Source organism: Dyella tabacisoli (assembly GCF_003350925.1).
Taxonomy (GTDB): Bacteria; Pseudomonadota; Gammaproteobacteria; order Xanthomonadales; family Rhodanobacteraceae; genus Dyella_C; species Dyella_C tabacisoli.
Genome location: NZ_KZ857173.1, coordinates 886444 through 944114 on the forward strand (window position 1 = coordinate 886444; position 57671 = coordinate 944114).

The 57671-nt window shown below is 60.8% G+C and carries 42 protein-coding genes (1 of these 42 running past the window's edge); 21 read left to right on the forward strand and 21 right to left on the reverse strand.

The window, feature by feature from the left end; translation table 11 throughout:
* The first annotated feature begins 234 nt into the window (after positions 1-234).
* Positions 235-1956 carry a cytochrome c biogenesis protein DipZ gene (locus tag DVJ77_RS03840; protein WP_114844102.1) on the forward strand — a complete coding sequence of 574 codons (1722 nt, stop codon included), beginning with the start codon at positions 235-237 and terminating at the stop codon, positions 1954-1956.
* A gap of 19 nt (positions 1957-1975) precedes the next feature.
* Complete coding sequence (gene msrB, locus DVJ77_RS03845) at positions 1976-2563, forward strand: peptide-methionine (R)-S-oxide reductase MsrB (RefSeq protein ID WP_114844103.1); 588 nt, start codon at positions 1976-1978, stop codon at positions 2561-2563.
* A 129-nt stretch (positions 2564-2692) separates the two neighbouring features.
* On the opposite strand, the gene nadD is transcribed toward msrB, so the two are convergent.
* The 8 genes from nadD to DVJ77_RS03885 form a co-directional block, all read right to left on the reverse strand.
* Positions 2693-3331: a nicotinate-nucleotide adenylyltransferase gene (gene nadD / locus DVJ77_RS03850; RefSeq protein ID WP_114844104.1), complete on the reverse strand. Its 639-nt coding sequence runs from the start codon at positions 3329-3331 to the stop codon at positions 2693-2695.
* Positions 3332-3379: 48 nt separating this feature from the next.
* The gene (holA, locus tag DVJ77_RS03855) at positions 3380-4390 is read right to left on the reverse strand and encodes a DNA polymerase III subunit delta (RefSeq protein ID WP_114844105.1); all 1011 of its coding nucleotides are present in this window, start codon (positions 4388-4390) and stop codon (positions 3380-3382) included.
* Positions 4391-4401: 11 nt separating this feature from the next.
* Positions 4402-4956 carry an LPS-assembly lipoprotein LptE gene (locus DVJ77_RS03860; protein ID WP_380037460.1) on the reverse strand — a complete coding sequence of 185 codons (555 nt, stop codon included), beginning with the start codon at positions 4954-4956 and terminating at the stop codon, positions 4402-4404.
* Between the two features lie 5 nt (positions 4957-4961).
* Positions 4962-7601: a leucine--tRNA ligase gene (leuS, locus tag DVJ77_RS03865; RefSeq protein WP_114844229.1), complete on the reverse strand. Its 2640-nt coding sequence runs from the start codon at positions 7599-7601 to the stop codon at positions 4962-4964.
* 141 nt (positions 7602-7742) lie between these two features.
* Complete coding sequence (locus DVJ77_RS03870) at positions 7743-8375, reverse strand: PqiC family protein (protein WP_114844107.1); 633 nt, start codon at positions 8373-8375, stop codon at positions 7743-7745.
* The gene (locus DVJ77_RS03875) at positions 8372-10048 is read right to left on the reverse strand and encodes a PqiB family protein (protein WP_114844108.1); all 1677 of its coding nucleotides are present in this window, start codon (positions 10046-10048) and stop codon (positions 8372-8374) included. The genes DVJ77_RS03870 and DVJ77_RS03875 overlap by 4 nt, the downstream gene beginning before the upstream one ends.
* Positions 10041-10664, reverse strand: coding sequence for a paraquat-inducible protein A (locus DVJ77_RS03880; protein ID WP_114844109.1), 624 nt, complete (start codon positions 10662-10664; stop codon positions 10041-10043). The genes DVJ77_RS03875 and DVJ77_RS03880 overlap by 8 nt, the downstream gene beginning before the upstream one ends.
* Positions 10661-11266: a paraquat-inducible protein A gene (locus DVJ77_RS03885; RefSeq protein ID WP_114844110.1), complete on the reverse strand. Its 606-nt coding sequence runs from the start codon at positions 11264-11266 to the stop codon at positions 10661-10663. The genes DVJ77_RS03880 and DVJ77_RS03885 overlap by 4 nt, the downstream gene beginning before the upstream one ends.
* 280 nt (positions 11267-11546) lie before the next feature.
* Here DVJ77_RS03885 and trxA point away from each other — a divergent pair, with 280 nt between their 5' ends.
* Positions 11547-12413 (forward strand): thioredoxin, encoded by an 867-nt coding sequence (gene trxA, locus DVJ77_RS03890; protein ID WP_225427777.1) that lies wholly within the window; start codon positions 11547-11549, stop codon positions 12411-12413.
* A 38-nt stretch (positions 12414-12451) separates the two neighbouring features.
* Here trxA and grrM read toward each other — a convergent pair whose 3' ends face one another.
* Genes grrM through DVJ77_RS03905 form a run of 3 tightly spaced genes read right to left on the reverse strand, consistent with a single transcriptional unit; the run spans position 12452 to position 15247 of the window.
* Positions 12452-13588 carry a cyclophane-forming radical SAM/SPASM peptide maturase GrrM/OscB gene (grrM, locus tag DVJ77_RS03895; protein ID WP_114844112.1) on the reverse strand — a complete coding sequence of 379 codons (1137 nt, stop codon included), beginning with the start codon at positions 13586-13588 and terminating at the stop codon, positions 12452-12454.
* Positions 13589-13598: 10 nt separating this feature from the next.
* A complete protein-coding gene (locus DVJ77_RS03900) occupies positions 13599-13862 on the reverse strand; it encodes a hypothetical protein (RefSeq protein ID WP_114844113.1) in 264 nt (87 codons plus the stop codon).
* On the reverse strand, positions 13859-15247 hold the full coding sequence (locus tag DVJ77_RS03905) for a hypothetical protein (RefSeq protein WP_114844114.1): 1389 nt from the start codon (positions 15245-15247) through the stop codon (positions 13859-13861). Before DVJ77_RS03905 ends, DVJ77_RS03900 begins: the two co-directional genes overlap by 4 nt.
* A gap of 315 nt (positions 15248-15562) precedes the next feature.
* Between DVJ77_RS03905 and DVJ77_RS03910 the strand changes: the two genes are divergently transcribed.
* From DVJ77_RS03910 to DVJ77_RS03940, 7 genes are all read left to right on the forward strand, one after another.
* Positions 15563-16036, forward strand: coding sequence for a DUF4442 domain-containing protein (locus DVJ77_RS03910; protein WP_114844115.1), 474 nt, complete (start codon positions 15563-15565; stop codon positions 16034-16036).
* Between the two features lie 327 nt (positions 16037-16363).
* Complete coding sequence (locus DVJ77_RS03915) at positions 16364-18034, forward strand: Hint domain-containing protein (protein ID WP_114844116.1); 1671 nt, start codon at positions 16364-16366, stop codon at positions 18032-18034.
* A gap of 112 nt (positions 18035-18146) precedes the next feature.
* Positions 18147-20822 carry a hypothetical protein gene (locus DVJ77_RS03920; RefSeq protein WP_114844117.1) on the forward strand — a complete coding sequence of 892 codons (2676 nt, stop codon included), beginning with the start codon at positions 18147-18149 and terminating at the stop codon, positions 20820-20822.
* 11 nt (positions 20823-20833) lie between these two features.
* The gene (locus DVJ77_RS03925; protein ID WP_114844118.1) at positions 20834-24274 is read left to right on the forward strand and encodes a hemagglutinin protein; all 3441 of its coding nucleotides are present in this window, start codon (positions 20834-20836) and stop codon (positions 24272-24274) included.
* 9 nt (positions 24275-24283) lie between these two features.
* Positions 24284-25708 carry a ComEC/Rec2 family competence protein gene (locus DVJ77_RS03930; protein WP_114844119.1) on the forward strand — a complete coding sequence of 475 codons (1425 nt, stop codon included), beginning with the start codon at positions 24284-24286 and terminating at the stop codon, positions 25706-25708.
* 1 nt (position 25709) lies between these two features.
* Positions 25710-27149 carry a ComEC/Rec2 family competence protein gene (locus tag DVJ77_RS03935; RefSeq protein WP_114844120.1) on the forward strand — a complete coding sequence of 480 codons (1440 nt, stop codon included), beginning with the start codon at positions 25710-25712 and terminating at the stop codon, positions 27147-27149.
* A 42-nt stretch (positions 27150-27191) separates the two neighbouring features.
* Positions 27192-39116, forward strand: a complete 11925-nt coding sequence (locus DVJ77_RS03940; protein ID WP_114844121.1) for a hypothetical protein — start codon at positions 27192-27194, stop codon at positions 39114-39116.
* 106 nt (positions 39117-39222) lie between these two features.
* On the opposite strand, the gene DVJ77_RS03945 is transcribed toward DVJ77_RS03940, so the two are convergent.
* From DVJ77_RS03945 to DVJ77_RS03955, 3 genes are all read right to left on the reverse strand, one after another.
* Positions 39223-39876, reverse strand: coding sequence for a hypothetical protein (locus DVJ77_RS03945; protein ID WP_162791355.1), 654 nt, complete (start codon positions 39874-39876; stop codon positions 39223-39225).
* Complete coding sequence (locus tag DVJ77_RS03950; protein ID WP_114844123.1) at positions 39876-40406, reverse strand: RNA polymerase sigma factor; 531 nt, start codon at positions 40404-40406, stop codon at positions 39876-39878. The genes DVJ77_RS03945 and DVJ77_RS03950 overlap by 1 nt, the downstream gene beginning before the upstream one ends.
* 250 nt (positions 40407-40656) lie before the next feature.
* Positions 40657-40932, reverse strand: coding sequence for a hypothetical protein (locus tag DVJ77_RS03955; protein WP_114844124.1), 276 nt, complete (start codon positions 40930-40932; stop codon positions 40657-40659).
* A 210-nt stretch (positions 40933-41142) separates the two neighbouring features.
* Between DVJ77_RS03955 and DVJ77_RS03960 the strand changes: the two genes are divergently transcribed.
* From DVJ77_RS03960 to DVJ77_RS21380, 6 genes are all read left to right on the forward strand, one after another.
* Positions 41143-41757, forward strand: a complete 615-nt coding sequence (locus DVJ77_RS03960; protein ID WP_114844125.1) for a YceI family protein — start codon at positions 41143-41145, stop codon at positions 41755-41757.
* Between the two features lie 91 nt (positions 41758-41848).
* Positions 41849-42544, forward strand: coding sequence for a DUF502 domain-containing protein (locus DVJ77_RS03965; RefSeq protein WP_114844126.1), 696 nt, complete (start codon positions 41849-41851; stop codon positions 42542-42544).
* A 44-nt stretch (positions 42545-42588) separates the two neighbouring features.
* Positions 42589-44331 (forward strand): M14 family metallopeptidase, encoded by a 1743-nt coding sequence (locus DVJ77_RS03970; RefSeq protein WP_114844127.1) that lies wholly within the window; start codon positions 42589-42591, stop codon positions 44329-44331.
* 267 nt (positions 44332-44598) lie between these two features.
* Positions 44599-46719 carry a M13 family metallopeptidase gene (locus DVJ77_RS03975; protein WP_114844128.1) on the forward strand — a complete coding sequence of 707 codons (2121 nt, stop codon included), beginning with the start codon at positions 44599-44601 and terminating at the stop codon, positions 46717-46719.
* A gap of 155 nt (positions 46720-46874) precedes the next feature.
* Positions 46875-47231 carry a hypothetical protein gene (locus DVJ77_RS21375; RefSeq protein ID WP_225427779.1) on the forward strand — a complete coding sequence of 119 codons (357 nt, stop codon included), beginning with the start codon at positions 46875-46877 and terminating at the stop codon, positions 47229-47231.
* Positions 47228-47548, forward strand: a complete 321-nt coding sequence (locus tag DVJ77_RS21380; RefSeq protein WP_263853804.1) for a TonB-dependent receptor — start codon at positions 47228-47230, stop codon at positions 47546-47548. Before DVJ77_RS21375 ends, DVJ77_RS21380 begins: the two co-directional genes overlap by 4 nt.
* Positions 47549-47599: 51 nt before the next feature.
* Here DVJ77_RS21380 and DVJ77_RS03985 read toward each other — a convergent pair whose 3' ends face one another.
* From DVJ77_RS03985 to DVJ77_RS03995, 3 genes are all read right to left on the reverse strand, one after another.
* A complete protein-coding gene (locus tag DVJ77_RS03985) occupies positions 47600-47866 on the reverse strand; it encodes an acylphosphatase (RefSeq protein ID WP_114844130.1) in 267 nt (88 codons plus the stop codon).
* Positions 47867-47928: 62 nt separating this feature from the next.
* Entirely contained in the window at positions 47929-48435 is a 507-nt protein-coding gene (locus tag DVJ77_RS03990; RefSeq protein WP_114844131.1) for a TlpA family protein disulfide reductase, read from the reverse strand.
* Positions 48432-49718: a YihY family inner membrane protein gene (locus DVJ77_RS03995; RefSeq protein ID WP_114844132.1), complete on the reverse strand. Its 1287-nt coding sequence runs from the start codon at positions 49716-49718 to the stop codon at positions 48432-48434. Before DVJ77_RS03995 ends, DVJ77_RS03990 begins: the two co-directional genes overlap by 4 nt.
* 96 nt (positions 49719-49814) lie before the next feature.
* Between DVJ77_RS03995 and wrbA the strand changes: the two genes are divergently transcribed.
* The 3 genes from wrbA (at position 49815) to DVJ77_RS04010 (ending at position 51983) form a co-directional block, all read left to right on the forward strand.
* Positions 49815-50417, forward strand: coding sequence for an NAD(P)H:quinone oxidoreductase (gene wrbA, locus DVJ77_RS04000; RefSeq protein WP_114844133.1), 603 nt, complete (start codon positions 49815-49817; stop codon positions 50415-50417).
* The gene (locus DVJ77_RS04005) at positions 50414-50764 is read left to right on the forward strand and encodes a DUF2069 domain-containing protein (RefSeq protein WP_114844134.1); all 351 of its coding nucleotides are present in this window, start codon (positions 50414-50416) and stop codon (positions 50762-50764) included. Before wrbA ends, DVJ77_RS04005 begins: the two co-directional genes overlap by 4 nt.
* Before the next feature lie 160 nt (positions 50765-50924).
* Positions 50925-51983, forward strand: coding sequence for a hypothetical protein (locus DVJ77_RS04010; protein WP_114844135.1), 1059 nt, complete (start codon positions 50925-50927; stop codon positions 51981-51983).
* Positions 51984-52004: 21 nt separating this feature from the next.
* On the opposite strand, the gene DVJ77_RS04015 is transcribed toward DVJ77_RS04010, so the two are convergent.
* The gene (locus tag DVJ77_RS04015; RefSeq protein WP_114844136.1) at positions 52005-52640 is read right to left on the reverse strand and encodes a LysE family translocator; all 636 of its coding nucleotides are present in this window, start codon (positions 52638-52640) and stop codon (positions 52005-52007) included.
* On the reverse strand, positions 52637-53521 hold the full coding sequence (locus DVJ77_RS04020; protein ID WP_114844137.1) for an NIPSNAP family protein: 885 nt from the start codon (positions 53519-53521) through the stop codon (positions 52637-52639). The genes DVJ77_RS04015 and DVJ77_RS04020 overlap by 4 nt, the downstream gene beginning before the upstream one ends.
* Before the next feature lie 95 nt (positions 53522-53616).
* Here DVJ77_RS04020 and DVJ77_RS04025 point away from each other — a divergent pair, with 95 nt between their 5' ends.
* On the forward strand, positions 53617-54579 hold the full coding sequence (locus tag DVJ77_RS04025; RefSeq protein ID WP_114844138.1) for a helix-turn-helix transcriptional regulator: 963 nt from the start codon (positions 53617-53619) through the stop codon (positions 54577-54579).
* A 116-nt stretch (positions 54580-54695) separates the two neighbouring features.
* Here DVJ77_RS04025 and DVJ77_RS04030 read toward each other — a convergent pair whose 3' ends face one another.
* Together DVJ77_RS04030 and DVJ77_RS04035 are read right to left on the reverse strand one after the other, a co-directional pair.
* Positions 54696-55922, reverse strand: coding sequence for an ABC transporter permease (locus tag DVJ77_RS04030; RefSeq protein WP_114844139.1), 1227 nt, complete (start codon positions 55920-55922; stop codon positions 54696-54698).
* 14 nt (positions 55923-55936) lie between these two features.
* Complete coding sequence (locus DVJ77_RS04035; RefSeq protein ID WP_114844140.1) at positions 55937-57244, reverse strand: ABC transporter permease; 1308 nt, start codon at positions 57242-57244, stop codon at positions 55937-55939.
* A gap of 223 nt (positions 57245-57467) precedes the next feature.
* Here DVJ77_RS04035 and DVJ77_RS04040 point away from each other — a divergent pair, with 223 nt between their 5' ends.
* On the forward strand, positions 57468-57671 hold the 5' portion of the coding sequence (locus DVJ77_RS04040) for an acyl-CoA dehydrogenase family protein (RefSeq protein WP_114844141.1). Its footprint extends 1437 nt past the window's final position; the window shows 204 of its 1641 coding nt (coding positions 1-204); it begins with the start codon at positions 57468-57470; its stop codon lies beyond the right edge, outside the window.

Sequence of the window (57671 nt, forward strand, 5' to 3'; positions counted from 1 at the left end):
GGGGAACGGGGAACGGGGAACGGGGAACGGGGAACGGGGAAAAGCCTAAAAAGCAGAAGCAAAAAAGCAAGAGCAAAAACAAAGAAAGATCAAAAAAGAACGCGGCGCCGCATTAGCGACTCAGACGGCATGTTCCCCGTTCCCCATCCCCCGTTCCCCGCTTTCTTACCCCACGTAACCGCCACCCCACTCCCAACGAATACCCAGTGAAGCCACCCAAGGACAGTCCCCCTCATGCTCGTGTTGATTCTTGCCTATCTCGGCGGCGTGCTGACGATTCTCAGCCCCTGCATCCTGCCGGTGCTGCCGTTCGTGTTCGCCCGTTCGGACCGCCCGTTCATGCGCAACGGTCTGCCCATGTTGCTGGGCATGGCCATCACCTTTGCGCTGGTCGCCACGCTGGCTGCCGTCGGCGGTAGCTGGGCGATTCACGCCAATCAATACGGCCGCATCATCGCCATGGTGGTGCTGGCGGTGCTTGGGCTGACTTTGCTTTCGGCGCATTTCGCCGAATGGGTCAGCCGCCCCTTCGTGGCGCTAGGCAATACGCTTACCCAGCGTAGTGGCGCCGATAACGACTCGGTGTTTTCCGCTGCCGCCCTTGGCGTAGCCACCGGCCTGCTGTGGGCGCCTTGCGCCGGCCCCATTCTTGGCCTGCTGTTGACCGGTGCAGCGCTGAATGGCGCCAGCGTACAAACCACGTTGCTGCTGCTCACCTATTCCGCCGGCGCAGCGACTTCACTGGCCTTGGCGCTGGTGATCGGTGGCAAGGTATTCGCGCTGATGAAGCGCTCGCTCGGTGCAGGCGAATGGGTACGCCGAGCGCTTGGCGTGCTGGTGCTGGTCGGTGTTGCAGCCATCGCCATGGGGCTCGATACCGGCCTGCTCACCCGCTTGTCGCTAGCGAGCACCGGCGGCATCGAGCAACAACTGGTCAATGCCGTACGCCCCGCGCCGGCGCCACAAGCCGTACTGAAGGCGGGTGAGCCGCTGCCGGTCGAAGGCAACATGCCGTCGCTGGCCGGCGCTACGCAATGGCTCAACAGCGCGCCACTCAGCACTCCGGCACTGCGCGGCAAAGTGGTGCTGGTCGACTTCTGGACTTACTCCTGCATCAACTGCATTCGCGCACTGCCTTATGTGCGCGCCTGGGCCGACAAATACAAAGATCACGGCCTGGTCGTGATCGGTGTGCATGCGCCGGAGTTCGCCTTCGAAAAGTCACCGGACAATGTCGCCAAAGCCATCGCCGACCTGGGGGTGAACTACCCGGTGGCGCTCGATAACGACTACGCGATCTGGAAAGGCTTCAACAACGAGTATTGGCCCACGCACTATTTCATCGACACCAAGGGACAGATCCGCCATCACCATTTTGGCGAGGGTGAATACGAGCAAGGCGAAGACGTGATTCGCCAGCTATTGACCGAAGCAGGCCAGGCCAACCTGCCCACAGGCTACGTGCAGCCGGGTGCGAAGGGCGCCGAAGTGGCCGGCTCGGGCGACCCCGATCGCTCACCGGAAACTTACGTCGGCTATCAACGCGCCGCACATTTTGCCGGCGGCAAGATGGCCAACGACGATGCATGGAACTACCACCTGCCGGACTCGCTCACGTCCAATCAATGGGGCCTGGATGGCCGCTGGATCGTGCATCCCGATAACGCGCAACTCGAACAAGCCGGCGGCCGCATCGTCTATCGCTTTCGCGGCCGCGACCTGCACCTGGTGCTCGGCCCCGGCAGCGACGGCAAGCCCGTGCGTTTTCGGGTGCGCCTTGACGGCAAAGCGCCAGGCATCGATCACGGCATGGATACCGATGCCGACGGTAACGGCACGGTGACCGGGCAGCGCCTGTATCAGCTCATACGTCAGGCCCAAGGCAGCGGTGAGCGCTTGTTCGACATCGAATTCCTCGATCCCGGTGTACAGGCTTTTGCCTTCACCTTTGGCTGAGAATGAACGGAGAATCTTTATGTCACGTTCCGACCGACCGCCCCTCATGATGAATCGCCGTCACTTCCTGCGCGTCGCCTTGCTAGGCAGCGGTGCAGCCGTGCTCGGCGGCGCCTGGGCGCGCAAACTGCTGGCCAGCGACGCGGCACCTGCCGATCTATTGCTGGAATGCTTCGCCGATGCCGATGGCCGGCACCTTGGCCCCTGCCGGGTCCACAAGCTGGTGCTGAGCGAAGCGCAATGGAAACAGCGGCTCACCGACGAGGCGTTCTACGTCATGCGCCGCGAAGGCACTGAACGCGCCTTCAGCGGTGCGTACTGGAACCAGCACGCCAAGGGGCTGTATCGCTGCCCCGGCTGCGACACAGCCTTGTTCGACTCGTCCACCAAGTTCGACTCCGGCACCGGCTGGCCCAGTTTTTGGCAGCCGATTGCGAAAGCCAACGTCATCGAGCACTCCGACAACACCTGGGGCATGCAGCGCACCGCCGTGAACTGCGCTGGCTGCGACAGTCATCTTGGCCATGTGTTCGACGATGGTCCGAAGCCAACCGGGCTGCGCTATTGCATGAACTCGGCGGCGCTGCGGTTTATTCCGCGTAGCTAGGGCCTGTTCACGCTATTCGCGTAGCCCGCGCCGGGATCTGTTTGCGCGCAGGGCAAGGAAGAGTAAGGGAGTGTACGTCCGTACACGACCGAGCGATGACGCCGCCCTGCGGGCAAACAGACCCTAGGGTCAAACCCGATAAGGCTGCAGCAAGGCCGGATCGTCGAACAATCCACCCGGCAGCAGATAACGCGGGTCGCGCCCGGCAGCGAGCAGCTCGCGGATGCGGGTAGCGGAAATTTCTAGCGGCGTCACCGCGAGATCGATGATTTTCCCCGCCGGCAAGGAGCGCAACAGCGCGGCATCGTCGGTATGCCTCGCTGCCTTTTGAAGGGCCAATTTCACCTGTAATTCGGTCGACATCCCAGGGCGATTCAATACGCCGATATGCGCGACATCGAACAACTCCAGCCAGCGATGCCAGCTATACAAGCCGGCGAAAGCATCGGCACCGATCAACAACACGAGTGGACGATCGCCCTGCTCTGCCCGCAGTTCAAGCAAAGTATCAATCGTGTAGGAGGGGCCGCTACGCACCAGCTCGCGCAGGTCCAGCGTCAGCCGCGATTGCCCTTGCAGCGCAGCGCGCAACATGGCCACTCGCTGTGAAGCCGTAGCGCTGGGCGGCGGCCGATGCGGCGGCACACTGGCCGGCATCAGGCGCACCTCGGCGTCAAGCAGCTCGGAAGCCTCCCAGGCCACACTGAGGTGCCCCAGATGTACCGGGTCAAAGGTGCCGCCAAAAATAGCCAGTGGTTTGACCGTCATTGAGTTAGCCCCGTGCTCCCCTGCAGGCAAGGAAGGGGGCATCGACGGTCACCCTAGCACCTGCGCAGCGCGCGGCTCGGCGATCATGGCGATCAAACGCTCGGCTTCCAACCACGGCTCGCCTTGCTCGCGGCCCTTGGCCATGCGATCGATGCGCGCGGCGCGCGCCAGGCATTGCAACCAATGTTCGCGCGGCGCGCGGCGCAGCGCTTTGCGGAATAATTGCTCGCGCGCCGGCCATAAGCGCTCGGCACGCGCCTGAGCCGCGAAATCGCGCGCATTGGCCAAACGCAACGCAAGCTGCAATTGATTGACCAGCCAGCCCATCAAGGCGATCAGCTCATCGCCCTCGGCACGCAAGCCGGCAAGAATGTGCAGCGCACGGCCGCCCTCGCCGGCGAAGGCCGCATCGGTCAGTTTGAAGGCGTCATAGCGGGCGCTGTCGGCGACCAGGTTTTCCATCTCGGCGGCGCTTATTTTCCCCTCGCCATGCAGCACGACCAGCTTGTCGATCTCCTGCGCGGCGGCAAGCAGATTGCCTTCCACCCGTTCGGCCAGCAACGCGGCAGCATCCGGTGTGGCGGAGAGCCCGCGCGAGGACAGCCGCGCACCGATCCAGCCGGCCCACTCGTTGGGCCGCGGCGCATTGAACACCACCAGCGCACCGGCCGCATCGAGGTTCTTGGTCCAGACACCCTCGTGCTTGTTGCTCCAGTCCATGGCCGTGATGAGCAGGGTCACATCCGGTGGTGGATTGGCGCAAAACTCGTTGATCGCCTTAGCGCCTTCGGTGCCTGGACGGCCGGTAGGCAGACGCAGGTCAAGCAGGCGCCGCGTCGCGAACAGCGACATACCGGCAGCGGCCCTAGCCAGGTCGTTCCAGTCAAAATGGCTGGTGACCTCCAGCACTTCACGCTCGGCATAGCCTAGCTTGCGTGCCTGTGCACGCAATGCGTCGGCGGCCTCAAGTACCAGCAACTCCTCGCCGGCCAGCAAATACACCGGGCGTAGGCTGTCGGCGGCCAACGCCTTCTGCCATTGGACGGGGTTAAGCGGCATGGCTACAGGCTCTAAGGCGTGCTGGACGCCGCCGCCGGGGCGACCGCGGGAGCAGCGGCCTGCTTGGCCGCGGCCTGCAGACGGAACAGGATCGACTGCACCATATCGTCGTTGAGGCTGCGCTGGATCTGCTCGATCTGCGACGCGTTGCCGATCGGGTTCGTAGCGTCGTAGCTGAACTCGCGCGACATATTGATGATCTGCTCGGGCAGCAGGGTTACGCCGTTACTGTCACTGACACTGACCTGCACGTGGTAGCGACTGGCGTATTCGGTAACCTGAGCCGTGCTGCCCACACTAAGCGTTTCGGTGCTGAATGCCGCCACCGGCACGCGCAATTCGGCGATGCCCGGACCGCCCTGTTCCTCCACCGTGACGCCTGAAGCCAGCAGCGCGCGAGCCAGATCGCGTTGCAAATCAGCACCGCCGTTGACCGTCAGATGCACTCGCTGCATCGTTGCCGGCAACGCCGCGCTCTGGCGCAAATGAAAGCCGCACGCCGTCAGCGCGAGGGCAGACAGCAACAGCAGTGAAGCTTTCATACCCAATTGAACCAGACGATTCATGACTCTCATCCTGCGACGATGTTGACGATCTTGCCGGGCACCACGATCACCTTGCGCACGGTTTGGCCTTCCAGAAAAGCGATGACATGCGGATGCGCGCGGGCCAGGGCCTCGGCTTCTTCTTTGCTGGCGCTGGCAGCGACCTCAATGGTAGCGCGCAATTTGCCATTGACCTGAACCGCCAGGGTCAACGAATCACGTACCAGCGCCGAGCCATCGGCCTGCGGCCATGGCTGATCTTCCAGCACGCTCTCGGGGTGGCCTAGCGTCTGCCACAAGGCATGACTGACGTGCGGCACCACCGGATTGAGCAGCAGCACCATCACCTCCAGCGCCTCATGACGCACCGCGCGGCCCTGCTCGCTCTGGTCATTGAATTTCTGCAGCGCGTTGAGCAGCTCCATCAAGGCGGCGATGGCGGTGTTGAAGGCGTGGCGGCGGCCGAGATCGTCGCTGACCTTCTGAATGGTTTCGTGCACCTGGCGGCGCAGTGCTTTCTGGCCTGCATTCAACGCGGCCGGATCGACCACCGCATGATCGGGCCCTGCCGCATGCGTAGTCACTTCGCGCCAGAACCGGCGCAGAAAGCGCGCCATGCCCTCGACACCGGCGTCATTCCATTCCAGCGACTGCTCCGGCGGCGCGGCAAACATCGAGAACAAGCGCACCGTATCGGCGCCGAACTTGCCCACCATGATCTGCGGATCGACGCCGTTGTTCTTGGACTTGGACATTTTCTCGGTGCCGCCGATGTTCACCGGCTTGCCGTCACCGATCAGCTTGGCGCCGGTCACGCGCCCGCGTTCATCGCGCTGGATCTCGACGTCGGCGGGGTTGATCCAGTCCTTTGAGCCATTGGCGTTGTCGCGATAAAACGTATCGGCGATCACCATGCCCTGGCACAGCAGATTGGTGGCCGGCTCATCGGACCGCACCAGCCCGGCGTCACGCAACAGCTTGTGATAAAAGCGGAAATACAGCAGATGCAGAATCGCGTGTTCGATGCCGCCGATGTACTGGTCTACCGGCAGCCAGTGATTGGCGCGCTCGTCCACCTGCGCATTCGCACCGGGGCTGGTGTAACGCGCGTAGTACCAGCTCGACTCCATAAAGGTATCGAAGGTATCGGTTTCGCGTTCGGCCGCGCCACCGCATTGCGGGCAGGTGGTTTTGCGCCACTCGGGGTCGGCCTTGATCGGCGACTGCATGCCGGAGAAAGCGACATCTTCGGGCAATACCACCGGTAGCTGATCTTCCGGCACCGGCACAGCCTGACAAGTCGGGCAGTAGATCACCGGGATCGGACAGCCCCAGTAGCGCTGACGGCTGACGCCCCAATCGCGCAGGCGCCAATTGACCCGGCGCTGGCCTTTGCCGTCGCCCTCCAGCTTGGTCGCCAGGAAGTCGAACGCTTCACGGTAATTCTTGCCGTCCAGATCGCCCGAATTGACTACGCGCATGTCGGCGCTTGTCTTGTCGGAATACCACTCTTGCCAGTTCGCCGAATCGTACGATTCGCCGCCGACGGCAATCACCTGCTTGATCGGCAGCGTGTACTTATGTGCGAACTCGAAATCGCGCTGGTCATGCCCTGGTACCGCCATCACCGCACCGGTGCCATAACCCATCAACACAAAGTTGGCGACATACACCGGCACGCTGTCGCCGCTGACCGGGTGCACCGCGCGCAGGCCGGTGTCCATGCCGCGCTTTTCCTGGGTTTCCAGCTCCGCCTCGGAAACACCGCCGTGCTTCAACTCGGCTAGAAAAGCGGCCAACGCGGGGTTGCCTTGAGCGGCCTTGATCGCCAACGGATGTTCGCCGGCAATAGAAACAAAGGTGACGCCCATCAAGGTGTCGGGACGGGTGGTGAACACCGTCAGCGGCTCGGCCTCGCCCGTTACGGCGAACTGGATTTCCAGGCCTTCCGAACGGCCGATCCAGTTGCGCTGCATGGTCTTCACTGCATCGGGCCAGCCGGGCAACGTGTCCAGCCCATCGAGCAACTCTTGCGCGTAGTCGGTGATCTTCAGGAACCACTGCGGAATTTCGCGCTTTTCCACCAGCGCGCCGGAGCGCCAGCCGCGGCCGTCAATGACTTGCTCGTTAGCCAGTACGGTGTGGTCGACCGGATCCCAGTTGACCACCGCATTCTTGCGGTAGGCCATGCCCTTTTTCATCAGCCGGGTGAACATCAACTGCTCCCAGCGGTAGTACTCCGGGCGGCAGGTGGCGAATTCACGGGTCCAGTCGTAGGCAAAGCCCATGCGCTGCAGTTGGCCGCGCATGTGTTCGATATTCTGGTAAGTCCACTTGGCCGGCGCGGTCTTGTTCTTGATCGCGGCGTTCTCGGCCGGCAGGCCGAACGCGTCCCAGCCCATCGGCTGCAGCACGTTCTTGCCGTTCATCCGCTGGTAGCGGCTTATGACATCGCCAATGGTGTAGTTGCGCACATGCCCCATATGCAGCGCACCGGAGGGGTAAGGCAGCATCGAGAGGCAATAGAACTTGGGTTTGGAGGTGTCTTCGCTCACCTCATAAGCGCGCTGCGCGCTCCAATAATGCTGCGCAGCGGTTTCCACCGCCTGCGGGTCGTAACCGCCGACCGCATCCTGGTTAGTAGCTTGGTCTTGAATATCCTGCATGATTCCGGTGCCGATTGAGCTTTGGCGGCCTTGCGCCGGCATTGCCGACGGCCGCGGGGGAACACAGCAGACTAGCCGAGCGCCGGCCTAGCGCCAAGCCCGGCGTTGTGAATCAGGCAACGGGCGACCACTACAGCAAGCTTATTTGGCGCCGTCGGGACACGCCGGCGTCTGCCCCGCCGCCAATGGCCCGGCCACTATGGCGATCTGCGTGGCCAATTCGGCAATCGCGCGCTGATGCCCTTGCACCAAGGCATCGTATCCAGGGCCAACGGTTTCGCTGATCCGGCTGGTGCAGGCCAGCGTGGCGCCACCCTTGAGCGAGCGGATGCTCCAGGCCGCGTCAATCAACGCATAGCGGCCCGGCTCCGAATCAAAGCGGCGCAGATCCAGTTTGATCCGCAGCACGGGCTTGGCTCCGGCAGGCAGTCCACTGACATCCTGGGTGCGTAGCTGCCGTGTCAGGTCAGCCGAAAGCGCACTGCGTACTTCATCGCCCAACGGGGCAATCCAGCGCTCGCCATTGAGCATCGCCACACCCTGCCCGCCCTGGCGCACCACCAATTGCGGCTGATCGACCTGCGCCGGCACGCTGACCGGCAACAACTCGAACTGAAAAGAGGCGGACGGCAGCGTCATGGCCGCCTGCGTTGCCGTGGGCACGTAATCGCCGGCAGGCGGCACCAGCGTGTAGTAATGCAAGGGCACCGAAGAGCATGCCGCCAACGCCACTACCGCGACGAGTAACAAAGGACGATAGGCGACACGAATCATGGCTTGCTCTCTTGCTGCGGTGGATTGGCCGGCGCGATGAGTTTGGCGGGAGCCGGATCGGCTTTTCTGCCGCGAATCAATGCATCGGGCTGGCCACCCAGATAATCGGTAAGCACACGCAGCGAACGCGCCGTGCGCTGCAGCTCTTGCATGGTATTGCCAAGATTCTGCTGCAGCGGCGAGTCGGCAGACAACGCATTGTTGGCGTTGCCCATCGTCTGTTGCGCTCCTTGCAAGGTGGTCTTGAACTCAGGCAACACTTGGCTGTTGACCTGCTTGAGCGTACCGCTCAGCTCGGCCAGCGTTTGATCCAGATGCTTGCCGATCGTGTCGAAAGGAATCTTCTGGATCTTGTCCACGATTTGCGCCATCTGCTCTTGCAGCTTGTCGAAGCTGCCCGGCGCCGTGGGCATCTCGAACGGCCGGACGGTCGGGTCGTAATTGACCTTGGGCGCGTTGGGGATGAAATCCAGCGCGATAAAGAGCTGCCCGGTAAGCAGGTTGCCGGTACGCGCCTGTGCACGCAGACCATGTGCAATCAGTGTTCCCATCATCTGCGACAACTGTGCATCGTCACCCTTGGCCAGTGCCAGGGTGCTGAGTTTCTGATAAGCGCGACCGAGTCGCTGCGGATAAATCACCGCGCCGACAATCAACGGGAAGCGCTGTAACTTCTCGTCGTAATCGAGATTGATCGACACCACCCGGCCGAAATTGACACCTTGGAATTCCACCGGTGCGCCTACCGCTAAACCGCGCAAGGCATGGTCGAAACGCATGCGGATATAGCGTGGCTCGCCATCCGGCGGCGCCATCGCGGAGACCTGTTCACTGAACAGGCGATATTCCGAATTCTCTGCCGCCGCCGTGGTCTCATGCGGGCCCAGCGGCTCCTGAAATGCCACACCGCCCGCCATCACCGTAGCCAGCGATTGCATATTGAACTTCAAGCCGTCGGCGCCCAGCGATACGTCGACACCGCTGGCGTTCCAGAAACGCGTGGACTGGGTAACGAACTGATCGTTCGGGCCATCGATAAAGATCTGCAGCGTTACGCCTTTGCCGTCTTTATCCAATTGATAACTCACCACCCGGCCCACCTGGATCCGGCGGAAGTACACCGGCGAGCCGATGTCCAACGAACCGAGATCATCGGCATGCAGGGTGAAACTCTTGCCCGGCTCGCCATGGCTGACCGCCGGTGGCGATTCAAGCCCGGTGAATTCGGTCTCGGACTCTTTGGATTCGCCCACATCGGCGCCGATAAAAGCACCGGAGAACAAGGTATCGACACCGGACACGCCACCCAGGCCGATGCGTGGCCGCACGACCCAGAATCGCGTATCGGCCGTGGCGAAACCCTCGGCGCTCTTATCCAGATTGACCTTGGCCGCTACATGGCTGCGGTCTTTACTGAGCCGGATCGCGGTCACCCGGCCGATCACCACATTCTTGAATTTCACGACCGTCTTGCCGGCATCCAGGCCCTCGGCACTTTGAAAACTGATGCTGATAGTGGGCCCGGCCTGTGTCCATGAATGGATGACCAGCGACAAGCCCACCAGGGCGGCCAGGATCGGCACCAGCCAGATCAACGACACATTGACTCGCGGACGCCGGATCACCGGCTGCGGCAGCGCGTCGTCGGGCTGGGGCTTGAGTTCGTCAGTCATCGGTATCCCTACTATCCCAAATCAATCGCGGATCAAAACTCATCGAAGCCAGCATGGTGAGTACCACCGTGAGGCCAAAAAACACCACGCCGGGCAAGGGCTCTACCAGACTCAGCAAGCCAAATTGCACCAGTGCCGTGAGCAAGGCCACCACAAACACATCCAACATCGACCAATAGCCGATCAGCTCCACCAGGCGATACAGCTTGGCACGCTGGCGTTGCGCCCACCCTGAACGGCGATGGGCGCTCAACAGCAACGTCGTCATGGCGAAAAACTTCAACATCGGCACCACGATGCTGGCGGTAAACACGATCACGGCCAGATCCGGCGAGCCTTTGACCCAAAGCTCGATGACCCCGCTGAGAATGGTGTTGTCGTCCACATCGCCCACGCTCACCGTGCGCATGATCGGCAGAAAATTAGCCGGGATATACAGAATGAACGCCGCGATCAGCAGCGCCCAGGTACGCACATAGCTGGCGTGCTTGCGTCGATGTAGTGGCGACTCGCAGCGCGGGCAGGCGGCATCCTTCATGTCGTTATCGCGGCAGACCAGACCGCAGACATGGCAGCCGATCAAACCCAGCTCGCTGGCGCGCGGCAAGCTGCTCACGCCGTGCGCTCCGCGGTCATATCCCAGAGCCGGCGCAGGTCGATACCCGCAAACACCGTAATCAACAACATCATCACCGCATAAGCGAAGATGCCCGGATTAGGGATCACATCGAAATACACATGCGCCTTGACGATGGCGACCAGGGCGCCGAGTACAAACACCTCGCTCATCGTCCATGGCTTGATGTGGTGCAGTATGACCATCGCCAACCGAAACCCCGGCGCACGTTCGCCGCGACGGGCAAACAGCAACACCCAGCCCAGCAACAGCATCTTGCCGAGCGGAATGAAAAACAGAGTCGCCGCCGCCAGCACCGCAACGATCTGCGAATGATCGTTCCACATCATCAAGATGGTGTCCCACAGCCTGGCGCTGACCAGTTGCCCATTCAGCCCAAGGGTGACGATCGGCCAGATATTCGCCTGCACGAACACCACCAGCGCGGTCAACACCAGGGCCAGCATCGCCCCCGCACTCCAACGGTGATGGCGCTCCAGCACGGCATCGCAACGCACACAGCGCGCCACCTCGCCACACGCCAGTTCGCGCCGGCGATAGACGGTGTCGCAGTGTTCGCAGATCATCAGCGGTGCGGTCATGACGGCGATTCTCGCAAATATGGGCTGGGAACGGGGAACGGGGAACGGGGAACGGGGAACGGGGAACGGGGAACGGGGAACGGGGAACGGGGAACGGGGAACGGGGAAAGCTTAAAGAGCAAGATCTGAACAGCAAGAACAAAACCACGCCAATATCAAGAAGAACGCGGCGCCACGGCAACAACTCATACTTCACGTTCCCCGTTCCCCGTTCCCCACCCTTGATATGCTGCACAACGCCCTGATCCTTGGGCGATCTGTTAACTGGAGGAGTTCCCAAGTGAGTGCCACGATTGCCAATGCCCATGTATTCGACGTGGCCGAGGACAACTTCGAGACCGAAGTACTACAAGCCTCCTTGAAGACACCGGTGCTGATCGATTTCTGGGCGACCTGGTGCGAGCCGTGCAAAATCCTTGGGCCCATGCTGGAAAAGCTCACCGCCGAATACAACGGCGCGTTCCGACTCGGCAAGGTCGACGTGGACAAGAGTCAGCAGCTCGCCACCATGTTCGGTATTCGCAGCATCCCCACGGTGATGCTGGTCAAAGACGGCCAGGTGCTCGACGGCTTTGCCGGTGCGCTGCCCGAGGGTCAGCTACGCGAATTTTTATCGCGCCATCTGCAACCGCTTGAGGCCGCCCCCGTCGACGAAGCCACCGAAGAAGTCGCCGAAACCCCCGAACAAGCGATCGAACGCCTGCAACAAGAAATCGCCGCCGAGCCCGAACGCAGCGAACTGAAACTCGACCTGGCACTGGCGCAGATGCGCGCCGGTCAAGCCGACGCTGCCGAAGCCGGGTTGACCGCCCTGCCCGCCAATCTCGCCACCGACACACGCGCGGTGCGCCTGCGCCACCAGCTCGATCTCGCGCGCGCCTTGCACGGCGCGCCTTCCCTGGCTGAACTGCGTCAACGCGTGCAAGCAGACAACGGCGACTGGGAGGCGCGCGACTTGCTCGGCGTGCGCCTGTTGCTGGAAGACGATGCCGCCGCTGGGCTGGATCAATTCCTGGCCATCCTCGAACGTGCTCGCGACTGGAATGACGGCCGGGGCAAAAAGCGCCTGCTTGCTGCTTTCAGCATGCTCGACGATGCCGAGCTGGTCGGTCGCTATCGCCGCAAGATGGCCTCGCTATTGTTTTGATCCTGGGCCGCGATTATGGGTGCGGCCTGTTTTCGATCTCAATCCGCAACCGAAAGCTTGCGCAGTCCATCCGCAACTACGTGCGTCAGTGTCTTGCGGTGCAAGGCGCACGTCGTCGTTTCGGTGCAGTCGAAGGTCCCATGTTCGTAGAATTTATTGGAAGCTGTGCCGCCCCCACAGACCGCGAAATACTCACACTCGGACCGGCAGCGGGCGATACCCCTGCCGATGTCGTCCCGCAGCGCCTGAAATTTTTTATTGGCAACCAGCTCATCCAACGAACCTATCCGATGCACATTGCCGATCGAAAAGCGCAGCGGATCGGATAGCGTTCCACTGGCAAGCTCTGGAGAAAAGGTCGAGATCTCACCCTCGCGGGTTACCGCGATGTTGTGGAACGGAACCAGGTCATCCGCCGTTCGAGTAAATCGGTGATTACGCAGAAATGCAGCGATCGCAGAACTCATGCCCTCAAATTCGCGGATCTTCGGCAGCCTGCCGGCGTTCTGCCAGCGGTCGAACAGACGAGACATGAAAGCCTGATATTTTTCACGTAGCCCGCCGACACCCTCGCCTGCAAAGGTCGATGCATGCACCCCATCGGTCTCCTCCAGATTGAAACCGACCGTGCGAAATTCGGCTTCAACGAAGAAATCAAAAATCTCATCCGCAAAGTCCAGACTATAGGGCGACAGGACCGCGATCGCATGGAGGGGAATACCGTTTTTTCTCAGCAGCCCTGCCCCCCTCATCACGTGCGCATGGGTTGGTCCGTTGCCGAGACTCCTGCGATGACGATCGTGAACCATCGCCGGCCCATCGACACTTAATCCGATGACTATCTTTTCGCGTACGAAAAATCGGCACCATGGTTCGTCGATGAGAGTGCCATTGGTTTGGATCGCTTGAGATAGCTTGACGCCGCCGGGATTGCACTCGCGCAGAATGTCCGACGCGCGCTTGTAGAACTCAAGCCCTGCGGCAAGCGGCTCACCCGCATGCCAAAGAATCCTGACGGAGTCATTGGCATCGCAACCGGAAAGCAGCAGGCGCAACGCCGCTCGCAAAGTCGCCTCCGACATCCTCGCCTTGTCCTGGCGATGGGGCACATAGCAGTACGTGCAATTGAGGTTGCAAAGCGACGATGCCTGGAGAATCAACAGACGCGGTTTCATCCGATGGGGCTCACCCGCCAAGCGGCGGCTGATCGGTGAACGGGTCGGGCGGCGGTTGGTCGGTAAATGGGTCCGGTGGCGGTTGATCGGTAAACGGATCAGGCGGTGGCTGGTCGGTAAACGGGTCCGGTGGTGGCTGGTCGGTAAACGGATCGGGCGGCGGCTGATCCGAAAAGGGTTGCGACTCCGATGAATTCAAAACGCTCTTGGAATCAACCCGCGCCACGGCCGGGTCGATACCCCTCAAATAGCCGAGCAAGACGTCGGTCTTCATTTCGCAGCTCCCAGTGGATTCTTTCGTGCGCCGGCCTCGGCGAACGATATGGTTTTATCGAGAAGCTCGGCAAAATCGCTTTCGGCGTTCGCAAGATGCAGAGCATTTGCACTTTGAATAAAACAAGGGCGCGCCAGATTCGGCGCGCTCGGGTCGATTCGACCGGCGCATACATCAAACATCACCGCTTCGTTCTTCCAGTCAGCGACGTTATCGGGCAGTTCAAGCAGTGTGGAGATGTAGTCCATTTCAAGGGCGCTGAACTTGTCCGAAAAGGTTCTATGCAGAAACTGCCCAACGTGGACCGACTCTCCCTTGCGGCCACCGAAACCACGGAGTACTCCCGTGGGGAATCCGGCGATGTACTTGGTAACCGGCGACACCACTTCTTTCAGGATCGCCAAGACGTCACCGGACGGCACGGATCCAACGATATTAAGAGCCCCTTTGACGAACTCTTCTTTCGTCATATCGTTTTCCAGCGCGAAGTTATTCAACATGTGGTATGTCTTCGCGAAGCGCTCCAGCTTGGCGACATCTGTCGTCGTCGCCAGCTCAATGCAATCGGACATCCATTTGCGAAAATGGACCATGCCGCTGCTGTTGCGAATCTCCAACAGCGTGCTGACGATATTCGCCCCTTCGGCCTGCCGGTGAAACATCCGCGACAAGAACGATGATCGTGACGCGTCATACACGGTACGCGCCACGAAGATGGGCGGCAGCGCGGGTATCGGCACCACACCTACCGATGCCAGCTCATTGAGGCTGCGCATTTTGTCCCGCACCAGCATCCTGATGCGCCGACCCGCGAGATCGGCGATGGAGTGCGTAGACATCGGCGACGGCACTCTTTGCTGCCTGAGGCCCAGGTAAAGATGTTCGCCGGGGAACACCGGCTTAAACCGCGACAAGCCACCATGTTCGATGGAGTACTCGATAAAAAACGCATCCATCGTCAGCATCTCTTGGCGCACCTGAAGCTGTCTGGCTTTCCAGTCGCCGGTCAATACAAAGGACACGTCACCGAAGCTCTCGACCGGCTTCAAGGTGGCGGCGACGGCAGCCATCGCCCGCTCTTTATCGCCATTAAATAAATCTATCGGCTGAAAGAGACCTTCTTTTTCAAAGAGTGCCTTGGCCGTAGCGCTAGCGCCGAACTCGGCGTTGCGCGGCGTGGCAAACCCATCCTTTTCGCCGGCACATCCGCCGAAGAATATCCGGTCGCTGAAAAGCACCACTTTGATAAAAGTATCGAGCGTGCAAAGCATTTCGGTGGAAATCCACCGCCTGGTCTGGCGGCCCTCTTCGAGAACCCCCAGTGCAGTCGTCGCGTTCTCATAGGCGTAGCCGGTGATTACGGCATCGAGCGGTCTGAAAATCATCTTCATCTCCTGACACGAAGAAGAACGCTGACTAAAGGACCTGACAAAATATGGACCATCGAAGATGCCGACTCGGCAATCCGGTTATGCATACCGCATCGATTGACGCACGGGACGCGGCCCCGATTGCAAAGCATCCTACGCTATAACTTTAGCTTTCGGACTCCATAGAAAAATAACCTCGCCCCAAGAATGCCCTGACCTATTGAAGGGATACCGTCAGGCTACAAAATAAGCTTCGAACAGTTTCAACAAAACGCTGCATGCATATGTTGTTGCTAGACTAAAGCTTCGATCACTAGAGCCGCCCCGCTGATGCGCCCCTCCCTGTTTCGCCGATTCATGAATCTGTGGCCGCCGTTTTTGTTCAACAGCATCGCGGTAACGAGCCTCTCCAACGACTGGGGTGCCATCACAGTCCGGTTGAAGCTGCGGCCATGGAACAGAAATTACGTAGGCACCCACTTCGGCGGAAATCTGTTTGCCATGACCGACCCATTCTGGATGCTGATGGTGATGCATCAACTGGGTAACGACTACTACGTATGGGACAAAGCCGGCACGATCGATTTTGTGTCGCCAGGCAAGACCGATGTCTACGCACATTTCAAGCTCGATCCGGCGACAGTCGACGAGTTGCGTATAGCGGCGGCCGGTGGCGAGAAGGTACTGCGCTGGTTCGAGGTAAACATCATCGGTACCGATGGCGCCGTCGTCGCGCTGGTGCGTAAACAACTTTACGTGCGGCTCAAGCCGCGTCATCGGACCGAAGACGTCACCTCGCCGTAATCGCCAGCCGCCGGTTACAAACAGCATGACTCGCCGAGCTTCACCATGTTGCCCGCAGAGCCCACGTCGCCATGCTTACTCATCACGCTCGGCTGTGAATATTTTCGATGAGCGCGACGTCGATCATCACATAAGTTTCATCGTCATCAAGGTTTCATTGTGCGCGAATAAAATCGCAGTGGCTTTAATCTCTACCGTAATAAAATCTTCACCAAGATAGACATTAAAGGGCACAGACCCGCTTTATCGCTGTTTAGTCTTTCGACCGGAATCTTCGGCCACTCGCCAGTACGTTTCCATCAAGTCAACCGGCTACAGGGGAAAACCATGTCTTCGTCACCCAATGTGTCGGCAGCCACGCTGTCCACGCTATCGACATTTCACGCCTCCATTCCAAGCGGACAGCCTACTGCGCTGAACCCCGCCGACCCCATCCATAATGGCGTCATCCAGGCCGCACTGCAGGCAGCGGGCCGTACACCGGAGCGCTATCCCGGCCTGTACGCCAGCCTCGACGGCGGCAAGGCCGATACCACCGCGGACCATGTGAAACTGGTCGATGCCGGCCCCGATCGCAGCGGCCGTGCCAGCGCCTTGACCTGGCACGCCAACGACCGCGACATCTTGTATGCCGGCGCGTCCCTGTTCGCCCTCGACGGCGACAACAACGAATTGCTCAGCTTCGGCGCCAACAGCAATGTCGGCGACGGTCTCTTGCAAGTGTCCACGCAAACGGCAACCGCCAAGCCGGTAAAGAAATCGCTGAACCTGCTCAGCGTGAACCATAGCGTCGGCACCGACGGCAGCGTGCGCTTTACCGCACTTGCCGGTAAAAGCGCAGCCTTAGACGCCAGCGATCCCAAAATCCAGATCACCGCACCGGTGATTACCAAGACAGGCCACACTGCCGTAGTTATCGCGCTGGGCCGCGACTCGGCCAATCCAGGCCCCGACCCCGACTACACCTATACCGAACCGCAGAATCTGGATACGCCCTACCTGATCGTGCCCTTTAGCGGTCAGGCGCTATTGTCCTACCCCATCAACGGCACGCCGGGGCAGCCCATTCCCAACGCCGTGCTATCGACCTATATCTATTTCGCGACGACCAGCGGCCCGATCATTACGATCAATCTGAACTCGCAATACACCCCCTCCACACGCCTGCAGAATGGCACCACCGTGGACCCGTTCAATCCCAATGTCGTGCAATGGGATTACCCCGCTGACGGACAGTCGTATAGCAATACCCAGTCGCTGGTTTTCAACCCGCAGTCCTTGGTCAACGAATCCGCGTCGTACTTTCTGTTTCAGTTTCAGATCCCGGTCACCAATGCGCCTTACGCCAACTACTCGTTTGCCGTGTGCAGTACCGGCACCCCCAACGAGCCTTCGGTCTATTGCTACAACATCAACAAGCTGATGTTCTGGTGGCATTGCCTGGCGGCCGGTACGCAAGTTGCCCTGGCCGGCGGCGGCACTGCCGCGATCGAATCGTTGAACAATACACAGCGAGTGAACACCGGTGTGCATAACGGCAATCTGGCTGTCGAAGCCACGTTGCGCGGCCCGCACGAATCGAAAAAAACCCAAAGCGGCCCCAGCGCGGTCTATCGCCTGCGCACGGCCGATAACCGCGAACTTATCGCCACCGGCGCTCATCCCATCATGACGCCTACCGGCCCGGCTTCGATCGGCGACTTGCAGATCGGCCAGACCATCCTGGTCGAAAACGGTACCTCGACCGTCGCCAGTTGCGAGGCCATCGACTACTCCGGCAGCTTCTACGATCTCAAGCTCGGCAACGAACAAGATCGTGCCGCCGGCTACAACGAGACCGTCGGCACTTACGTCGCCAACGGCATCGTCGTGGGTGACCATGCCGCGATGAAGGCGCATAAGAGCGGCCTGCGCCGCAACCTCGCCTACATGCAAACCCGCACCTCCAGCACGCTGCATCAGGACTACGCCAGCGCGCTCGCTGACGTGCAGTACTGAGTGAAGTCGATTCGCGGCGCGGCATCGCCGCGCCGCGAATCGAGCGTGGCGGTATCTCCCAATCGCTGCATCGCAGCTACCTCTTTGCAACCATCTACGGTCGAGGCGTGCCATGTCTCAGTACGGCCAACCTGTTATCACTCAGGCTTATTACCTCAATCCCTGGGCACCGTTGCCGCCGGGCTGGGGCAAAAACGGCATTGATGTTCTGGTCAATAAACCCGTCGGCGGCATAAACCTCGTGCTGGCGGGGCGACTGCGCCAAGACGCCGTCACCTTGATCGTCGTGGTGGGTCTGGTGCCCACCGAAATTCTGATCGCACCCACCGCCCCCTTGTCGACCTTGCTGGCCTATGCGGTGGACGTGCAATGGGTCACTCAAGGCACGGATCCCAATTCAATCACCTGGAACGATCCGAGCGCGATCGCCACTACACCGATACTCACCGACAACGCGCAACTGGTGAGCGCGGTTATCGCCCCAGGCACACTCAGCTTTGCGTTGAACTACAGCACGACCTCGTTGGCGCCCGTCGGCGCCAACGTCACGGTGTTCGACCAGAACGGTATCTCAGCCGGCTTTGTACGCGTACACGGCAACACCGGCAGCCTGGCCTTCACGCCGGTAAACACCTCCACCTATACGCTTTACGTGCAGCCGGTGATCCCCGTCGCCGGTACGCCGCTGGGCGCCTTCCAGCCGCCCTTCACCATGGGGCCGATCGGGCCGGGCGTGACCTTGCCCGCGCTTGCTCCGGTCATCGGCCTGATCGATTACGACAAGACCACGCTACGTGTCAGTTGGGGCATGCCGACCGCATGGACAGGCGCAGCACCGACATCCGGCGTACTGCAAGTATTGGCCGGTACCGTGGTTATTGCCGAAGCCGTGGTGAGTGCCAACGTCGGCAGCCTCGACATTCCGCTGAATGCAGCGCAGAGCAATATCAGCGTGCGCGTCCGCGCGACTTTCGGCAATCTGGTGGGTCCCTTCAGCACCGCCGTCAGCCCTTGGCTGGCCGGTGTCCATCCCATTACCACCGCGACCGATCCGATCAGCGCCAAAGCAACGCTAGCGTGGCCGGCGACCACGGGCGCCACCGGTTATGTGTTGAGTTTCAGCGATGGCCGCCCCAATGCGACAACGACGACAGCGTCTTACCCTTTGAGCGCGGCGCTTGCGGCCAACACCGCGTTGCAGGTGGCGGTACGCGCCACCTTTACCACCAGCACCCTGACCACCAACGGCCCCTTCGGCCCATGGACGGCTATACCGGCAAGTCTGCCGACCGTGATCGGCGCCGATTACAACGGCAGCCAGATCAGCGCGACCTGGTCGCCGGTCGGCGACGCCAGTGGCTATATCATCAGTGTCATCGCCGCAGGCGCCACCACCATCACGGCGCAACACACGGTAACCGGAACGGCAACACACGCGGTATTCCCGGTGAGCTTGAGCGACCTGAGCAAGACCTACAGCGTCACCGTGCAAGCGATCGACAACAACGGCGCAGGACTTGCCGCCGCCGGCCTGCCGATCTACCAACCGGCGTTCGGCATCTCCAACACAGCGCCCAGCGTTGCGCCCCCTTATGTTTTTCCCGCCGCGACGATTGCACGCACCGCGCAATCGATCATTCTTTATCTGCCCAATCTTGCTCTGCCGGGGCAAACCATCGCGGCGATTACCCAGGGTGCGTTCATGCTTGCACCCAATACCGACAGCGCGACCAAGGCCGCCCTGCCCTATACATTGACGCTGGAGGCCACCAGCGAAGCCTGGGTTTTCAGTAGTGGCAGTCAACCCCTGCCGTCGATCCGCCCGACGTTGCAAACCCATTACATCGCCTTTCTGAAAGCCGCCGAAACAGCAAAAGCCTCGCCATGGGGCATCTGGATGTTGCAACAGGCGATTGCGCGCTTCATGCCGCAGACCTTTGCCGAAACGCTGTACTACGCCTACGGCCTCAATCTCGGTGCTGGCCCCGGCACCGGCACCATCGATCTGCGCTCCGGCATGATTCTGCGCGTCGATTTCGCCAACTACGCTTATGTGTGGACCAGCGTGCAGAACAACTGGTTGAACGGTTTTGTCGGCAGCAACCGCACCGATTTCGAAGTAGGTGATTTTTATAATCATGATGGCAACTGGACGCAGGGCGTGGATGCCTTTATCGCGCAACTGGTCAGCGCCGGCGTGATGAGCGTACCGGCACCGCCGTACACACCCAGCACGCCCCAGCAAGCGGGCGTCGCGGATGCCGGCGACTTGTTCTACAGCAGTTTTCCCAAACCGTTTTATCGATTGTTTTTCCCGGCGAACCTGCTCGATCCATCCGGCGTGGGCTCGACCACCACCTCAAGCAACTTCACCTTGGTCAGCGCCGCCACCTATACGGATCTGACGACAGCGACCACGACACCGTCGCTTACCTCATTGGTTGCGTTCTTCCGTGGTCGCGCGGTGGTTACGGCGTGCATTCGCATTACGGTCAACGGCAACGACGTCGTCGTACCGATCGGCACCACCTTGGGCAATGTGCTGGATCGCTACGCGGCGCGTCCACCGGCAACCGCCCTACAGGTCAATGGCCTGGTGTGGGAACGCGCGCTGGGTTCGGCGCTGGTGGTCTACGGCAGCGGCGCGCCGGCGGCCAATGCCATCGATCTGGCGAGCCGTTATCGCATCCGGCTGGACTGGAACACCCTGCCCGTTTACGCCTCGCCGATAGATGCCACGACCTTGCCGCTATTGCATGGCGATCGTCTGAGCTTTACCGCGCCTTGACGGTAACCTCGATGAGCACGCCATCCTTTACCCGCGTCGATGCGCTGAATCTGTATGCGCTCAGCACCGCCACCGAGGCGGCCGTGCCCGGTTATTGGGCGGGCTATCGACCCGGCTCGGCAGGCTCGTTGCCGAACCCCGCCACGCTTACCGATACCTGGAACGACGCCGGCGGCGTCTACGTTTTCATCAACGCTACGCCGACCGACATGGCGGCGTTTCTAACGGCACTGGATGGGTATCTCCATGCTATCGCCGCTACCTCGCCACGCTTTTTATGGATCAGCAATCCGCTGGATCTTCACGGGTATTGGCAAACCCAGACGCTGTCGGCCCGATCGAGCGGCCAGCCTGGTGCGCTGACCTGGAGCAGTTGGGGGCAGAACAACTTTTCGCTGCAAGAATACGCGCTGCAACTTGCACCCGGCACGGCTCTCACGCTGAGCAGTAGCGGCGGCAACGCTATCGGTGTCGCCATCGCCTCGAGCGGCATGCGGTTTATGGCGCCAGCCATCATGCTGACGCCGGTAGCCAACAGTGGCGGCCTTGCTTTCGCCGGTACCCAGGTCGGCGCGTTTACCGCAGGCTTAAGCCTGCCCGGTGGCGACGCGGTCGACCGGCTAGCCGCACTGGGCGTGCGTTTGCGCTACGTGATTCGCGCCTCGGCAGATATCCGCGATATCCGTGTCGTCAACGTCGACATGCCAGTGCTCGCGCAATCGAGTCAGGCGCTGACGCTGGATCTGACCTGGGATCCGCTCAACCCGCTACTGCGCGGACGCGGCGGCCTGCGTTTCACAGACCGTACGGCAACACCGCTGGATGCCACCTTGGTCACGACACGCGGCTATGCCACCAAGCTGACGCCGCAAATCGGCAGCGCACCGTTGTGGAGTGCGGGCTTTATGTTTTGCAGTAGTCCGCTGGCCATCGGCAACCGGGCCGAACTGCGCAGCTCTACCGTACACCTGGCGCCCGACGGCATCTTTACGCTTAGCGTGATACCGCCATCGCATGCCAATGCACTGACAACCACCTACGACCGCTTGATGCTCGGCCAGTCGGGGCTCGAATACGTCGGGCTGACCGCGCAGACCGGCATGACCGTACTGTTTGAAGCCGGCCAACCTGCTTTCGCACCCACCGCGGCCTTGCAAGGTGTGCCGCCCGGTGAACAAAGCAAGCCGCTGAGCGCACTCGCCACCACGGCTTACATGAATGTGCTGCCCGCGGCGAGCGGACAGAACGGGCTCACTTATTTCGCCCAACCGCGCCAGGCGCCTTTATTCATCGGCAGCGGCAACACCGTGATGGCCTATCAAGAAGTGCCGGCGGCGACTTTGCCGGCCTATCCCAGCGGCAGCGGCAACGCGCCGGCGACATTCCCGGTGGGCTTGTACAGTGGTGTGGACGTGAGCCTGATCGCGGCAGCACGCGCGCTCGAACTCTCCGCATTGGCGCCGGCGCGCCGGCAAAGCATGGCGCTGCCCTCGCAAAACAGCGCACCGGCCGCCGTGCCCGCGACCGACCTGCTGGCGCTTACACCGCAAGGCCTGGTGGTCACCATCGCGTCTGATCTGAGCAAGCTCAGCGGCGTGGTCATCGCCAATATGCCGGCATCGAGTATTCCGACGATTGCCTTCAATCGTGTCGACCCGCCATTCCAGGCAGCGCTGCAAGCCAATCAATTGTTTTTCGTTGCCTCCAACGTAACGACCTTGCTCGACTCCGCCGGTATTGCCGCGCCGTTTGCGGCGGACATCGAAGGCTGGCATTTCAAACTGGCGCCGACCGACTGGCGTACCGACCCCACCGATCACCCGACCTTGATGCTGTTCAAGTACGGCAACCGCTCGCTCGAAGATCTCGTTGCCGACACCGCCTGCTGGGGTTGGCAGCCTGTGGCGACGAATGCCAACGGCAAGATTCTGCCGACTCAATTGAATCTGGCGGCGATCTTCGCTGCGGCCAAGGCGCGTAAAGATATCGAGGGCGACCCCTACGGCCTGTTCTACCGCGAAACCGTTGCCAATCCGATGTGGAACGGCGTGCTTTTCTTCAATGTGCCGGTCGACTTCACCCAAATGCCCGAGCCGCTGCAATTCCTGGCGGCCGGCATCGACACCACGCGTTTCTACGCTCATCACATCGGCTTTTCGGTCACCCCCTTCAACCCGACCACCACACCGGTAAGCCTGGGCCAGACCGCCGCCTTCGGCCTGATCGATTATCAAGATCCGGTCGATCTGGTGCCCGAAGCCACGCATCCGTTCGCGTTCAAGACACTCGCCCTGCGCGCACGCTTCGCCAACGCGCAGGTCGCCGATTTTTCCGCGCAGGCCGAGTTGGCGGTCAACCGCCTGTTCGGCGCCCAGGCGGTCAAGCAAGACCCCTCTCGCGGCAACAACCTGATTCTCGACGGCAGCTACCAGAACGTAGGTGGCCTACCCGCCTATGCCTTCGCACTGCGCGGCGAAAATCTCTACAACACGCTGAACTCAGCACTGACCAGTGTCGAAGTACTGGGCGTGCGCCTGCAGTCGCAATCGGCAGCCACCTCCGTCACCGTGACGACTCGCTTCGTACTGGCAGGCAATCTGCGCTTTTACGCGCCACCGGGTTTCGATGCGCTCGGCTATGGACCGGCACCGGGCACCCCGGCTACGGACGGCTATCTGCGCTTCGCCAATTTCGCGGTCAGCATGAGCTTCGCCCGTGCCACGCCGACAACCCAGCTTTTCGTCGCCAACGAAACCGGCATGAGTTTCGATCTGCCCAATAGCGTGTCGCGCGGCGATGCGCTGGTGGCGAACTTTCCGGTCACGGTCAGCGCCATGGTCGCCAGCCCCGATCTCGCCCTGCCGGGCAAACCACCGGAAGGCCAAAGCCCGGAGGACATGGGCTTCACCTCGATCTATGCGCCGATGCCGCAGGCCATCTTGACGCCTCCCTGGTACGGCCTGGCCTTGAATCTGGATCTGGGCACCCTGGGCGCACTCTCCGGCAGCGTCGGCATGCAGGCGCAATTGTTGATCGCCTGGTGCGTGGGCCGGCCCAACGATGATTTACCGATGTACCTCGGCTTGCGCCTGCCCAGCTCACCGGTACTCGGCGGCAGTCTGCCGCTGCAAGGTGTCTTGCGACTTGGCTTTCGCAGTTTTCAATTCAATACCTATCTGCAAAACGGCCATCGCGCCTACATGCTGCGCATGCGCCGTTTCGCCTTGTCGATACTCGGCTGGCATTTCCCGCCGGGCAATCTGGACGTGATGTTGTTCGGCGGTCCCGATGGCCGCTCGACCGGGCAGCTCGGCTGGATGGCCGCCTACGATCCAGGCAAGCAGAAAAAGAACGATCTCGCCGACACGGCCACCTCGCGCCCATCGCCATCGGCACGCCGCGTGCGCCGACTGAGCGCCGGGCGCCGCCTGCAGCCGCCGAACGAGCCATAGAGGGCCGGCATGGCGACCACGCAAGTCAATTTTCAGGTACTCGATGTCGGCCAAGGCGCAGGCAACTTCATCGAGATCTACGACGGCACCACGCTGACCGACACCGTGTTGATCGACCTTGGCACCACCTCCGGCCGTAGACAGGGCGCCACCGCCGTCACCTACATCTACAACCAGCTCAATACCATGACTGACGCGCACGGCGATCCGGCGCCACGCATCGGCCTGCTACTGCTGACGCATAGCGATACCGATCACATCAACCTCATCAATCAACTGCTCGATCGTTTTCCAACGGGTGCGATGCATCCGCTAAAGATCGACCGAGTGCGCTACGGTGGCGACTACGGTATGTACGCCAAGGGCAAGCGCAAAAAAAATGTGCTGGTGCGCTTGAAGAGTTATTGCAATGACATCAAAGCACCGCCCGCCAGGGAAATCGGCGTCGACAAGACCGGCAAGTGGATACCGTTTTGGCAGCAGGCCGATATCAAGATCCACCTCGTGGCATCTAACGTGCCGGACTCGACCGCGACTACCAGCAGAAAGCGCCCGCGCGTCAGCACCCCCAGCGCCTACGCCATCAATACACGCTCCCTGGTCAATATCATCGAGTGGGACAGCATGTGGTACACCACCACCGGTGACGCCACCGCCACCACGTTAGTCGAATGCAACAAGGTTCTGGCCGCCGTGCCCAAACCGTTGCTGCCGACGTTCATGGCGACCTTGCCGCATCATGGCAGCAGAAAAACCATCTTCAACTTGAAGCTGGCGTCGGATGATCCCCAACCAGTGGCAGTCATTGTCGTCAAAGACTTCGCCCGATCCATCGCCGCAAAAACGGTGTGCGCCAGCGCCAACGAAACCGGTCATCACCATCCATCGCTGCTTGTCAGTGAGCTATTCAGCGAGTTCACCGAGCAAAGCCACGTTTTCTGGAGCGATCCGCTGCTTACCGGCCAGCGGCATCTGTATACGGCATGGGTGGACAAAATCATCACGGCCAGCGGCGTGACGCCGGCCTATACATCACCTTCGCGCTACGCCTCATTGCAAACGTCGCAAAACTTCTACACCACTTTGTATACGCGCCCAGGCCGAATCCAGTTTGCAAAGTTCGTCTACCCGCCGACGCCCGCCGTAGCCTTGGCCACGGCGGCTCCGACAGGTACGACGAACGGCGCGCGCTGGAATTTCTACATGACGAAAACCGAGTATGGCCTGACTCGTCATCCCGGCAATCTGCAGACCGACACCACCCCTGCAGCCATGCATTTACCACGGCCCAAGGCGGGCGGCTCCGTAGCTGCCCAGCAAGCGCCGGTCAAGATCGCGCCAATGGCACTGCACCACACCAGCCCGGCACATCTGGGGCATCACCCTATCCACCGCGCGCAACATACCTTGCGCCGCCTGCGGCAGATCGCTTGAAATGGCAACCACGCAAGTCAATTTTCAGGTACTCGATGTCGGTCAAGGCTCCGGCAACTTTATCGAGATCTACGACGGCACCACGCTGACCAACACGGTCTTGATCGACCTGGGCACCACCTCGGGCAGTGTGCAAGGCGCTGCCGCCGTGGCTTATATCGCCGCTCAGCTCAACAAGATGACCAAGGACGGCGAGCCCGCGCCGAACATCGACCTGCTCATCATGACGCACAGCGATGCCGACCACATCAGCCTGGTCAGCAAACTGCTCGACCTCTATCCACCGCGGCCGCCCGACCCTCCGTTGCTGACCATCGGCCAGGTGCGCTATGGCGGCGACGTCAAGCTGTTCGCCAAAGGCAGGGCCAAAAAAAACGTGCTGACGCGGCTGAAAGAATATTGCAAAGACATCAAGCCGCCTGCCGCCGATGAGGGCGGTGTCAACGCCGGCGGCAAGTGGGTCAATTTCTGGGAGCAGGCCGACGTCAAGATCTATTTGCTTGCCGCCAACGTACCGGAAACCGGCGGCACCACGGTGGAAGGAAGCAAGAAGCGCAAACGCTCCAGCGAACCCAGCGCCTATTCAATCAATACACGCTCGATGGTCAACATCATCGAGTGGGACAACTATTGGTATGCCACCGCCGGCGACGCCACCGCGACCACCTTGGTGGAATGCAACAAAGTACTTGCTGCTGCGCCCAAACCGTTTCGACCGACCTTCATGCTGACCTTGCCGCACCACGGTAGCAAAAACACCATTTTCAACTTGCGCGTTGCAACCCAAGCCCCCAGCGACGAGGCGGTCGAAGTGGTCAGGTCGTTTGCGCAATCCATCTCGGCCAAGGCCGTTTGTGCCAGCGCCAACAAAACCAAAGACCATCACCCCTCGTTGTTCGTCATCGACCTCTTCGTCCAATACACCGACAAGACTTTCATTTTCTGGAAAGATCCACTGCTTGCCGGCGACCGTCATCTGTACACCGCATGGGTCGATAAAACGATTACCGCCGACGGCGTAACTCCGGTGTATGCGTCGCCCTGGAAGTTCGCCTCACTGGAAACCGTGCAGAATTTTTACACCACCTTGTATAGCCGTCCTGGGGAGATCCCGCTCGCCAATTATGTGTATCCGCCGACACCCGCCACGGCCTTGACGACGGCGCTGCCGGTAGGCACCGCGGGAGGTGTGCGCTGGAATTTCTATATGACCAAAACGGAGTATGGCCTTACCCGCCATCCCGACAATGCGCTGCTCGATGCAACGCCGTCAGCCATGCGACCTGCCCAACCCAGGCCTGGCAGCGCGATACCGGTACCCGCGACGATACCGGCGCCGAGCATCGCCGCTCCATCGCCAGTATCGATACCGCAGCTTATCGAGCCGCGCCCCCTCAGCGTTGCAGCACCCTCGCTGCAACGCTTGCGACAAATCTTTTGAGCACGCCGACATGAAACGTGCCTACGTTGATGCGAGATCGCCATGAGTCTGCAAACCGTAAGCGCAGCTTTGGCTGTTGCGATCACCCCGCTACACACGATCGATCTCTATGGCGCCGCCAACGGCTCGGCCGATCTGGCACCGTTGAAACCCTTGCTGGCGTTGTTCGGTATCACCGCAAGCTACGTTCTGCACAAGGCCTCGCTCGATCCCAACACCACCTCGGTGCGGCTGGATGGCAATGGCCACTTTGGCGTGCCGGGCGCACTGCCGGCCAACCTCAGCGAGGTTGCCTGCACCGTGCTGTGCACCGGCGTCGGCGATGGACCGGTGACCTTTCAGCTATCGTTGGCGATCACCACGCCCGGATGGATGCTTGGCCGTCTATTTCCAAGCCTGCCCGATTACGAACTGTACGACCCGGCCTCGCTTACGGTCGGCTGGATCACCCCGTCATTCCTCGCCACCACGCGTATCGATCGCGCCGTATTGAGCGCACGCAGCGACGAGCTGCCCACGCCACAGCTTTATCTATCCGGCGACCTGCCCGACCAACCGCCTTACAGCGACTACGACAACATTGTCTTTCCATGGCCGCTGCGACTGAACGGCACCGTGGTGATGCCGGCATCGAGTACATCGGCACCGACCTTGGATCTGCGTGCCGTTTCTGCCAGCGCCACGCTCGGCATCGCGCAATCGCTATTGAACTTCGACACCTTGCTGGCCAATGGCGGCTCCGGCCTCAACCTGCGCGATGTCGGCTTTCGCCTTGCCTGCTATACCGATCTTGATCCAGACACCTGGGGCCGCACCGATTTTTCCGTACTCGACCTCATCGGCACGCTGTCCATCGGCCTGGTGCAGGCACACCTGTCGACACCGGTGCTGGCCACCGGACGTACCTGGCATTTAATCGCCGAGTTCGCCGACGACACGCTGGACGTCGTCACCAGCATCGGCCAGCTCACCACCTTGTTCGGCTTGCCCGAGCTACCGCTGCCGGCGAATTTCCCGATCCTGAGCGGATTCCAGTTTCGTATCGTCGAACTGTGGTTTCGCCCACCAGTGGGCAATGCCCCACCGGTACTCGACTACATCGCGCTGTCGATCGAATCGAAGCGGCCATGGAAAGCGCCGGTGCCGTTCGTGACGATCAAAAACGTCGGCACTCGCTGGGTCTGGGGCTGGGGGACGCTCAACGACAACAACTTCGGCTATATCTCAGGCTCGGTGTACGGTTCGCTGGAATTCGGCAGCGGTCCCTCCGGGTCAGGCGGCTTGCCGTCTTTGCCGCCCCCGGATCTGGGCCCTGCCGGCGGCGCACTGGTCCCGACCGATGCATCGCCCGATAGGGCCGATGTGTTGGTCGATCCGTTCACCATCGACGTCGTCGCCCAGATTCCCTCCTGGGCGGTCAGCGGCAATTTGCACGATGGCGATGTGATACCGATCGGCACGGCGTTCCGCTGGTTCTTCGGCGACCCAGGCCCGCCGGCACAAAGCGATATGTACATCACCGGTTTCAGCTTCGAGGCCGACCCGCAGAATCAGTCGTATAGCGCCAATGCCGAAATCACCTTTGGCCTGGGCGAGCTCGGCCCGCTCGGCGGCTGGAGCATCAACCTCATCGTGACCACGGTAACGGTGCGTACGATGTCATTCGCCATCGACGTCACCGCCGGCGAAGTGTCGGGCAGCATGGCCGGCGAATTCGCCCTCACCGACCAAACCAAGCCACCGATCATCCTGCTCACCGCCAGTTATCCCGGCGCTGCCGCAGCCCATCCTGAAGGCTGGACCTTTGCCGGCGATATGTACCCCGGCGATACGATCAACCTGACCGAACTGGCCGGTCGCTTTCTGGGCATGACGACCATACCCGGCTGGGTGCCGACGCTGAGCATCGATCGCCTGCACTTCAGCTTTAACAGTGGCACCCCAAGCACGTATGAATTTGCCGGCACCGTCTCGTTGCGCTGGCAGCCGAAAATCTTCGATACCCCGTTGAAGATCTCCGCATCCGCGGGCGTCGACCTGACCAAGCCCGGCAACGCCACAACCGCCAGCGGCTATGTCGAGGGCCTGTTCGCGATCAACTCCATCGCACTCAGCGCGCGCCTGCCGGTGGGCCCGAATGTCACCGAGCCGACCTATCAATTCAAAGTGCAGTTCGGCTCAGTGTGGCTACAGGCACTGACCTCCTGGCGCGGCGATCAGAGCAAGGGTACGCGCCATCAAGTGATCTCGTTGCAATTGGGCGGCGTCACGGTCGGCGACATCCTCGAATACGTGGTCAATCTGGCCCAGCCCACCATCGGCTACACGTTGGAGCCACCGTGGGATGTGCTCAAGCGCATTGACCTATCGCGCTTCGTGCTTACCCTCGATCCGCAAGACAACCTGGTCGAATTCGTCTACACGGCGAATGCGGATCTGGTCTTCATGAAGCTCGACACCATCGGCGTGCGGTACAGCCGCGCCGGCAACGAGGGTGGCGTCTCGCTGATTCTCACCGGCAGCATTCTCGGTAAGCGTTTCGACGGCCCCAATGCATTGAGCTGGGATGTGGTCAACGATCCGCCACCGCCCTTGCCTGGGCAGAAGCAGGACGAAAAGGTCATCGACTTGCGTTATCTCGGGCTCGGTCAACGCGTGGCCCTGAAAGATCCACCCGACTCGGTCGCCGCCAGCCTGGCCAAGCTGCGTGCGGACATGAGCCCGGACCAAAAGCCCGACCACAATCCGCTCGACGGCCAGGCGGTGGAATTCAACGCCAACAGCCAATGGCTGATCGGCCTGGATCTGGGTGTACTCGACACACTGGACATCGGCATCATTTTCAACGACCCGCGCTTGTATGGGTTGTCGATTCAACTCGGTGGCGAGCGCGCTGGCTCACTGGCCGGCCTGCGCTTTGAGATTCTGTACAAGAAAATTACCGACGACGTCGGCATGTTCCGCATCGAATTGCGGGTACCCGAAGCGTTCCGCCATATCGAGCTTGGCGAGGTATCGATCACGCTGGGCGTGATCGTGGTGGAGATATATACCAACGGCAATTTCCTCATCGATCTCGGCTTTCCCTACAACCGCAATTACGAGCGCTCTTTCAGCGTGCAGGTGTTTCCCTTTATCGGGCGCGGCGGCATTTACTTCGGTGTGCTCGACGGCAATACCTCGCGTCGAGTGCCACGCATCACCAACGGTAGCTTTGCACCCGTGTTGGAGCTGGGTATCGGACTTGCCGTGGGCGTCGGCAAGGAAATCAGCATCGGCCCCTTGTCGGGCGGCATCTATGTGCAGGTCGAGGTAATTTTTCAAGGCGTGCTCGGCTGGTTCAACCCATCCGCCGCCGGCAGCTCCAGCGCCACGTACTACTGGGGCCAGGGCATCGCCGCCATCCACGGCAAGCTGTATGGCTCGGTCGATTTCAAAATCATCAAGGTCTCGGTAACGCTGGAGGCCTATGCGCAGGCCAGCGTGGTGTTCGAAGCCTATCGGCCCACCGTATTTCGCCTGGCCGTCGGTGTCAGTGTCGAGGCCGAAGTGGAGTTTTTGTTCTTCTCGGTATCGTTCTCATTCGATGTCAATCTGGATGTCAGTTTTACCATCGGCACCGAACAAGCCACGCCATGGCTGCTTGCCGCCAATCAAAACGCGCCTAATCAACAGCGCCTGCGCGGCAATATTCTGCCGGCCCTGCAACGCCAACCCATGCGACGAGCGAATGCACTGCGCCATGAGCATTTGCTTGCGCTGGCACGCCATCGCGGCATCGCCCTGCATAGCCTGCTCGCGCAAAACACGGTCGGCCAACTGCAATGGAAACCGACCCAAAAAGTATTCGCCGATTCGCCACGGCGCGCGACGATGACCATGCTGCCGTGCTTCGGCATCGGCGATGTGCCGGTCAACTGGTCACCGGCGCAAGCAGCCGACACCACCACCCCACGCTATCGCGCCGCCTTTATGGTGTTTGCCGACAGCGGCGTGCTGCCTGGCGCGCGCACGGCGGCAGCGGCGAGTGTGCGCTCCGCCGCGCTAAGCGCGCAGTCAGCCGACGCAAACACCACCGACTATCTCGCCACCGATATCTGGGTGCGCGGTTTTCTGCTGTATGCGATCAACGCCTTGCAAACCGACCCGCAGGAACCGATCACCAATGTCAGTGCCGGCCAGCTCGCCTATCTGGCGGCGCAGCTCGACCTGCCGGGCACCACCGACGACGGCTTTAACGAGACTTACCTCAAGCAGTTCTTTTCGACCAATATCCATTTGGACATCTCCGGCAACACCGATCTGCCACCGTCCTCGAAGAGCGGCATGGTGATCGCGATGCCGCCGTTTTTGTCGTGGGCATCGCCACAAGGCGGCACCGTCAATTTCAATACCGACAACCCGATCGGCCCGCTTTACGAATGGGATGTCGCCACCCGCCTCGCCGCTTACACCACACAAGGCCCACCGCCCAGAGTCACCCCGCCGCCGGATGATCCGAGCACTTATCAGTCGTATGCGATGGCGGTGTTCCGCGACTTCTGCCTGATGTTGACCAAGGCCGCGGTCAAAGAAGCAAGCTCGGCCCTGAACAATTTCGTGCTCAAGCCGACCACGGCAACGCAGTCACTCGGTGACATCGCTCGCTTGCAGCCGCAAGTCAAAGTGACCTACTCGGTACGCGCCGGCGACACCGTAGACAGTGTCGCCGACGCGCTCGGTGCGACGACGGCGGAACTGGAATTTCTCAACCTGGATTTTGCGTTGCATCTACAGGCGGCCGCTGTCGGCAGTAGCCTGCAGATCAAACTTGGCGTGTCGCCGGACATGCTCGCGCAAGACAATCCAGGCATCGTCTTCGCCAAGCGTTCGCTGTCGCTGGGTACGCTGAGCTATCAAATCGTCGCCAACGATACCTTCAACAGCATCGGCGCCCTGTTCACCGTGCCGGCGGTAAATCTGTTCGGCGTCATCGGGCTGGCGGACGACACCAGGCTGCTGGCTACCGGCGCGCCATTCAATGCACCGGCGCTGACGTATACGCCACCGGCCATCGGCTTCAACACGCTAAGCACCGCCGCCACGTTTTACGCACGCTATATCGGCGCGGTAGATCCGAACACTGCCGACGGTAAAAATATTGCGTGGTATGCGCAAGCCATTTTCGATATGAACCGCGCGGCGCTGAATCTGCCGGCACAACTGGCGAACGATCAAGAGTTGCCTCCGGGCCAGCCGCTGTATGTACCGGTCGCTTTGCAAAATGCGACGCCTTCGGCGCAACCCAATTACACCACCGTACCGGGCGATACGCTGGCGCGCATCGGTGCCGCGCTGAATCTGGCGCAGAACCACGGCAGCGATACAGGCAGCCAGGGCTGGCCGCTATTCCGTGACGGTACCGTGCGCAACGGCAATGGCAGCATAAGCCTGCCGGCCTGGACCGGCCTGAGCATACTTGCCGCCGAAACACCGGCCATGCTGGCCCGGCGCACTATCGTCAATTGGGTCAACGGCGACAGTGGCTGGCATGCCAACTGGCCAGGCTTATTGAGCTGGATCGGCGATAGCGCCGTGCTGGCGCCGCTGGCATTGATTACCGTGGCAGGCGCCAGCACCGACGCAACAACGTACTACTCGTTTACCAGCTTGACCCAGAAGTACGGCCTGACCATCACCGACGCCGCCCTGCGTTTGCAAAACGTAGCGGACCTCTACCCCGTCGATACGGTATTGACCGTGCAGCACCTGCCGGCACAAGCGGTCAGCACCCTGGCCGATAGCGTGAGCAGCGGCACCCACCTGACCAGCATCATCGCGCAAGCCTCGCGCATGCTGCTGGCCGGTGCGCAATTGCCGCAACGGCAACTTTTAGACGGCCACGTCCGGGCAGCCGCCAGCATGGCGCCGATGCTCGATCTGACCTTGCAACAATTCGACGTGCCGGTGGATCCAGGCAATCCGGGCGGCATCGCGCTCAGTGTGACCGTCAGCACCAACGTCGATTGGATTACCTGGATGAGCAGCACCACGGTGCGCCCCGGCGAAACCGACGCATCGCTGCGCGCACGTGCGCCGCTGGCATTCGATGCGCGCATCAATCGCGGCCTCGCCCTGGGCCAGTCGCTGCAAGCCGGCATGGTGGTCCACACCGACACCGCAGCCACACTGGCATTCAGCATGACCAATACCCAGGTCATCGCCGCCGCACCCGCCACCTCGCTCAGCGTGATACCGCATGCCGGCCCGGCCGCGATGGCGCTCAAAGGTATCGCCCCGCGTACATATGGACTCGATCATCGGCTGGTGCTGCAAAGCGCCTCGGTGCTGCCGATTCCCGGCATGTCGACGCTCAGCGGGCCGGCCAGCTTGTGGCCTTATCCACAAGCGCTGATCGGACGCGCGCGCCTCGGCTTGCCCACGCCGTACGAAATTCTCGGCGCCGCCCACGGCAACGCCGATGGTTCGCAATCGATCGCATTGATTAACACGACCTTCGCCACGCTATTGCCGTTCCAGGCGCGCCGCGTCGATCACAATCCGCAATTACTGAGCCTGATCGGCGTCACTACTGAGCAACGCGATGTGCTGTTGCTGCTGCGCACCTATCTGGCGAACGCGCAAACGCCGGCCGGCTCCATCGGCTATCTGCTGCTGGCGCCATCGCCCAATGCGGACGACAACAACGGCCTGGCGGTTTTCAACCAGACCGCCAGCGCCATCTCGCTGGTGAAAACCAACCTGTCGACCGAAAGCGTGCCGCAGCCAGCGGCTATCGCGCGGGTAGCCCGTGCCGCCCGCAGCAACACCCAGCCACTGTATTTCGCCACGCTCGCCCAACTTGCCAATTTCATCTTGCTGCTATGGGAAGGCAGCACCGTCGGCGGCATCGGTTATTTTCTGGACATGGGCCAAGACGTGCCCGGCAGCGCCTTCGACGATCAAGGCATCGCCACGTTGAATCTGCTGGTGATCGCCGGTGAGCAGCAATCGGCCATCACCAGGGGCCGCAAGCTGCTGGCCTTCAACAACTGTGCCTTGATCGCATCCGGCGCCGACCCATCCGCGCAGGCCCTGTACGTCGAGGCCACCGATGCCAGCGACATGATGGAGCAGGCCTTGGTGCCGGCGGGCAATATCGGCTTCACCATGTCGCTGCCGCGCCCGGTCGACAACGTCGATCCGATCGTGCAAAAAAAGGTGCGGCTGGCGCGCCAATACAGTTTGCTCAGCTTCAACACAGCGACCGTCGCAGGCGCTGTATTCACGATGGCGGCCTCGGGCTTGCCGCTGACACCACAAGCGTCGGACGGCAGCGCGATGCCGCTGTGGCAGCAGCATCGCCTACAGCGCTACGGCCTGCTCGCACGCGAAAAAACCGCCGCTACGCCGGCAAAAAATTACTGGGACTATCAACAGGTGATCCCGGCATTTCGCTTCGGCCCCGCCTCGCCGACCCCGAACGTAACGGGCTTGCCGGCACCCGCCGCCGACCCGTATCGTGGCACCGGCACCTATCCGGTGGTCAATACCGACCGAAACCCACCAAAGATGAACCTCTTGATTGGCTTCGGCGATGTGGCCGGCAATCGCAGCGCGAATGCCAATGGAGCGCCCTTGTCGATCGATGCCGGCTATACCGACCCCCTGCTTGGACCCGCCGGCTGGCCGGCGGTCGTCACCGGTTACCTGGTTACCGGTAGCGGCGCCAACGTGGCACTCAATATCAACGTAGCCCCCAAAGGCGCTGCGCTGATGCCTTCGCCGACACAGTCCGGCGACGCGCTGGTCACTGCCGCGATCCGCCAATGGCAAACCTACGCGCAGATCTACTACCAACTGGCACAGCCTGGCATCAGCGCATCGGTACTGACCTCGCTCGCCGTCACCAGCGACGGCAAAGGGCAGCCGGTAAGCGATATCGCGCCCTTGCTCGGCTACGCCGCCGGCGCCTATCTGTACGCACAGGCGGCGGCGTCGGTCAGCGCTTTGCCGCCGCTGGGCGCCACGACGCTGGGCCAGGTACCCACGTTGTACGGCGTCGCCTGGGCGGATCTGGCCCAAGCCAATCTGCACCTGCCGCTGGCCCTGCTCTTCGGCGACAGCGCGGTGTTTACGGTGCCGGCCTTTATCGCGATGACCGATCAGGCTACCGCCAATACGCTCACCGCCCATCTACCCAACGGTTGGCCCGCACCCAGCGCGACCGCAATGCTGCAACTGCCGTCCAATCGCGACCAGTTGCTATTGCGTATCGGCACCGTTCTGGCCGTGCCGTCGCGCGCCGTCAGCATACCTGCCGTGGCACCCAGCCTGGCGATGTTGGCCGGCACACTCGGTACCAATGCCGTGTTGTTGGCGAACGACAGTGCCGCCGATAGCGCATTGCGCGACGGCTGCGTACTGACCATGGAAGGCGTCAGCATCACCATCGGCGTCACCCTGGTACCCGGCAGCACGCAAACCGTGCAGACCTTCGCTAACGTCGTACTCGCCTTTGCCGACCAGGGCATCAACCTCGCCGTCAGCGATATTGCACTGGTGTATGCCGACACGGCCGATTTGCTGAAAGCCGGCGCGACCATGCATACGGCGCACTATATTGCCCGCCACGGCGACACCCTCGGCAGCAATCACAGCAGTGTCAGCGCCAACGATTTGATCGCCGCCAATCTCGCCACACCCAATCTGTTCGACAACGGCGCGCTGATCTATCTCGGCCCCTTCATGGTCAATAGCAGCAGTGCTATCGCACCGGGGCCAAACGAAACGCTAGGCCACTTTGCCAACCGCTATGCCTGCCCGGCCGAACAACTACTGGCGGCGAACCCGAGCCTGGCGCTGCCGTCGAATACATCGTTGACGATTTCCGGTGCGGTGCAACTGCCGGCATCAAGCGAACTGAAACTGCCGTATACGCTGCGGGCCAACGAAACACTGCAGCAAATCGGCACGCGCTTTTACGCCAGCGGCAACCCCGCTACCACCCTGGTCACCTTGAACCAGGCGATGCCCGGCATCGTCGTCGCCAATCAAACATTCACCGTACAGGTGGGTAGCACACCCGTGCCGGTAACCACCGTCGCGGGCGATACCTTCGATTCGATTCTGCTTCGCGTGCAAAACGTCGTGTCCACCGCCACGCTGGCCGACATCGCCGCCGCGATGCAAAGCACACCGGGCTTGCTGCGAGGCGGCGCGCTGATGCTGTGCCCACCGGTGCAGCTTGCGGCGGCGACAGCGCCGAATGCGATAGCCGGGCTTTACAACGTATCGAGCACCTCCTTTGCCCTTGCCAATGCCGGCGTCACCGGCTTGTTCGTCGCCGGGCTTACTTTGAAGTCGCCACAAACCACCTTGCCCTCGGTGCAAACCCTGGCCGGCGATACCTTCAATAGCTTGATGGCGCGTTTTGCCACCGCATATGCAAACGCCGGCCTGCAACCGACGGTCGGCATCGCCGAGATCGTCAGCGCAAACGCCGACCTGGCTTTTCTCAAGGCCGGCGCGATCGCGCTGCTGCCACCGTTGGCGGCAACCCTCAACGTACCGATAGGCGGGCAAGGCCCGTATCCGGGACCGGCCTTCGCCTTGCAGGTCAATTTGCGCCTGCAACGTCCACCGGCATTGATTCACCCCGACTTTGCCCAGGACGGCCCGGTGGCACGCGCCGACTCGATCATTCCACCACCGGCGCACGACCCCAGCGTAGCCGGCGACGGCTTTCTCAACTTCAACGCCTTCGTTGCCGCGATGCGTTTTGCCCTGCCGACACTGCGCCTCGCCACCGGTCGCGTGGCTGGCGATAGCAACGATCTGTGGGCGGTGAATTTCGGTAGCAACGGCATCACCAACGTACAGCTCACCCAAGGCGTCCGTTTTGGCAACAACGCCTTGCCACGTTTCATGGCCTTGCAGCCGCTGTATCCGGCCCTGGTCAGCCGCGCGAAAATTCCGATTCAACTGCTGGGATCGGACGGCAATCTCGATGGCCTGCCAGTCGATCATGACTATCAAGGCATCGACGCCGAGGTATGGGCGCGCCGCTTTCTTGCCGATACCGACCGGCTGCTCTCGACCGAGTACGCATCGGCGATCTATGCCAACAGCGCCACTCGTGCGCAGCTCACCCTGGTACTCGATGCCAAGGCTACGCTGACCACAGCGATACCAGCCGGCCTGGACAGCGTATTCAAGGTCAACGTCGCGCAACAGCCCAACGATCCGCAAGCCGTCACCGACCCGAACCTCGCTGCCGGCCTGGTCAAGGCGCGCGAAGCATTGACGCAGCGGCTCGGCATCTCGCTATCGGATGCCTATGCCACGACCACCGTGATCCAGTACGACGGCCAGATCACCTCGCCGTGGATTCCATCTCCGCAAAAGCCGCTACTACCGCCAGCCAACCTGGAGGGCACCGCGCGCGAACTCATCACCAACCAGCCCGCCAACCATGAACTGCCTTGGCGCCTCACCTCGGCGAAAACCCCGCTGGACGAGCGCGCGCCCTTCGTCACACTGATGATGACGGTGACTACCCCCGCCGCGCAGAGCAGCGTACCGATAAACCTCGAATACGCCGTTTCAAATCTTGAGTTCAACATCACCGCAGTCAACGCGGCACCAGGCTATGTCGCTTCGGACTGGCTGAGCTTCGTGCCCTTGTTGAGCGGCGCCGATGCACCAGCCTCCTTGCACACCTCGCTGGGTTCGGCACAGGTACCGATCGTACTGCGCACGTTTCCAGGCGAGCCGATCATCCTCGGCCAGACCGCCGACGCCAGCGTCGATGCGCAAGATCCCAACCTCACCCTGGCCAACGCACCGCTGTGGACTTATAGCCTGAGCTATTCGCACGAACACGCCGCCCAAGACAGCGTGCTTATCACAGCTCAATTCAATCTGCACAAACCCACCATCCAGCCGCGCGCGGTGCCGCCGCCGACCGACCTGTTCACCGAGTTGGCAAAATACATGGCTGTCGCCGATGAGCTGTGGAAACTGCTCTCCGGCCTGCTCGACCCCGCCACCACGATACCCGCCAGCACCCTCGCCCATGCCGTCACCACCTTCACGACACTGGCGACGAACATCGCCAATCACTGGAACATCCGCCTGACCCAGGCGGCGATGCAAAGCGGTGATGCGATAGACGACACCTGGATCGCCGATCTCAACTATCTCTTCGACGCCAACGTCAGTTATCGCACCAGCGCAAGCGTGCGCTGCATCGACAGCCTGAGCCTGCACAGCCAGCAGGCCCAGCCCGGCCCCAACGGTGCCACGTGGCCGCAAGTGTGGTGCCGCGATGCCGCCGATCAACCGGTTGCGCTGATTCCATCGGCACCGGTGGATCAGACCGTCGTCTACAGCGTGCCGCCCGAGCTATCCATTCCCGCCAGCAGTTGGCCGATGTTCACCATCGCCTGGCCGCAACTCAATGTCAGCAGCGTGCAAAACGCACGCGCCAAACTCTCGGTGACACGCAACCAGTGGTTGACCACGCGCAGTGGTCCAGCGACCAACCCAAGCTTTGTATTCAAGACCGGCACCGTCACCGCCACCGACATCGCCACCCCGCTGAACACCTGGAGCAGACCCTTCATCCTGCAAGGCAACGACACCACGGCCGCGCTAAACCAGGCCTTCGGCACGTTATTTCCCCCGGCCAGTCGCGTGGCGAATCTCAAGCTCACGATGGGTCTGTTCTACGGTTATCAACTGATCCAAGACCCGTTGCATCCCGAGCTCTCGCTGGTCAGTGAATTGCCGGTGGGCCTGTACGCCGATCAGTTTTTAACCGACCAGACCGCCGCGCAAATCAACACCGCGCTGACGACCTGGAAGAGCCAGATGCAGCCCAACCCCAACGGTGCCGAGTGGGTGTTTTCGTTGACGCTGTATTCGGCGATGGATGCGAATAAGCGACCGCTGTTGAGTGTGGAGAGGATGGTTTATTCGATTTAGGTTTTTTGTTTTGGCTAGGTTGTTCGCCTGCGGCGTTTTCGGCCACCTGCCGGTGGTCGAAAGCCCGCCGCAGGCGAACAACCCAGCCAAAACACCAACCCAAACCTCACCCCCCCTCAAACCGCGCCAACTCCTCAAGCACACCCTCCGCGCGATAAACCGACTTACCCGCCTGACTACGCTGAAGCACACGCCCGCGCCCACTACGACGCATCCAATACACAACGCCCCAGAGAATCAACAAACACACAAAAGCGCTAGCCATCCAACTCCACACCACGATCGGCGCGTTAACCCATACATCAGCCCCCATCCAGGCAAATATCACCAATATCAGCGGCACCCAGATAAAACAGCCGATAACTGCAAACACCGGCCATTCCACCCGCTCCCGCCATGCCTGCAGCGTGGCCAATTGCCGCTGGATATCCAGCACCTGGTTTGCATAGTCAATGCGATTGACCAGATACAAATTGCGCGCTGCGGAAAGCACAAACATCAATCCATAAATATGCAGTGCCAGTCCTGACAACATCAGATGCGGCTTATCCAGGTGCTCTACCCAGAACGGCGCGAACAGCAACATCACACAGACACCGGCCATGATTTGCAAACGCTGTCCCCACACCAGCGGCCGCAGACTGCGACGCGCTTTGTCCAGCCGCGCGTCCCGATACAACTGCAGGTTCAACGTATTTTGCTGCTCAAGCCGGCGATCCAGTGCCTGCCAGGCTTGTTTGAAATCATCGAGTTCCATCATCACGCTCCCGCCGTAAGGGTTTCATCCGCGCGCATCTGGCCGCGCAATCGTTGTTTGATGCGATGGATTTTGGTTGCCACGTTGGTTTCGCTGATGCCGATGATGTCGGCGATCTCGGTATAGCTGCGGTCTTCCAGATAAAGCAGGATCAACGCGCGATGCAGTGCGTCGAGCTGCGCGATAAAGGCATGCAGTGATTGCAGCCGCTCATCGGGTTCGGTGATGGGTGTACCGCCGCCCAAAGTATCGAGCAGGTATTCGTCCAGGGGCTCAAAACGCTCACCCTGCCCGCGCTCGCGCCGCGCATGCGATATGCCGACGTTGAGTGCGATGCGATACATCCAGGTGGTAAAACGGCCGCGCTGGGCGTCATAACTGCCGAACGAACGCCATAGCTGGGCGCAGATCTCTTGCGCCAGGTCATGCCGGTCCTCCGCCTGGCGTGCATAGATGCCGGCCACTTTGAATACGATCTTCTGGTGCTCGCGCAGCAGTGCATCAAAGCATTTTTGTAATTCGGTCATCGCCATGGTGGCTCGTATCCCCGCTATTCACCCCATGATTCGCTGAGCGATGAAAAAAATCACACCGTGCACCAAGTGCGAACCCCACCCCAACCCTCCCCTACAAGCAGGGAGGGGGTGCAGTCTTGCCGCGAACTTGACGCTTACCCACACACCCGAGAGCCCGCACGGCGATATGAACGAAATACTCGATCACGCGTAGGTTGGGGTGAGCACAAGCGAACCCCAACATGCCACGGTCGGCACCACCGATGCATCACGGTGGACCGGGCGGCGAGATAAGAATGGCGATCACGGCTTTGATGACGTAGGTGGCACGTGACAGCAACATCAAAATACCTGCAATGAGCCCCCACTTAGCGTGGGTTGCACCCGGCTGCATATGGCTGTCCCAGACAACGCCAGCCCAGCCGAATATGACGAATATCAGCGCTATCCAAATCACCACGCAGCCGACGATGAATGAAAGCCATTTGGGCCCCGGAATAAACAGGGTTGCCCATGCGACGGCTACAAACAGAAAGAAGAACAATCGACACCCCCCTTATCTAACCCTTCTAACCCTTCTAACCCTGCCGCCGTAACCTAATAGAGTCAGGTACATGCATCGTGCTGATTTAACATAAATTGCTTAGTGATGCCGATTCCATGATCCGCCATGTCGATTTCGGCCGCGCTTGTTCGTCATTAACAGGTAAACCCGTGAATGTCCGCCTCACCCTACCTCTCTAAGGATTCGAACATGTCGACAAGAAACAACAATGCGCTGCATGCGCTTGGTCCGATTTTCTTCATGCTGTTGATTACCGGCGGGGTGGTGCAGGCAAGCCCGGTTACCTACACCATCGACCCTAATCACACCTACCCCAGCTTCGAGGCCGATCATTTCGGCGGCTTGTCGACCTGGCGCGGAAAATTCGACAAGACCAGCGGCAAGGTAACGCTGGACAAAGCCGCCGGCACCGGCAGCGTGGACATCACGGTCGATACATCGAGCGCCGACTTCGGCCTGGATAAGATGAATGAAGCGGCGCGCGGCAAAGAGCTGCTCGACGTCGCCAAATACCCGCAGGCTACCTACAAGGGCAAATTAGCCAGTTTCGTCAACGGATCGCCGACCAAGGTCATCGGCACCTTGACTCTGCATGGGGTGACGCGCCCGCTCGACCTTACGGTCAACTCGTTCAAGTGCATCCAGCATCCGATGTTCAAGCGGGAATTGTGCGGCGCCGATGCAACGGCCACCTTTAATCGTGATGACTTCGGCATGGACACGGGTAAATCCTACGGTTTCAACATGGCGGTGGTGCTGCGCATCCAGGCCGAGGCGCTGATCGATACCGACGCCGGGATGTGATGATCGCGTAGGGCCTGCGTATTGCCTTATGCGTGGACTGCCGGGTCGATCCCCTACAATCGCTTGATCCCCGCTTCGACCCGGCTAAGCCATGCCACCGCTACGCATCAAACGCTATCTCATCACCGGTTTGCTTACGTTTATTCCACTGTGGGTGACGTGGCTGGTATTTAAATTTGTGCTGGGCATGCTCGCCGGCATTGGCGCCCCCCTGGTGGCCGCACTGGTCGGTACGCTGTCATTCGTTGCGCCCAACGCCGCCGCCACGCTCAGTAACGGTTGGCTCACCTCCATCGTAGCCCTGCTGATTACGTTGGCCGCGCTGTATTTGATCGGCTGGCTGACCAACCGAGTCATCGGCCGGCGCCTGCTCGATGCGTTCGACGGGTTGCTGGCGCGCATTCCGGTCGTGCAGACCATCTACGGCGGCACCAAAAAACTGATGGCGGTGCTGCAGCAAAAACCCTCGGGCATGCAGCGCGTGGTGCTGGTGGATTTTCCACGCCGCGGCATGAAGGTGGTCGGCTTTGTCACTCGCGTGATGGTTGAGGAAGGCACCGGCCAGGAGATGGCCGCGGTGTATATACCGACCACACCCAACCCGACGGGCGGCTATCTGGAAATCGTGCCGGTCAACGAATTGACGCCTACCGACTGGACCATGGATCAGGCCATGGCCTTCATTATTTCCGGCGGTGCGGTGGCCCCCGATACGCTGCCCAGTACACCTACCCTGCCACACCGCGCACCATCCCCCACTGACGAACAACCAGAGAATCACGCGTGAAGCTACGCCGACTCGCCTTACTTACCTTGTTGGGATCTGTCTCGATGACCATGCATGCCACCGACTGGACCACCCCTGCCGAAGCCGCGCACTTTCGCACCACGCCGGACTACGCCACCACCCTGGATTATCTACAACGCCTTGTTGCCGCCGCGCCGGGCAAGCTCAAGCTGGAGAGCTTCGGCACCAGCCCGCAAGGACGGCCGATGACGGTGATGATCGCCAGCGGCGACGGCACCTTTACGCCTGAAGCCGCACGCAAGGCGGGCAAGCCCGTCGTGCTGCTGCAGGCCGGCATACATCCGGGCGAGATCGAGGGCAAAGACGCCGGGCTGATGCTGCTGCGCGATTTCGCCGTTACCGGCAAACTGCCGCAACTGCTCGATCATGTGGTGCTGGTGTATATCCCGGTGTTCAGTGTGGATGGCCACGAGAACTCCAGCCCGTATCACCGCATCAATCAAGATGGCCCGGACAGCATGGGCTTTCGCGGCCAGGCGCAATACCTCAACCTCAACCGCGACTATGTCAAAGCCGATGCGCCGGAAATACGCGACTGGCTAAAGCTATGGCAGCGCTGGCTGCCGGATTTCTTCGTCGATGTGCACACCACCAACGGCGCCGATTACCAATACGATCTCACCTGGTACAGCGAAGATCCGCACAAGCTCGACCCGGCTGTAGCGGCGTGGCAGCACCACACCCTCGTGGACCAGGCCATGCCCGCTTACGAAAAGCGCGGTCATCTCGCCTCGATCTATCTGGACTTCAAAGACGGCCGCGACCCGCACAAAGGCATCGCCAATTTCGGCTCTGGCCCGCGCTTTTCCACCGGCTACGTGGCTTTGCAAAACCGCCCGGCATTGCTGATCGAAACGCATATGCTCAAGCCCTACGACAACCGCGTGCGCGCTACCTATGATCTGGTCGAGATCCTGCTGGAAAAAATCGGCGGTGATCCAAAGGCGCTGCTTGCCGCAACCAGCCAGGCCGATGCGCATGCCATCGCCCGCGATGCCAAGGCGCAGGTCGCGCTGAGCTACAAGCTCGATCCCACACCGACGCCGTTCGAGTTCAAGAGCTTCGAGTTCAGCCAGACCCATAGCGATATCTCCAACAGTAGCTGGATCCAGTACGACCCCAGCAAGCCCAAGAGCTATGCCATCGAAAACTGGAACGCCTTGCTGCCCGACCTTTCGATCACGCCACCGGCGGCCTATGCGATCCCGGCGCAATGGACGTCCATCATCGATAAGCTCGACGCTCACGGTGTCGCCTATACACGTCTTGCACATCCGCAGAAGATCAAGGCCGAGAGCTACCAGCTCGATCATCCGCAATGGGCGAGCCAGCCGTTTGAGGGGCACTTGATGCTGCGCGACTTTGCGCAAAGCACGGTATCGCGCGAGGTGGAATTGCCGGTCGGCTCGGTGATCGTGCCGCTCAACCAGCGCAGCGCCAACGTCGCAATCAACCTGCTCGAACCCCAAGCACCCGACTCGCTGCTGCACTGGGGTTTCCTCAATGCGATCTTCGAGCCGAAGGAATACGGCGAACCGCGCGTGGTGGAAAAACTCGCGCGCGACATGCTGGCCAAAGATCCGGCGCTGCAAGCGGAGTTCACCAAGAAACTGCAAGACGACCCTAGCTTCGCCAAAGACAGCGCCGCACGGCTAAGCTTTTTCTTCCAGCGTTCGCCCTGGTACAGCGTGCAAGGTGTTGGCGCCTACCCGGTGCTGCGCCTGGATGCCGCGCAGACCGCTGCGCTGGGCAAACAATCGCACTAAACCACGCTGCCCTCCCCTGCTGGCAGGGGAGGGCCTAAAAGCGGACACGGGATTTTTTACCTAAGTGTCATGGCGCCGAGGTGCGGTCATAAACTGTCACATCCTCGCCGGAGGCATGCCCCGGCTTGCCTCTTGCCCCCTGACCTTTGACACTGTCTGGCCTATGACTCTTGGCCTAGGGTTAAAAGTCATGTCCGCCACCCCGGCGCAAGTTGGGTAATTGGCCTAAAACCACGCCCGACAGGGCAGTACACCACGAGGATCTCCATGACCAAGCCGTATTTGAAGCCTCTTGCCCTTGGGGTAAGCCTGGCCCTGTCGCTCGCCGCCTGCGGCAAGCACGAAGCCAATAACGAGCAGGCCGCACCGGCCAAGCCCGCTACCGTGGCCGCCACGCCTGCTGCACCGGTCGCCAAGAAAAGCGTGTTCGATGTAAGTGAGCTGGACCCGAACATCAACGCATGCCAGGACTTCAACGGTTTTGTCAGCGCCAAGTGGGTCGCCGCCAACCCCATCCCCGATGACCGCACCCGTTGGGGCGCATTCGACCAATTGGCCGAAAACAGCCTGAACACCCAGCACGACATCGTCGACGAGGCCAACAAAGGCGCCGACAGCGCCAAGGCCGGCACGATCGAACAGAAGATCGGCTGGCTGTACCGCTCGGGCATGGACGAGGCCACCATCAACAAGGCCGGCTTCGAGCCGCTCAAGCCGCAGCTAGAGCAGATCGCCGGCCTGAAAAACAGCGCCGACATCGTTGCCTACATCAATCAGCGCTTCAGCCAGGGCGATAAGCAGGTGTTCGATTTCGGCTCGTCGCCGGATTATCAAGACGCCAAGATGCAGATCGGCTACGCCAACGAAGGCGGTCTCGGCTTGCCGACCAAGGATTACTACACCAAGCCCGATTTCAAGAACCTGCGCGACGCCTACCTCGTCTACATCGCCAAGTCGCTGCAATTGACCGGCGTGGCCGAAGCCGATGCGAAGAAACAGGCCGATGACGTACTGAAGTTCGAAACCCAGCTCGCCGCCGCCTCCTTGTCGCCGGTGGATGCACGCGACCCGAAAAACCAGTACCACTTCGTCAGCGTGCAAGAGGCCAACAAGGCCACTCCGCATTTCGATTGGGCCAAGTTCTTCAGCGCCCAGGGCGTGACCATCGACAAGGGCTTCTCGCTGTCGCAGCCGAAGTTCTTTGCGCAGTTCGACAAGATGCTGGCATCGACGCCGGTCGCGCAGTGGCAGGCGTATCTGCGCTTCCATGCGATCGACGGCGCCGCCAACTATATGTCGCAGGATTTCCAGGACGCCCGCTTCGCCTTCTACGGTGAAACCCTGTCCGGCCAGCCCAAGCAGAAGCCACGCTGGAAGCGCGTGCTGGGTAGCGTCAACGGCAGCGTAGGCGAGGCACTCGGCCAGCTCTATGTCGCCAAGGTGTTCAAGCCCGAAGCCAAGCAGCGCGCCGAAGTGCTGGTGGACAACGTGCGCAACGCGCTCAAGACGCGCATCGAAAACCTCGACTGGATGAGCGCCGAGACCAAGACCAAGGCCATCGCCAAGTGGAACACCTTCCTGCCGAAGATCGGTTATCCCGAGAAGTGGCGCGACTGGTCCGGCCTGGAGATCAAGCCGGATAACTACTACGCCAACGTGGAAGCGGCCGGCAAGTTCAACTACCAGTATGACCTGGCCAAGATCGGCAAGCCGACCGACCGCAAGGATTGGGGCATGACCCCGCAGACGGTCAACGCGTACTACAACCCCACCGACAACACGATCAACTTCCCGGCCGCGATTCTGCAGCCGCCGTTCTTCGATGCCGATGCGGACGACGCAATCAACTACGGCGGTATCGGCGCGGTGATCGGCCACGAAGCCAGCCATGGCTTTGACGACCAGGGCAGCCAGTTCGATGGCGACGGCAACAACAAGAACTGGTGGACCAAGGACGACAGCGCCAAGTTCGTTGCCCGCACCGACAAATTGGTCAATCAGTTCAACGCCTATACCCCGCTCAAAGACAAGCCGGACCTGCACGTCAACGGCAAGCTGACGCTGGGCGAGAACATCGCCGACCTCGGCGGCCTCAACGTGGCTTACGACGCATTGCATACTGCGCTCAAGACACAGCCGGGCAGCGCCGAGCAGAAAGTGGACGGCTATACGGTCGACCAGCGGTTCTTCCTGAACTGGGCGCGCGTGTGGCGCGGCAGCGTGCGTGAAAAGCAGGCGGTCGTGTACCTCAATACCGATCCGCACGCACCCGCTTCGCTGCGCGCCATCGGTGCGCCGTCGAATATGGAAGCCTTTGCCACTGCGTTCCAGTGCAAAACGGGCGATGCCATGGTGCGTCCGGCCGACACCCAGGTGAAGATCTGGTAAGTCGCTAAGTTTTATCGGTGACACGAAGAGCCACGCCTGGCAACAGGCGTGGCTCTTCGCTTATTGGACACCCCCGAAGCTACCTTGCGTCGACCGAGAACCACGTCGTCGATACCCAGCCGTTGCCGCGGGTAATCCAGCAGGCGATTCAAGCCGTGAATGCGCAAGCACAATTGGATCGTTGCGTCGCCAGCGGCGATATCACTTCGCAGGCGTGCACCGGCATTCATCGCAACGCCACCGGCAATATCGACAGCTTCAACAACACCCTGCAAAACCTCGGCAGCGTCAACACTAGCGGCTTCGATTTCGGCGCGGTCTGGCGCGGCCCGCAAACCGGCATCGGTCAGTTCAACGTGAACTGGCAAAACACCTATGTGCAAAAGTACGAGGCGAAAAACGAGCTAGGCGCCAGGGAGCCACGCAGCGTAGGCCTGGAGCTGACCGACAGCGGCATCCCGCGACTGACGTCGGTGCTGGGTACGGCTGGGCCAAGGGGCCGTGGACGGTGAATTACAAACTGCGCTACTTCAGCGCACTACGCGAAGATTGCGCCAGCGCGGCTGGTTTCCCGATCTGTTCCATGCCGAACGAAATCGCACCCAATCGCCCCAATGGCACTCATCACCTGGGTGCGGTGACCTATCACGATGTGCGCGCAAGCTGGAAACTGCCGGTCGATCTGGATCTGACTATCGTCGGCGGCATCAACAATCTGTTCGATAAAAAGCCGCCCATCTGCCTGTCTTGCTCATTGAACGGCTATGACGCCTCGACCTATGACCTGCCGAGTCGTTTTGCCTATGTGCAGGCCAATTTGAAGTTCTGATACGCCGCTTACTCCTCTCCTGCGCGCCATGCGCAGGAGAGGATAACCGCGTCAACCGACTACAAAGCCCGATGGCGGCGGCATCTGCACATACTCCTGCGACACCGCCTCGACCTTGGCTGCCGGCGGCCCATGCCATAGCCAACGCTCCAAAGCCTCGATGGCCTGCCCACTGCCGCAGGCGAGTACTTCGACACTGCCATCGGCCAGATTTTTGGCGTGGCCGGTGAGGCCAAGCTCCAGCGCTTGCTCGCGGGTACTGGCGCGATAAAACACGCCTTGCACTCTACCGCTGACAATGAATTTGACTGTGCTCATGGCAAACTCCGTCGCCGTGTATACCTGCGTGACACTACTTTTACCTCTAGCGAACACCGACATTATTTGCCGGCAGCCACCTTACCAACGCCGATGACTTCACTAAGTGAAGCTTCTGTGACAGGACCGACCACCCGCTTGGCAACCTTGCCGTCGGGTGCGATCACATAGGTCGTAGGCAAGCCACGCGGCTCGTCGAAATCGGCAAGCTTCATGTCCAAGGTGACTTGAGCAATCGGATAGTTCACCGGGTGTTTCTTTATAAAAGCCTGCACGTCGGCCTTATCGCTATCTTCATAGGCAAGGCCGATCGCACTGACTTTGTCTTTGTGTTCGGTGACGAACCTGGAAATATCCGGCATCTCCTTGATGCACGGCACGCACCAGGTCGCCCAATAATTGACGATGACCCAATGACCACGCTGCGCGGCCAGATCGTAGGGCTTGCCATCTAGCGTGGTGATCTTGAGCGTGGGCTGCTCGGGCATGGCCGCCTGGGCGGGTGCGCTTATCGCAAGCGCAGCAGCCAGCGCCATCATCATGGGGGCAAAAGATTTGAACCGTTTCATCTACAGACTTCCTCGGAATCGGGTGATAACAAAGCCGGCGGGTAGGCGTGATCGAGCTGTGTGCCGAAGTTGACGCTAAGCGCATCCCCCACGCCAGCGAGCAGACCCATCAGCTCGGCGGGTAGCTGGATGCCCAGCGCAGCGGCCTCCTGCTCTGGCTGCAATGGCAGACGATAGTTGGTGTGGCGATACACGCGCAGCAGATCCGTGCTGTCCAGGCTGCGGCTAAGCAACCAGCCGCCGGCCTCGCCACGCTGAATCAGATCGGCATTGCGCAGGTTGTCGAAATATTCGGCAATCGAAGCGCTATGCAGATAGGGCTCGCGCATGCGCACGGTCGCCGGATCGACACTGCACCCCGTGCGCTGCGCCTCGACAAAGTGACCCAGCACCACCAGCAGGCCGAGAAACTCGGCACCTTCGGGCAAGATTTCATGCGGCGACTGATAGTCGAACGCGGATATCGAGGCGGCAATCGAGGCGCCAAGAATCACGATGATCCACGACAGATAAATCCACAGCAGAAAGATCGGAATCGCCGCCAGCGCGCCGTAGATCTGCTGGTAGGTCTGCGCGTTGCGCACGAACAGCGCAAAACCCCAGCGCGCGATCTCGAACAACAACGCGCCGAGCAACGCACCAATCGCCGCATCGCGCCGCGATACGCGGCGATTGGGAATCACCGTGTACATCAGGCACAAGGTGATGAAGGTCACCGCGAACGGCAGCAAGCCAAGCAAGCGGCGGCCCAGGCCCAACTGCCCCACCGCCTCATGCAGCAACGGCAACGCGGTGACATAAGAAGCCACCGCGATGCCGCCGACCATCAGAATCGGGCCCAAGGTCAACGCCGCCCAATACAACAGCAGGCGCGAGCCCCAGCCACGCGGTTGGTGTACCCGCCAGATCCGGTTCAGGCGGTCCTCGATACTGACCATCATCGACACCGCACTGAACAACATCACCAGAATACTGATGCCGGTGAGCTGGCTGGCGTGGTTGGCGAAAGCCTCCAGCGCCTCTTGCACCTTCTCGCCGGCCGCCGGCACAAAATTGGTGAAGACGAAATCGATCAGGGTGCCGCGCTCGCCGGCAAAGACCGGAAACGCCGCAAACATGGCAAACACCGCCACAATCAACGGCACCAGCGACACCAGGGTGGTGTACGACAGCGCGCCCGCCGTCTCGAAGCACTTGTCGTCCATAAAGCGCTGCCAGGCAAAGCGGCTGAAACTGAAAATGCGGTCGCGATCGTAGTGCTTGCGGTTAAAACGCAGGGCCATGGCTTATCCTTCGGCGGCTCCGCCCGCACGACGGCAGCCTGAGTGGTATCCGGCCGGTACACTAGCGCATTGCCACCGGATGCCCCAAACCACCGCATGAACCAAACCATCCTGGTCCTGTACTACAGCCGTAGCGGCCATACCGCCCAACTGGCCCGATTGATCGCCCGCGGCGTCGAAGAAGTACCCGGCATGAACGCCCGTTTGCGCCAGGTGCCGCCGGTGGCGCCGGTGACCGAAGTGGCACAGCCGCCTGAACCCGAAGACGGCGCACCCTATGTCAGCAAGCAGGATCTGCTCGACTGCGCCGGCCTGGCCATGGGCAGCCCGACCCGCTTCGGCAATATGGCCGCGCCGCTGAAATACTTTCTCGACAGCACCGGTGCGGAGTGGGCCAACGGCACACTGGTCGGCAAACCCGCCGCACTGTTCACCTCCACCAGCACCATGCACGGCGGTCAGGAATCCACCTTGCTAACCATGGCGCTGCCGCTACTGCATCACGGCATGCTGCTGCTCGGCCTGCCCTTTACCGAACCGGCACTCACCAGCACCCAAAGCGGTGGCACGCCCTACGGCGTCAGCCACGTCGCCGGCGCCAAAGGCGACAACCCGATCAGCGAGCACGAACGCGAACTGGCCCGCGCATTGGGTCGCCGGCTGGCCGAAGTCGCCCGCAAGCTGGGCAGCGCGGCATGAGTGCGCCCATCGCCACCACCTATCGCATAGGCCTGCTCGCCTGGGCGGCACTACTCGTCTTGCAACTGGCCTGGCATGGCTGGTTGTTTCCGGCCCAATTGATGTCGCCCATGGCGGTACTCGCCATCACGGTGATCCCGCTGTTGCTGCCGCTGCTGGCGATTCGCGATGTGCGCCGCGCGCTACTGTGGGTCGGCATCCTCAGCCTGTTCTACTTCTGCCATGGCGTGGCCGAATGCTGGAGCTCATCGAGCGAGCGCTGGCTGGCACTGCTGGAAATCGCACTTACCTTGCTGTTGATCGGCACGCTGGGTGCGGGCGTGAGGCGCAAACAACCGCGTTCATAAGACGCGTGTGCCCTCAGCCATTACCTGTCATGGACATTGATTTGCCTGCCGCATCATGGGATATAAACCACGCCCCTCGATACAGCAACTAGTTTCCGAGGTGGCCATGGATGCTTAAGCAGCATCCGCGTATCGCCAAGGAGTGCACCGGAGTTAACTCATGGATGAAGGCCAAGCTATTACTCACTGCATGACTCATACCGCCGTGATCGCGCCGAGGTATGGCCTGCACGGCAAGCCGCTAACAAGCTGGACAAAAAAGTGGCTTAAGTGCTTAAAAACAAGCCGCCTCGTCATGGCTCTCGCTGCCTGCCTTTTTCTAGCGCTTGAATCAAACAACACCAGCGCCAAAGACAGCCTTAGCCCGATCGAGCAATATTTCGGCCAACTCAATGATGCCAGCTATGACGACATCGGCCTTTCATACAGAGAAAAAGCAGGCAGCATCAGACGCATTTACGATGAAAGTATTTCCGCCGATCAGCATGCGGAGAAACTGGCGTCCATCAGCGATCACGATCTTAAATTGCTCTACGAATCGGCTCATTTAGCCGCCTTCTATACACACGACCAAAAGTATTTAGCCGATATGCAGCTTGATTTGGCTGAGCTGGTACGAAGAGGTCTGGACTCTGACAATAACTACGTCGACTTGTACGCCACGCTTGTTTCGCAGAGAAAATTCGACGACGCCAGACTGCTCGGCAAACAACACCCGGCTCAAACCTTCAAACCGTTACCCAGCTATCAAGACTTGACCGAGTCCACCGAGAACGGCCCCTCTGTACTGACGTTAAGCGAGGGACAGCACGGTCTTGAAATGAATCGCACGACTGTCGATTTAACCAGCCCAACGACGCAGATCGTTGTCATTTCCCACCCTCTATGCGGCCCATCCAGCCGTGCCATGCATGACATACAGTCCGACCCGGCCTTGAGCAAGGCTTTTATTTCCCATGCGCGCTGGATCACGCCGCAGGACGGCAATGCGAACTTTGACGTACTGGCGCGCTGGAATAACCAAAACCCGGCCTTTCCGATGAGCCCTGCTTATCGGCAGGACGACTGGCCCATGATCGATATTTGGGCGACACCCACGTTTTATTTCCTGCAGAACGGCAAGGTCGTAAAAACGGTCAGCGGCTGGTCCGGGCAAGACAGTCGCCACGAGCTGGAACAGGGGCTACGCCAGATTGGTCTTTTACCGCTGAAGCCTTAAAGCCTGGTTTCCAACACTTGCTCATATACCGCGCCAGCCTTCGACACCAGTAAACAACGCGGCGGCGATCAGCAAAATACCGACCCAGCGTGTCGCCAACATATTGGAGCTGGGTCGTTGCTTAAGCCATGCGCGTACTGCATCGGCGGTCAACGCGATACCGCCGTAAACGACGAACTGGGTGATCGCGATAATCCCCCATAGCACCAGCGCCTGAACCCACAGCGCGCCATAGGCCGGGCGCAAAAACTGCGGAAAGATCGCCAGCATGAATAGATAAGCCTTGGGATTGAGCAAGGCGGTGAACATGCCTTGCCAGAATGTGGCGCGCTGCGGCCGCACCACGGGGCTTACTGAGGCATCGAACCCGGACGTGCTGCGCAGCAGTGAGAGACCGATCCAGGCGATGTAGAGCGCACCGGCCAACAGCACCGCATTGAACACACCGGGAATCAGTTTGAGCAGCATGCCGATACCCAGCGCGGTCATCGTGACATGGCAGACACCGCCGGCCACGATGCCGCCCACTGCCGCCATGCCTTTACGACGCCCGCCACTGAGCGCGCTGCCGAGTACGAAGGCCATATCCAGGCCGGGCAGCGCGATCACCCCGAAGACCACGGCGAAGAACAGCCATAGATGCGCGTAATGGGTCATGGCCCGGCCTGCGCATCCGATAGCCAACGCAGGCGCGAACGCGGCGTCGGGTTCAACTCGATCAACTCCGGCGCCTCGCGCAACAGGCCGGTATCGAGCAAGGTTTGTGCGGCGGTTTTCATCGCGGGCTTGAGCTGGTTCTGCAGCACCTTGTTGTCTTGCACGATACCCAACCAGACCAGCCATGGTCCATCGGTGCGTATCGGCAATTGCGGAAAATTATTCGGCACGTCCAGCGTTACCAAAATGCCAGCCGGGTGCACACCGGCCATGCGGTAACTGGCGAACAGCGCCTCGGCCTGCTGCGCTACGTCGGCTTCATGGCCTTTCTTGATCGCGATGACCTGCATGACCCCAACACCCTGGGCACCCTTTTCCTCAAGCACCGGATCCACCGCCGGCAGCACGGTAACCCCGGTCTCCGGCCGCAACGGATGCAGCAGCATGACGTTATCGCTGTCGGGCAAGATGGCATTGATTTTTTCGCGATGCTCGCGCCATAGCGGTCCGTAATAAAAACTCGCGTTCACCACCGGACGCGCCGGCAAATCTTTGTAGCCGCGCAGCCAGGTGAAGTGATTGGGATTGGCACGCTCCAGAAACTGGCCGAACACCATCGCACCGAGTTGCTCAAAGGCTTCGGGGAAATAGCTATCGAAGTATTTCGCAAAACGAGGGGCCGCACCGTCGGTAGTGGTGTAACGGCGCAACTCGATGACTTGGTAATCGTGCAGATGCTTGATCGTATCCATCGACGGCAAACTCTCGCTGTGATTTGGATGGTCGGCTGACATGGCCTGCGCCGCACCGGCCAGGCCGATGGCTATCGCGGCAAACGTTCCCCACATCTTTTCGTAACTACCACGACGCGCCTTCTTCATAGACTCCCCCTCACTAGCTGTGCTTAGTCGATGCTGGACACGTTACGCGTCAATCAGGACAGTATTCGCCCTGATTAATCATTACACTTCGGCTCATGGCCCTCCCAACCACCCGCGTGCTGGCAGTGCTGGAACTGCTGCAAAGCCATGGCCGCATCAGCGGCCCGGAACTGGCACGCCGGGTCAATGTGGACGTGCGCACATTGCGCCGCTACATCGTGATTCTCGAAGAGCTTGGCATCCCCATCACCACCGAGCGCGGCCGCTATGGCGCCTATATGCTGGTGGCCGGCTTCAAGTTGCCGCCGATGATGTTCACCGACGACGAGGCACTCGCCTTATCCGTCGGCTTGCTTGCCGCACGCAGCCTTGGCTTGGCCGAGGCCGCTCCCGCGGTAGAAAGCGCACAAGCCAAACTCATTCGGGTCATGCCCGAGAAACTGCAGCGTCAGGTGCATGCCATTGAAGAAACGGTGAAGATCCATTTCGCCGGCGCAACCAATACACCAAGCAGCAACGCCGCCCTGATAACGCTGACCACGGCGGCGCAGGCGCAGCAGCGCGTATATATGCGCTATGAGTCCGGTCAGCACCAACACACCGAGCGCGAGTTCGACCCTTACGGCCTGGCCTTTCGCACGGGCGCCTGGTACACCGTCGGCATGTGTCACTTGCGCAAAGATCTGCGCTCGTTCCGGCTCGATCGTATCGAGGACATAAAACTGCTCGAACAACGTTTCCAACGGCCGCCCGGCTTCGATCCACTGGAGCAACTGGCTTTCAGCATTGCCAGCCTGCCGCGCAGCCACGCCATCGAAGTACTGCTGCGCACCGATTTGAAAACCGCACGCAAAGCCTTCTCGCTCGCCTTCGGCCTGTTCGAGCACACCGCCGATGGCGTGCTTCTGCGCAGCAGCGCCGACGACCTCAACTGGTTCGCACGGCAGCTCGCGGCCTTGTCGTTCGATTTTATCGTGCACTCCCCGCCCGAACTGCGCAACGAACTCAAGACCCTTTCAACACGCCTGCAAACACTGGCCAAAACCAGCCGAACGTAGGTTGGCGGTGAGCGCAAGCGAACCCCAACAACCCGTGCATGCAATGTTGGGGTTCGCTTGCGCTCACCGCCAACCTACACGGCCATGACGCCCAACACGCCGACACATCCCCACATTTAAACCGTACGCGTCGCCTCCACCGGCGGCACTCGCGAAGCACGCATCGCCGGCGCCAATACCGCGGCCTGCCCCAGCAATAACAAGGCGACTACACCGCTCAGCACATAGCCGGTCGACAAGCGATTCATCTCGAACTGCGCCATCATCCAAAGATTGAGGCCCACCGCCAACAACGTGCCGACAACGACGCCACCGAAGCTAATCAAGAAGTTCTCGGTAAGAAAATAGCTGAGGATGTCGTTCTTGGTTGCGCCAAGGGCACGGCGCACACCGATCTGTTTGCGTCGCTGCCCGACCCAAAAACTGGTCAACCCGACAATACCCGCGGCAGTGATCGCCAGCAGCACCACGCAAACCACACTCATCAGCTCGACCATGCCGCGGTCGCTTTTGTAAGCCTCCTTGCGCACGTCGGCAAAGGTCCGCACGCCGCCGTCGGGGATAACCCGCAAGCGGCTGATCGTATTCAGCGCTGCAGGTGCGGCCTTGACCACCGCATCGAGTTGCCCCGGCCGAGTGCGCACAATGAAGTTATTGGAGTCGCCGCCGATCAACCACGGCACCAGGGTGCTGTATTGCGATCGCGCATCCTCGCCGGGACTCGGCGAGGGCGCTTGCAAACGCTCGATCACCCCGATCACCGTACTCGGCCTGCCCCCGCGCGTACCCAGATAAAGCGGCTTGCCCAAGGCGGAGCCATTGGGGAAAGCTTTGTCGGCCAGGGCCTTGGTAATGATGATGATCGGCGCATCGGGATTGCCGTTCTGTCTCATCTCACCGATTTCGTCGGGACGGAAATTCCGCCCCGCCACCAGCTTTACCCCCAGCACGGACAGCGCATGCTCGTCGACAAAATAAACCGCGGTCACGCCGACCTGTTCGACCGCGGCAGGATCTTTGCGCACACCACTGGCCCAACCGCCGCCGATCAACGGGTAGGCGTTGCTCGAATAAGCATCGACCACACCGGGGATCTGGCGCAACGCGACCAGGTCGGTCTTGGCCGGGGAGTAGTCGTCGTCTTTCTTGCCGACCCAATGGTTGTCGATCATCAGCAGATTGCTTTCTTCGATACCGGTGGGGCGCGACAAATGCTCAATACGCTCGTGGATGATGAATAGCGCATTGCAGACAATCGCCAACGTCAGCGCCATTTGCAATGCAATGAGGAAGGTGCCGGCTTTGTGGTGCCGCAGCGCGGAGAGAATCGGTTTGATTTGCATGATTTCTCTCGGGCTCAGTTGGATTTTAGCTGCCAGGCGGGCTGCACTTGCGCCGCGCGCCAGGTGGGATAGAACGCCGCAAGCAAGGTGCTGAGTATCGAAACGGCAATCGTCAGCCCGACCAGCGAGACATCGATATGCGCCAGTTTGGCGATCGACGAATCGAATACTCGATCGACGTAAAGCATCCCCAGCGCCGTCAGCAACAGACCCAGTGCGGCACCGGCAAGACCAACCGTGCCTGCCTCGATCAAGAACTGGGCATAGATCGTCTGCTTCGATGCGCCCAGGGCTCGGCGCACGCCGATCTCCGGCGCCCGGCGCATAAACTTGGCCAACAGCAGGCCGGCCGTATTGACCAGACAGATAAGCAGAAAGCTAATCGCGATCAACAGCGAAATCCGCGCCTCCTTAGGTACCACGTGCCGATAACTCAGCCACTGCATCACATCGCGCAGCCGCACATTCGGCGCCCAGCCAAAGCGTCCGGCGCGCTGCTGCTCCGCTGCATAGCCATGCAGATACTGGCGATAGTTGGCCGCTTGTGCCGCAGTAGGCAGCTCCGCCCAGAAAGAGAGCCACACGCATTCGGAATGAAGAAAACTGTCCCAGTCGGTGCCTACGTTGCGATTGCAGATCGTGGCGCCAACGGGTTTCTTTTTCAGATCCATGGCGCGATTGAAGGGTAGATAGATCTGTCCGGCAACGCCGAAGCCACCTTTAATATCCAGATCGAAGAAACGCGGCTTGACCTCCCACCGATCGGTAACGCCAACGATCCGGTAGCTGACTCCATCAAGATTGATCTCGCGCCCCACGCTGTTGGCGCCGCCGAAAATCTTGTCGTTGAGCTCGCGGCCAATCACCACCACGCTGGCGCGCGCCTCATCTTCTGCCGCCGACCAACCGCTGCCGAAGAGGAAGGGCACATCGAACATCGGAAAAAAATCGCCGAACGCCCCATAACCTCGGGCAGGAAATGGAAGCAGTTGCGGGTCGGCGGGAATCACCGAGGACGCCAGCGAATAAAGTGCGGTCTGCCGCTTCGCCTGATGCGCGTGCTGCAGCGCCATGGCGTCGGTATAGGTCATCCATGGCAGCGGCTCGCCCTCGTCATTGCCGTCCTTCCCGTAGTTGTCGACCTGCGCGATAAACAAGGTCGACGACTTTTGCGGAATCGGATTACCCGAGGTGGCGCGAAAAACCGACCAGATCGTCATCGACGCCGCAACGCCGAAACCGATCGCCATCACCATCAACGCCGTCAGCACCGGATTGCGATGCAGACTGCGCAAGCCGAGCTGGAAGTAATAAGCAAACATGCGTGAACCCCTGTGGGACGGGACCTCTTCGACGCGGGTGCGAACGATGGCCATTACCGTGCACAGCAAGCTGCGTGCCAGACCCGTCAATCGCCGCCACTGGCGCTGTATCAACGATGCATGAGTTTGCACCGGCGCATGCCCGCTGTCCGCGGACAGCGCAAGCGGACAGCGCGGACAGGACCGACCTATACTTCGGCGGTCTATCCGTCAGAGTCAGGCCATGGAATTCCTGCAAGACGCACCCCAACTCGCCCACCCTTACCGCCGAGACCGCCTGCTTTGCAGCCTGCTCGATCGCACACTGCCCATGGAGCGACGTGCGGCGCTGGACATCGATCTCGATGCGCTTGGCGACTATGCGCAACTCGCCTGGCGACGCCTCGCCAGCAGCACGCGCCGCAAACCGGTACTGACCCAATGGGAT

What these genes read in the sequence shown, in the direction of transcription:
- DVJ77_RS03950 (WP_114844123.1), bottom strand. Translation starts at nt 40,406, where the DNA reads ATGGCGATGACCGAATTACAAAAATGCTTTGATGCACTGCTGCGCGAG.
- DVJ77_RS03885 (WP_114844110.1), bottom strand. Translation starts at nt 11,266, where the DNA reads ATGACCGCACCGCTGATGATCTGCGAACACTGCGACACCGTCTATCGC.
- DVJ77_RS03875 (WP_114844108.1), bottom strand. Translation starts at nt 10,048, where the DNA reads ATGACTGACGAACTCAAGCCCCAGCCCGACGACGCGCTGCCGCAGCCG.
- holA (WP_114844105.1), bottom strand. Translation starts at nt 4,390, where the DNA reads ATGCCGCTTAACCCCGTCCAATGGCAGAAGGCGTTGGCCGCCGACAGC.
- msrB (WP_114844103.1), top strand. Translation starts at nt 1,976, where the DNA reads ATGTCACGTTCCGACCGACCGCCCCTCATGATGAATCGCCGTCACTTC.
- DVJ77_RS03960 (WP_114844125.1), top strand. Translation starts at nt 41,143, where the DNA reads ATGTCGACAAGAAACAACAATGCGCTGCATGCGCTTGGTCCGATTTTC.
- DVJ77_RS03985 (WP_114844130.1), bottom strand. Translation starts at nt 47,866, where the DNA reads ATGAGCACAGTCAAATTCATTGTCAGCGGTAGAGTGCAAGGCGTGTTT.
- DVJ77_RS03945 (WP_162791355.1), bottom strand. Translation starts at nt 39,876, where the DNA reads ATGATGGAACTCGATGATTTCAAACAAGCCTGGCAGGCACTGGATCGC.
- DVJ77_RS03975 (WP_114844128.1), top strand. Translation starts at nt 44,599, where the DNA reads ATGACCAAGCCGTATTTGAAGCCTCTTGCCCTTGGGGTAAGCCTGGCC.
- DVJ77_RS04010 (WP_114844135.1), top strand. Translation starts at nt 50,925, where the DNA reads ATGGATGAAGGCCAAGCTATTACTCACTGCATGACTCATACCGCCGTG.
- DVJ77_RS04030 (WP_114844139.1), bottom strand. Translation starts at nt 55,922, where the DNA reads ATGCAAATCAAACCGATTCTCTCCGCGCTGCGGCACCACAAAGCCGGC.
- DVJ77_RS03995 (WP_114844132.1), bottom strand. Translation starts at nt 49,718, where the DNA reads ATGGCCCTGCGTTTTAACCGCAAGCACTACGATCGCGACCGCATTTTC.
- leuS (WP_114844229.1), bottom strand. Translation starts at nt 7,601, where the DNA reads ATGCAGGATATTCAAGACCAAGCTACTAACCAGGATGCGGTCGGCGGT.
- DVJ77_RS04015 (WP_114844136.1), bottom strand. Translation starts at nt 52,640, where the DNA reads ATGACCCATTACGCGCATCTATGGCTGTTCTTCGCCGTGGTCTTCGGG.
- DVJ77_RS03970 (WP_114844127.1), top strand. Translation starts at nt 42,589, where the DNA reads ATGACCATGCATGCCACCGACTGGACCACCCCTGCCGAAGCCGCGCAC.
- DVJ77_RS03925 (WP_114844118.1), top strand. Translation starts at nt 20,834, where the DNA reads ATGAGCACGCCATCCTTTACCCGCGTCGATGCGCTGAATCTGTATGCG.
- nadD (WP_114844104.1), bottom strand. Translation starts at nt 3,331, where the DNA reads ATGACGGTCAAACCACTGGCTATTTTTGGCGGCACCTTTGACCCGGTA.
- DVJ77_RS03900 (WP_114844113.1), bottom strand. Translation starts at nt 13,862, where the DNA reads ATGAAGACCGACGTCTTGCTCGGCTATTTGAGGGGTATCGACCCGGCC.
- DVJ77_RS03935 (WP_114844120.1), top strand. Translation starts at nt 25,710, where the DNA reads ATGGCAACCACGCAAGTCAATTTTCAGGTACTCGATGTCGGTCAAGGC.
- DVJ77_RS04005 (WP_114844134.1), top strand. Translation starts at nt 50,414, where the DNA reads ATGAGTGCGCCCATCGCCACCACCTATCGCATAGGCCTGCTCGCCTGG.
- DVJ77_RS03930 (WP_114844119.1), top strand. Translation starts at nt 24,284, where the DNA reads ATGGCGACCACGCAAGTCAATTTTCAGGTACTCGATGTCGGCCAAGGC.
- grrM (WP_114844112.1), bottom strand. Translation starts at nt 13,588, where the DNA reads ATGAAACCGCGTCTGTTGATTCTCCAGGCATCGTCGCTTTGCAACCTC.
- DVJ77_RS03860 (WP_380037460.1), bottom strand. Translation starts at nt 4,956, where the DNA reads ATGAATCGTCTGGTTCAATTGGGTATGAAAGCTTCACTGCTGTTGCTG.
- DVJ77_RS04020 (WP_114844137.1), bottom strand. Translation starts at nt 53,521, where the DNA reads ATGAAGAAGGCGCGTCGTGGTAGTTACGAAAAGATGTGGGGAACGTTT.
- DVJ77_RS03840 (WP_114844102.1), top strand. Translation starts at nt 235, where the DNA reads ATGCTCGTGTTGATTCTTGCCTATCTCGGCGGCGTGCTGACGATTCTC.
- DVJ77_RS03870 (WP_114844107.1), bottom strand. Translation starts at nt 8,375, where the DNA reads ATGATTCGTGTCGCCTATCGTCCTTTGTTACTCGTCGCGGTAGTGGCG.
- DVJ77_RS04025 (WP_114844138.1), top strand. Translation starts at nt 53,617, where the DNA reads ATGGCCCTCCCAACCACCCGCGTGCTGGCAGTGCTGGAACTGCTGCAA.
- DVJ77_RS03910 (WP_114844115.1), top strand. Translation starts at nt 15,563, where the DNA reads ATGCGCCCCTCCCTGTTTCGCCGATTCATGAATCTGTGGCCGCCGTTT.
- DVJ77_RS03915 (WP_114844116.1), top strand. Translation starts at nt 16,364, where the DNA reads ATGTCTTCGTCACCCAATGTGTCGGCAGCCACGCTGTCCACGCTATCG.
- DVJ77_RS03940 (WP_114844121.1), top strand. Translation starts at nt 27,192, where the DNA reads ATGAGTCTGCAAACCGTAAGCGCAGCTTTGGCTGTTGCGATCACCCCG.
- DVJ77_RS03990 (WP_114844131.1), bottom strand. Translation starts at nt 48,435, where the DNA reads ATGAAACGGTTCAAATCTTTTGCCCCCATGATGATGGCGCTGGCTGCT.
- DVJ77_RS04035 (WP_114844140.1), bottom strand. Translation starts at nt 57,244, where the DNA reads ATGTTTGCTTATTACTTCCAGCTCGGCTTGCGCAGTCTGCATCGCAAT.
- DVJ77_RS03965 (WP_114844126.1), top strand. Translation starts at nt 41,849, where the DNA reads ATGCCACCGCTACGCATCAAACGCTATCTCATCACCGGTTTGCTTACG.
- DVJ77_RS03920 (WP_114844117.1), top strand. Translation starts at nt 18,147, where the DNA reads ATGTCTCAGTACGGCCAACCTGTTATCACTCAGGCTTATTACCTCAAT.
- DVJ77_RS03905 (WP_114844114.1), bottom strand. Translation starts at nt 15,247, where the DNA reads ATGATTTTCAGACCGCTCGATGCCGTAATCACCGGCTACGCCTATGAG.
- wrbA (WP_114844133.1), top strand. Translation starts at nt 49,815, where the DNA reads ATGAACCAAACCATCCTGGTCCTGTACTACAGCCGTAGCGGCCATACC.